The organism is Stutzerimonas azotifigens DSM 17556 (genome assembly GCF_000425625.1).
GTDB lineage: Bacteria > Pseudomonadota > Gammaproteobacteria > Pseudomonadales > Pseudomonadaceae > Stutzerimonas > Stutzerimonas azotifigens.
Genome location: NZ_KE384408.1, coordinates 174382 through 231386, shown reverse-complemented (window position 1 = coordinate 231386; position 57005 = coordinate 174382). Strand labels below are relative to the sequence as shown.

Below are 57005 nucleotides of genomic sequence, written 5' to 3'. Positions count from 1 at the left end.
AGCCATCAGCAGGCAGGCCTGATGCTGCTGGGCCGGACTCAGACCGGCGCCGGCCAGGTAGGCCTGCAGCGCCTCGCGCGCCGCGTCGGCGCGTCCGCCATGCAACGCACGCTGCGCCTGCGCCCAGAGCGCCGCCGGGCCGATGTCGGCCGCCGCAGCGTGGGTCGCCCGCCTGGGTGCGATGGCCGTCCTCGACCAGGACACAGGAACGGATGCGGCGGCCGGTTTGGCCTCTGGAATCGCCGGCCCGGGCAATGGAACGGGGCGGCCGCCCCCGAAGGGGTCGATCACCGGCACCTGCGCATCGACCATCGACTGATGGGTCAAGGCATAGTTGCTGCCCGCCAGGCGGCCTCTGAGCCCGGCGTGAGTGGCGATACCGGCCTCGACCGAGCTCAGCAGCAACAGCCCCTCGCGATCCAGGCTGGCAAGCAGGCGCTTCAAGGCAATGCTGGCCCGCGCAGGCGAGAAATACATCAACACGTTGCGACAGAGAATAAGATCGGCGCCCTGCATCGGGCTTGGCTGGTCACCATCGGCCAGGTTGAAACGGGTAAAACGAATGCGCCCGAGCCACGTCGGGCGTACCCGCCAACGCGAGCCTTCACCCTTGAAGTAACGAAGTCGAAACGCCTCGTCATTGCCGCGAAATGCCCTGCTCCCATAGAGCCCTTGCCGCGCGTGCCGCAGGAAGATGTCGTTGATGTCGGTGGCGATGAGTTCCACGGCCCAGTGGTCCCGCTCGGCGCCGAGCAGCTCATCGATCATGAACAGCAGCCCATAGGCTTCCTCGCCGGTACAGCAGGCGGCGCTCCATAGGCGCAGATAACGTTGTCCTTCGCGCCGCCGACGCGCCAGCAAGGGCCCGATGTGATGCCGTGCCAGCCAATCGAAGGCCTCGGCGTCGCGCCGAAAATAGGTTTCACCGACCGAGAAAGCCGGGACCAACGCCTGAATGTGGCCGCTGGTCCAGTCGGCAAAGGCGAGATCCTCCAGCCACCGGTCGATGTCGTCCAAGCCCTGCTCCCGAGCCAACGCACATAGCCGCCGCAACAGATCGTTTCGCCGCTCGCCCGAAAAATCCATGCCCAGGTGCTGATGCACTTTGTGCGTCAAGGTATCGAGCAGGCGCGGCGAACAGTTGGCATCAGACGCTCTCATCGCGCGCCCCGCCATTCTTGGCCAGCGCCTCGGCCAGGCGCTGTTCCTCGACGGAGGAAAGCAGCTGTTCGACATCCTGAATCAGCAGCATGCCCTCGGCGCTACGCATCACGCCTCGCAACAGGACGGAAGGTACGTTCGGGTCCGAGGCGGGAGCGAACGCCTCTTGCTCGCAGGCGAGGACCGCCCCGACCGTCTCGACGGACAGCAGCAGTTCGCGCCGGCTTGTCTTCAGCCAGATCAGCGGCTGCCACAGCGAACGTGGCACGGATGGCCAGCCAAAGCGGCGACAAAGATCGATGACGGGGAGGATCTGCCCGCGAATGTCAACCAGTCCGATGACGGTGTCGGGCGCGCCTGGCAAGGGAGTGCTCAACAGTGCTGGCAGGACCTTGAGAACGTTCTCGACTGGTACCGCGAAGCGCTGATTTGCAATGGTGAAAGGTACGACTGACCACCACGGCATGAATGGCTTTTCCGGCTCGAATGGTTGTTTGGCAAGAATGTTGGAGGTTCAGGGATTTGGCAAGGTAATCCGAGTGGGCTACTAGGTGAATATCTTTGGCCTCCCCGACCGGTTGCGGCGTGTCGTTAGACGCCGGGCATCGGCCGCCTCCTGCAGTAATGCCAAAAGGCCAAAACGGATGCCTGTCCGAGCCCTGCCATCCACGCGCCTGTTCAGGCCCAGGAGCGACATGTCCTCGAGCGGCAGCGAGCGTGGGGGAGCGATCTTGAAGCCTCGAATTGTCCTGGCGAAGCCTGCTGCAGGCGCCTTCCTGCTTGGAGCCGCCGGCCCAAAATGCGGCCTCGCCCGAGCCAGGGGCCCTTTCAAGCAAGCGTTGAAGGTCGTGTCAGCGCCTACGGGCATTCCACGTCTTCAGGCAAACACGGCAACCCCATGACACCACAACTCGAACATTGGATGGATAAGGATGCCTACCTATCCCCCAAAGGCACCCGCGGTGATCTACTGACACTACCATTGCAATGGAGGAATCATGAGAAGGATTCAGACCAGTGAATACAGCGACATAAATACAGCCGCAGCTGTTGTCGGCACGCGCTCTCTTGCCGTTCTGGTCGTAGAAGACGAACCTACCGTTCGCTTGATCATATGCTCCATGCTCAACGATCTAGGGCACTCGACCTACGAAGCCAACTCGGCCGAGGGCGCCCTCGAATTTCTCACAAGCAATGATTCCATCGATCTGGTCGTTACGGATTTTTCGATGGAAGGCATGACTGGCGGCCAGCTCATAACGGCGCTCAAGCAGGATCACAGCGAACTGCCTGTAATTCTCGCAACGGGTGATACCAGCCGCACTGGCGAGATGGAGGTAGCGATACTGAAGAAGCCATTCTTCCTGGAAGACCTCGACCGAGCCATCTCGACCACGATAACTCAGAGAGCCAGGTGACCCTTACGCGGGATGCTCGAATCGAGGTCGAATAATCCAACGCATCGCGCGAACGGGCATCACGCCGGATCAACGACCTAACGATGTCCACTGCACAATCAACTCAGCCGTCGAAGTCGCCCCCATCTTGTGCATCACCCGACCGCGATGGATATCGATCGTTTTCTTGCTATTGCCCAAACGGCTCGCAATTTCCTGGCTGGTCATTCCCGCCAGCAAAAATTCCATCACTTTTCGTTCGCTGGCAGTAAGACTCGCCTGCCGGCGCTGATAGTCTTTCACCAGAGCATTACGTGCAAATATGGGCCGCGCCTGCTTTGATACGTCATCCAAAGCCGATAACAACCGGTCCGTTTCGAAAGGCTTCTCCAGAAGAGCCAGCGCCCCGGCGCGAGTGACGCGTATGGCCGATTCAATTGTCGCGTTGCCTGTCAGTACCAGAACAGCCACATTCAGCTTACGCTGCTGAATTTCCTCCATCAGCGCCTCGCCAGGCATGCAAGGCATCGCCAGGTCCAGAAGCACGCAGGCTGGAGCGCCATCGTAGCTTTCAAGAAACGCTTCACCGCTGCTATGCAGTTTTACTTCATAGCCTTCGCTGAACAGTAAACGGCGAAGAGACTCGCGCATTCCATGTTCATCATCGATAACATGAATAATCATGTCTATTCATTACCCAAACTGACGTCCCTGTCGGATCGACCGGGCTACGGCTGAGAGAGGCGTTTGGAAATTGGCCTTTATTTCCAATTCCATATCATTTCTGACAGCTTTCGAGTTCAATCCAATCGCGGACCGAGCGCAGCCATTTGGCGTGGGTCGAAAGCGACCGTCGGACGCACAACCGGCCGCGATGAATGCCGGATTCACGCCGGCCACCAGGTGTGTCGGGCGTCGTGTTGCCGGCGCTCGCGGATGCGCAGGCATCCGGCGCCTGAAGCGCGCGATCGCGCATGGTAACACCCGGCTCCCTGCTTCACAGCCGGCCCTTGCCTGGCGGAAAGACCAACGGCTTTCGAATGGCCGAGGCAGAAGCCAATGTCGGAGCACGGATACACCGCCGTCGGAGCCGTCTTCTCGTGTGGGAGCCCGGTCGATCACGGCGAGCCCGGCATCGGCCCCACCGGACGCGTGGATGAGGCTTCGCCGTCATCCACCCTACGGTCAAGACCGGTATCAGCTGCTGATGGTGTCACGCAGAAAGGCTATCAATGCCTGCCAGGCTTCCTGGGGGTTGTACCTGCGGCTCCACACCAGCCCGACATCCATGGACGGTACCTCGTCGCTGATCGGGCGACGGGCGATGCGCTGCCCCTCCAGCGACCAGGGGCGGTAGACCAGGTCGGAAAGGATGGTCACGCCCTGCCCTGCGGCCACCAGGCTGCGCACGGCCTCGATGGAGCGGCTCTGCAGGCAGACCTGCGGCCTCAGCGCATGGCGGCTCCAGAAGCGCTCCACAGTGGTCAGGTGTTCGTCCATGTCCAGCAGCAGGTACGGCTGCGCGGCGATTTCGGCAAGGCAGACGCGCTCCTGCTGGATCAGCGGATGCTCGTGGCTGGCCCAGAACTGGCGGACGGAACGCAGGAGGGTTTCGCATTGCAGGTCCGGATGGTCGGACAGGTTGCTGGCCAGCATGAGGGCGAAATCCAGGCGCCCGGCCAGCAGGGCATCTTCCGTCTCCTGGCGCTCCCGCTCGATGCAGACGACCTCCAGCTGCGGGAATTTCCGTCGCACGGCCGGCAGCAAGCGAGGCATCAGGTACGCGCTGACGGTTTCCGTCAGGCCGATCCGCACCTTCCCCTGTACGCCGACCGGCACCGTACGCACGTCGTCCACCGCCTCCTCCAGGCTGCGGACGATGCGCTGCGCGTTGTGCAGGAAGCGCAGGCCCTCGGTCGTCAGGCGGACGCCAGCGGCCTGGCGGGTGAACAGCGGCAGACCCAGCACCTTTTCCAGCGCTTGCAGCGAGGCGGTCATGGCCGACTGCGACACGTGGCAGCGCAGCGCCGCGCGGGACACCTGGCCGGTCTCGGCCAGCGCGATGAAATGCTGGAGTTGTCGGATCGTCGGCTGCATCGGATCTTTCGATAATGCTTTTTCCAAAATTTGAATTTGGAATATCGCATTCGCGCGTCTTAGATTCCAGACCCATGTCATTTCGAACTGCATGGTTTCTTCCTTGGCGCTAAAACCGGGTTACTGCACGCTCTGCCGCTCGCGCTGCGGCACGCTCAACGTGGTCGAGAACGATCGGCTCGTCGCCGTGCAGCCCAATCCCGAGCACCCCACCGGCGCCTCCATGTGCCTGAAAGGCAAGGCCGCCCCGGAACTGGTGGACAGCGCCGAGCGGCTGCTCCATCCCATGCGCAGGACCAGGCCGAAGGGCGATGCCGACCCCGGCTGGGTACGCATCTCCTGGGACGAGGCGCTGGACGAGATCGCCGGGCGCATGGCCGACATCAAGGCCCGTTGCGGCGCCGAGGCCTTCGCGTTCAGCGTGACCACGCCGAGCGGCACGCCGCTGAGCGACAGCATCGACTGGATCGAGCGGCTGATCCGCCGCTATGGCAGCCCCAACACCAGCTATGCCACCGAGATCTGCAACTGGCACAAGGATTTCGCCCACGCCTTCACCTTCGGCTGCGGCATCCCCGTGCCGGACTACCGGCATGCCGGCCTGATCCTGCTCTGGGGCCACAACCCCAGCAACACCTGGCTCGCCCAGGCCCAGGCGATTGCCGAGGGCCGCCAGAACGGCGCGAGGCTGCTGGTGATCGACCCCCGCGAAACGGCGCTGGCCCGCGAGGCGGATGTCTGGCTGCGGGTCAGGCCGGGCGCCGATGCGGCGCTGGCCATGGGCCTGGCGAACCTGCTGATGGAGTCCGGGCGCTTCGATCTCGGGTTCATCGCGCGCTGGTCGAACGCCGGGCTGCTGGTACGCGAGGACAACGGCCGCTTCCTGCGCGCGCACGACCTGGACGCCTCGGCGGATGATGCGCCGGTCGCCTGGGACGAGACGACCGGCGGCCCACGGGCGATGCCGAGGGTCACCGAGGAGGTGCCGTCCCTGCGCGTCGCCCTGCGAGGCCGCTTCACGGTCATGACCCGAGCCGGCGAGGTCGCCTGCCGGCCGGCGTTCGACCTGTACCGCGAAGCCTGCTCGGCCTTCACGCCCGGCCTGACGGCGGAGCTGACCTGGGTGCCGGAGGCCGACCTGCAGCGCGCCGCCGACCTGATCGCAGAAGCCGGCAGCGTGGCCTATCACGCCTGGTCGGGCGTCGGGCAGCAGCGCAACGCCAGCCAGACGGAACGCGCCATCGCCTGCCTCTATGCGTTGACCGGCAGCTTCGATGCGCCGGGCGGCAACCGGCAGCTGGGCAAGGCCCCGGTCCGCGCGGTCAGCGGCCTGGACCTGATCGACCCGGTGCAGCAGGCCAAGGCGCTGGGACTGGACCGGCGCCCGCTGGGGCCGCCCGCGCAAGGCTGGATCATGGCCCGCGACCTGTACCGGGCGATCCTGCAGGGCGAGCCCTACCGGATCGAGGGCCTGCTGGCCTTCGGCAGCAACCCGCTGAGCTCCCAGGCCGACGCGGCCCTGGGCATGCAGGCGCTGGAAAAGCTGGACTTCTATGCCCACTGCGACCTCTTCATCAACCCCACGGCCCGTTACGCCGACATCCTGCTGCCGGTGAACACGCCCTGGGAGCGCGAAGGGCTGCGCATCGGCTTCGAAATCTCCGAGCAGGCGCAGGAGCATGTGCAGCTGCGGCAGCGGATGGTCAGCTCCCGCGGCGAGGCCCGTTCGGACAACGACATCGTCTTCGCCCTGGCCAACCGCCTGGGCATGGCCGACGACTTCTTCGGCGGCACCCTCGAACAGGGCTGGGACGCGATGCTCGAGCCGCTCGGGCTGAGCGTCAGGCAGCTGCGCGAGCGCCCGGAAGGCATACGCGTGCCGCTGCGGCACGACCCGTTCAAGTATCGCCGGCAGGGCTTCGCCACCCCCACGGGACGGGTGGAACTGTACTCCGAACGGCTGCTGGAGCACGGCTATCCGCCCTTGCCGACAGCGGCCCCGCCGGCCGTCGAGGATGCGCGTTTCCCGTTGCTGCTCACGTCGGCGAAGAACGGCTATTTCTGCCACAGCCAGCACCGCCACCTGGCCAGCCTGCGGCGCAAGGCGCTGGCGCCGACGCTGACGATCTCCATCGAGCTGGCCCGCGAAAAGGGCATCGCCGAGCACGACTGGGTGAGCGTCCGCACGGCCACGGGCAGCGCCCGCTTCCAGGCCCGGCTCGATGAGCGCCTGCATCCGCGCGTCCTGGTCGGCGAGTTCGGCTGGTGGCAGGGCAACCAGGCCCTGGGGCTCGATGAGACGCCGCTGCTCGGCGACGACAACACGCACTACAACGGCCTGGTCAGCGCCGCGCAGGCCGATCCCCTGAGCGGCTCCGTGCCGCTGCGCGACCTGGCGTGCGACCTGCGCCGGGAGGCGCCGCCGGACCGGGTGCCGGCGCGCTGGAACGGTTTCCGCGAGTTCGTCGTCGCCGAACGCCATGAGGAAGCGGAGGGCGTGACCAGCGTCTGCCTGCGCGCGGCCGATGGCGGCCTGCTGCCGGACTACCACCCCGGGCAGCACGTCACCGTGCGTCTCCGTACCACGGCCCACGGCGAACAGACCCGCGCCTATTCGTTGACCGGCGCGGCCGTCGACCCGGCGCGGCGGTCGTATCGCATCGCCGTGCGGCACGTCCAGGGCCAGGCCGCGGATGGCCGGCCGTGGTCGGGAAAGGCGTCGTCGCACATCAACCGGGCACTGGCCGTCGGCGACCGGGTCGAGGTGCAGGCGCCCAGCGGCACCTTCCTGATCCCGGCCCGCGCGCAACGGCCGCTGGTCTTCCATGCCGGCGGGATCGGCATCACGCCCTTCATCAGCGCCCTGGAAACGGCCGCGGAGCTGGGGTTCGACGGCGACATCCTGCTGCTCTACGGCAACCGCCATGGCGCCGCGCATGCCTTCAAACATCGCCTGCGGGCGCTCGGCCAGCGCCTGCCCGGGCTGCGTGTGGTCGACGTCTACAGCGCGCCGGGGCCGGCCGAACGCCAAGGCGTCGATTATCAGGTGTGCGGCAACGTCACCCGCACGCTGGTGCCGGATGCCTTCTTCGCCAGGCGCGCGCTGCACTACCTGTGCGGGCCCGAGGCGATGATGGAGGCGATCATCGCCGAGCTGGAAGCCGCGGGCGTGCCGAAGTTCGACATCTTCAAGGAAACGTTCCGCTCGCCGGCCGCCCCGCCGAGCGGTGGCGCCCGCTTTGCCGTGACGTTCGCCCGTAGCGGGCAGACCCATGAATGGAACAATGAGGCCGGACCGTTACTGACGTTCGCCGAGCGGCTGGGAATCCAGCTGCCGAGCGGGTGCAGGGTCGGCCAATGCGAGAGCTGCGCGGTCCGCGTGCTGGAGGGACAGGTCGTCCATCTGCACGGCCAGGACCCGGAAGACGCTCGCCTGTGCCTGAGCTGTCAGGCGATACCTGCCACAACGCTGACGCTGGATGCCTAGAGGGTTTATGGCCTTACCGAGACCAGGGACCGCCAGACACCGGCGTCATCAACAGGAAGGCCATGGAGCCGAGGCGCCGCCGGGCGCTCGCCCGGTTCCGAGACCGACAAAGCGCACCCGCATGTGGCGGGGCAAGCCTGAAAATGGGGGGTAGGTCATGAGCATCGAAGTCACAGCAAGCAGGCATGTGCCGCAAGAATCCGGGCGCCTGGAAAGGATCGCCGTCAGCGTCAGCAACTGGTCGGAGAAATGGTTTCCCGACGCCTATGTGTTCGCCGCACTGGCGGTGATCATCGTGGCCCTCGGCACCTGGGCCATGGGGGCACCGGCGGCCGCGGTCGCGCAGGGTTTCGGCGACGGTTTCTGGACCCTGATCCCGTTCACCATGCAGATGGCGGTGGTCGCCATTTCCGGCTACATCGTCGCCGTCTCGCCACCGGCCTCCAAGTTGATCGACGCCCTCGGCCGGATGCCGAAGACGGCGCGCGGCGCGGTGGTCCTGATCGCCACCGTGAGCCTGGTATCCACGTTGTTCAACTGGGCCATCAGCCTGATCTTCAGCGGCCTGCTGGCGCGTGCCGTCGCCCGTCGCAGCGACCTGCGGGTCGACTATCGCGCCATGGGCGCGGCGGCCTACATGGGCATGGGCGCCATCTGGGCATTGGGCATCAGTTCCGCGCCGGCCCAGCTGATGGCTAACCCGGCGAGCCTGCCCAGCGGCCTGCTGGAAATCACCGGCGTGCTGCCGTTCACGGAAACCATCTTTCTCTGGCAGTCGATCGTCATGACCCTGGCGCTGCTGCTGATCTCGGTCCTGGTCTGCTACTACTCGGCGCCGACTGGCGAGCACATCAAGACGGCCCAGGACCTCGGCGTGGACCTGCACGACTCGGACATCGAGGTGCAGAAGCCCAGCCGCCCCGGCGAATGGCTGGAATATTCGCCGCTGATCACCCTGGCGATCGTGGCCATCAGCGGCGTCTGGCTGTTCGGCGAGTTCACCGGCAAGGACCCGCTGCTGGCCATCTCCAGCCTCAACACCTACAACTTCCTGTTCCTGACCCTCGGCATGCTGCTGTGCTGGCGGCCGATCCGCTTCATCAAGGCGTTCTACAAGGCGGTGCCTTCGGTTGGCGGGGTGCTGATCCAGTTCCCGCTCTACGGTGGCATCGCCTTCATGATGACCAAGGTGACCAACGCCGAAGGGGAAACGCTTTCGCACCTGCTGGCCTCCGGCTTCGTCGCCATCGCCACCCAGGAAACCTTCTCGGTGGTCATGGGCATCTATTCGGCGGTACTGGGGTTCTTCATTCCCTCCGGCGGCGGCAAGTGGCTGATCGAGGCGCCCTACGTGATGCAGGCGGCCAACGACCTGCAGGTGCACCTGGGCTGGGCGGTGCAGGTCTACAACGCCGCCGAGGCGCTGCCGAACCTGATCAACCCGTTCTGGATGCTGCCCCTGCTGGGCGTGCTGGGGCTCAAGGCGCGCGACATCGTCGGCTTCACCTTCACCCAGTTGCTGGTGCACACGCCGCTGGTCCTGTTCCTGCTCTGGATCTTCGCCGGCACCCTGGCCTACGTCCCGCCGGTGATGCCGGGCTCCTGATGCCCCTCGCCCCGTGCAGGCAACTGCACGGGGCGCTGATTCACGCTTACCTTCAATGAAAATCGGGCCTTGACGACATGCAGATCCACACAGCGCAGCAAACCGCCGACCTCCTGCCATTCGACACCCTGGTCGGCGCCCTGCGAACGGCCGCCCGGGAATACGCCGAAGGCGCGATCACCAGCCCCGAGCGCATGGTCGTGCCCCTCGGCAAGGACGGCGTCATGCTGAGCATGCCGGCGGTCGCGGGCGATATCGCCATCCACAAGCTGGTCAATGTCCAGCCCGCCAACGTGGCGCGGGGGCTGCCCACCATCCACGGCCAGGTGGCCGCCTTCGACAGCGCTACCGGGCGTCCCCTGTTCACCCTGGACGGGCCGGTGGTGACCGGCCGGCGCACCGCCGCGGTGTCGATGCTGGGTATCGAGACGCTGCTGCCGACGCGGCCGAAGACCTTCCTCGTCATCGGCACCGGCACCCAGGCCGTGCATCACGTGCAGGCGATACGGGCGCTCCACCCCACCGCGATCGTCTGGGTTCGCTCCCGGAGCACGGCCAAGGCGCACGAGTTCTGCGCCCTGTACGGCGGAGAGCGGGCGAACCTGTTCGCCTGCCCGGCGGACAGGCTTCCGGACGCGGTCGACGTGGTCATCACCGTGACCACCAGCAAGCGCCCGGTCTACGACGAGGATGCGCTGGCCGGACGGCTGATCGTGGCGGTCGGCGCGTTCACCCCCGAACTGGTCGAGATCGGCGCGAGCACCATCGGGCAGAGCCGGCTGTTCGTCGACGACCTGGCTGGAGCCAGGCACGAAGCCGGCGACTTCATCCAGGCCGGCGTCGACTGGGATGAAGTCTCTCCCCTGGTCGAGGCGTTCGCCTCGCGGCCGAAGCCGGACCGGCCGATCGTTTTCAAGACGGTGGGTTGCGCGGCCTGGGACCTGGCGGCGTGTCGCACCGCGCGTAACGGACGCGGATGATGTCTGCCCGCGCCGGGCATGGGTGCCCGACCGCGTAACCCTTCAGGCCTGGCAGAACCGCAGGATCGCCTCGGCGACGGCCTGCGGCGCCTCGCGTTGCGGGAAGTGCCCGACGCCGTCGAACAGCTGCCGTTCGTAGCGCCCCCGGAAGAACGCCTCGCGCCCCCTGGAGGTGTCCGGATGGTTGGCGGCGTCCGCCCCGCCATGCAGCACCAGCGTCGGCACGGACAGGACCGGCGCCGGGTTCAACCGCGCCTCGTCCCCGGCGTAGGCCGGGTCGCCCTCGGCGAAACCCCAGCGATGTCGGTAGGAATGCAGCACGATTTCCGCCCAGTCGTCGCCCTGGAAAGCGCGCACCGCTTCGTCGAAGTCGGCCGGGTCGTACCAGCCGGCCGGTCCCCAGGTGTCCCACATCTGCCGGGCGAACGCCTCGCGCTCCTCCCGTACCACCCGCGCACCGCGCGGCGTGGCCATGAACCAGTGGTACCAGTAGTTGCGCGCCTGTGGCAGGGACAGCGCCTGGTTGGGGTCGTTGGTGCCGTAGCCCACCGACAGCATGACCAGGTGCGAGGCCGCGTCGCCGCTCAGGCCGCAGGCGTTGGCGGCCGCGCGGGCGCCCCAGTCATGGCCGACCAGCGCCGGCCGCTCCAGGCCCAGCGCCTCGATGAAGTCCAGCAGGTCGCGCCCCAGCGCGGACAACTGCCCGCTGCGGGGCGTGGCCGCGTCGCGAAAACGGGTAGGCGCGAAGCCACGCAGCGCCGGCGCCAGCACGCGGTAGCCGGCGTCCGCGAGAATGGCGGCGACCGCCTTCCAGCCTTCCGGACTATCCGGCCAGCCATGCAGCAGCACGGCCGTGCGCTGCCCCTGCGGGTTCCACTCGAGGTAGGCGATGTCGAGCCGCTCGGTCGCGGCCTGTCGATAGGCATTCATGGCGTCGTCTCGTTGCATGGGAAGGCTTCAGCGTACGTGGACCGAACGGGCCGATTGGCGAATAATCAAGTCTCATTGATCACATATCGCGCTGAATCGCCATGCACACCCTGCCCGCCCCGAGCGGCACGCCGCTCGACACCGTACTGCTGCGCACCTTCCTGGAGGTCGTGGACAGCGGCAGCTTCGTGCTGGCTGCCGAGCGCCTGGCGCTGACCCCTTCGGCCGTGAGCGGGCATATCAGGCGCCTGGAGCAGATCGCCGGCACCCGCCTGCTCGCACGCACGACGCGCCGCCTGGAGCTGACCCCGGCCGGCGACACCCTGTACAGCTACGGCCGCAGCATCCTGGACCTGGAACGCGAGGCCCGCGCCAGGCTGCGCGGCGCGCCGCTACGCGGGCGGCTGCGGGTCGGCGCCTCGGAAGACTTCGCCGGCACCTGGCTGCCCGAGCTGCTGCAACGTTTCCGCCACTGGCACCCCGACGCGACCATCGAGCTGAAGGTCGGCATCACCGCCGAGCTGCTGCGCCAGCAGGAGCGCGGGCACCTGGACCTGGTGTTCGGCAAGCAATGCAGCCGCACCGAGGGCGCTGGCGAGCTGCTGTGGGAAGAGCCGCTGGTCTGGGCCTTCGCCAGGGACCAGGCGCTGGACTCCAGCCGGCCACTGCCGCTGGCCGTGTTTCCCGAGCCATGCATCTACCGGGAGGCGGCGGTCACGGCGCTGGGCCAGAACGCCCGCGCCTGGCAGGTGGTATTCGAAAGCAGCAGCATGGCGGGCTGTCTGTCGGCGGCCCGCTCGGGCTTTGCCGTCACGGTCATCGCCGAGAGCCAGCGCGGCGACGGCCTGCGCGTGCTGGGCAGCGAGGACGGGATGCCCGGGCTGCCGGCCGCACGCTTCTATGCCTTCGCCCGGACCGACACCCCCGCCAGCGCGGCCCTGATCGACGCGGCGCGCCGCGCCGGACAGAGCCGTTTCAGCCCGCGCGGGCTGCGCGCCTGACTGCCCCCGTGCCTGCATCTACCGGCTCCCCTGCGCCCCCGCAGCGGCTGCCCGTGCGCGCAGCAACTCGATGAAAGTGCCGAGCTCCCGCCCGACTGGTTCGCCCTTGCGCAGCAACATGCCGAACGGGGCCATCTTCTGCCCGACCTCCACCGGCAGCGCCCTGACCAGGCCCATTCTCAGGTAGTCGCGCAGGGCGCTTTCCGACAGCAGCATGATCGCCTCGGTGAGCTGGATGAGTTGCTGCATCGAATAGACAGAGCTGCATTCGATGACATCTGCCGGCGGACTGAGGCCGAGCTGCTGCAGTTCGGCATCGAAGGCGATGCGCGCCGGACTGGTCTGCGGCTGCAGGATCCAGGGCCAGTCATCGACCAGCTCCCGGAAATCCGGATCGCTGCGCTCGGCCAGCGGGTGACCGCTGCGCACCACCAGCAACAGCCGTTCATTGCCCAGTTCCTCGAAATCATAGTGCTGGCTATCGGTCGCGGCGCTGCGGCGCGCGATGGCGAGGTCGATGCGCCCCTGCTCCAGCAACTGGATCACCTGGTCGCTAGTGTCGCCCATGATGCGTATGCGCAACTGATGATGGCGCGCCTTGATCTCGGCGATGGCGTCCATCACCAGATCGGGCGCGGCACCCATGATGGTGCCCACCGAAAGATAGCCGTAGCCCCCCTGCTGGCGTGCAGCCAGGTCCTCGGCGCAGCGATCGAGGCCGGTCAGCGCCGTTTCGGCGAAGTGCAGCAATTGCCGCCCTAGCGCCGTCGGGCGCATGCCGCGCGGCATGCGTTCGAATAGCTCGCAGCCGAACATGTCTTCGATTTCATGCAGCATCCGCGTCGCCGCCGGCTGCGACATGTTCAGGTGCTGCGAGGCACGGTGCAGGTTGCGACTGGAGCCGAGCGCGACAAGCATGTGCAGGTGCTTGTAGCGCAGGCGGTTGAACAGGCTGCGGGAAGAAAGCGGCAATTCCATCGAAACGGCCCACCGATAACCGAAAGGTATCTTTTATAAGCGAAATTCGATTGGTCATGCATCGCTATGCGGTTCTACAGTCGCGCTACCGATAAAAACAAACGCACCTCGAGGTGTACGCCATGACCACGCTTGCCCTTCCCGCACCGCTTCGCCATCCGCCGGCCTCCTCCCGCAACCGGCAGCACCGCCCCCTTCGCTTCCCACTCATTCCCTACGCGAGACGCATGTCCATCCGCTGAGCCGGCCGGCTGCCTGCAGGGCAGCCCCCACGCAGTACAACAACGCCAAGAGGACACTGTCGTGAACACCCTTCCCGCCTCGCTGGTCGCCAAGGTTTCCTGGCGGCTGCTGCCGTTCCTGCTGCTGATGTACATCATGGCCTTCCTCGATCGGGCCAATGTCGGCTTTGCCAAGCAGGCGTTCCAGGCCGACACCGGCATCGGCGATGCCGCGTTCGCCTTCGGCGCCGGGGTCTTCTTCGTCGGCTACGCGCTGCTCGAAGTGCCCAGCAACCTCATCCTGCATCGCGTCGGCGCCCGCCTGTGGATGTGCCGGATCATGGTTTCCTGGGGCCTGATCTCGGCGGCGATGATGTTCGCCCACAACGAAACCAGCTTCTACGTGCTGCGGTTCCTGCTCGGCGTCGCCGAAGCCGGCTTTTTCCCGGGAGTCATCCTCTACCTCACCTACTGGTTCCCTTCCGCCGTGCGCGGCAAGGCAATGGGCTTCTTCTATTTCGGTGCGCCACTGGCCTTCATTTTCGGCAGCCCGCTGTCGGGCCTGCTGCTGGAACTGGACGGCTGGTCCGGCCTGCATGGCTGGCAATGGTTGTTCCTGGTGGAAGGCCTGATGGCCACCCTGGTCGGCATCTGGGCGTACTGGTATCTGGACAACCGGCCCGCCGACGCGAAATGGCTGACCGCCGACGAGCGCCGCCAGTTGCAGAACGCCCTCGACCGCGAGGACAGCCACAAGGTCTCCCACGGCAAAAGCCTGCTGGCCGTGCTCACCCAGCCGACGGTGCTGTATCTGTGTCTGATCTACCTGCTTATCCAGGCCAGCGTCTACGGCGTGGTCTTCTACCTGCCGACCCAGGTCGCCGGCCTGCTGGGGCAGAAGGTCGGCTTCATGGTCGGCCTGGTGTCGGCGTTGCCGTGGGTTTGCGCGCTGCTCGCGGCGTGGCTGATCCCCAGTTACTCCGATCGCACCGGCGAGCGGCGCTGGACCGCGACGCTGACGCTGCTGGTTTCCGCCGCGGGTATTGCCGCCTCGGTCAGCAGCGGCAGTCCCGCCATCGGCCTGATTGCCCTGTGCTTCGCCGCAGCCGGGTTCATTGCCGTGCAACCGGTGTTCTGGACCTTTCCCTCCAGCTATCTGGCCGGCAGCGCAGCGGCTGGCGGTATCGCCCTGATCAATTCCTGCGGCGCCCTGGGCGGCTTCATTGCACCGATTCTCAAGAATTGGGCCGAGCGCACGGCCGAGTCCCCCGCCGCCGGCCTCTACCTGCTTGCCGGAACCACCGTCATCGCCAGCCTGCTGATGCTCGGCATCCAGCGCGGCCCGCGTCCGGCGGTGACAAAACCAGCGACCAATCCCTGACCAGACCCATTGGCAACGAGGAGTCATCCGATGAGCATTCCGACGATCAAGCACGTACGCGCCTTCACCCTGCGCGGCGGCGGAGCCGACTACCACGACCAGGGCGACGGCCACTGGATCGACGACCATATCGCCACGCCGATGAGCAAATACCCGCAGTATCGGCAGAGTCGCCGGAGCTTCGGCATCAACGTGCTCGGCACGCTGGTGGTGGAGATCGAGGACAGCGCCGGCAATCTCGGCTTTGCAGTCACCACTGGCGGCGAACCAGCGGCTTACATAGTCGAGAAACACCTGGCGCGTTTTCTCGAAGGTGCGCGGGTCACCGACATCGAGCTCATCTGGGACCAGATGTACAACTCGACGATGTACTACGGACGCAAGGGCCTGGTGATCAACACCCTGTCGGGTGTGGATCTGGCGCTGTGGGACCTGCTCGGCAAGGTCCGTCAGGAGCCGGTGCACCAGTTGCTCGGCGGCGCGGTGCGTGACGAGCTGCAGTTCTACGCCACCGGCGCCCGGCCGGATCTGGCGCAGAAGATGGGCTTCATCGGTGGCAAGATGCCCCTTCACCACGGTCCGGCCGAAGGCGAGGAAGGCCTGCGCAGGAATCTCGAGGAACTCGCGGTGATGCGCGAGCGCGTCGGCCCGGACTTCTGGCTGATGTACGACTGCTGGATGAGCCTCGACCTGAACTACGCCACCCGTCTCGCCCAGGGGGCCGCCGAGTTCGGCCTGAAGTGGATCGAGGAAGCCCTGCCGCCGGACGACTACTGGGGCTACCGGGACCTTCGCAAGAACGTGCCCACCGGCATGCTGGTCACCACCGGCGAGCACGAAGCGACCCGCTGGGGCTTCCGCATGCTGCTGGAGATGGGTTGCTGCGACATCATCCAGCCGGACGTCGGCTGGTGCGGCGGGCTCACCGAACTGATCAAGATCTCGGCGCTGGCCGATGCGCACAACGCCCTGGTGGTGCCGCACGGCTCGTCCGTCTACAGCTATCACTTCGTCGCCACGCGGCAGAACAGCCCGTTCGCCGAGTTCCTGATGATGGCGCCGAAGGCCGACGAGGTCGTGCCCATGTTTCATCCGCAGCTGCTCGGCGAACCGGTGCCGGAGAACGGCCGCATGCGCCTCTCGCGCCTCGACCAGCCGGGCTTCGGCGTCACCCTCAATCCGGAATGCCAGCTTCATCGCCCCTACCAGCACTGAACCAGTCGACCCACCGCACAGGTGGGTCGGGGAGTCTTGTCATGCAATTGCCCCACAACCACTTCAAGGCGGGCCTGGCCGGAACGGATGCGCAGTACGGCATCTGGGCCGGATTCGCCAGCGGCTATGCGGCCGAGATCGTTGCCAGCACCGGTTACGACTGGATGCTGATCGACGGCGAACATGCACCCAATACCGTGCCAACCATCCTTGCCCAGCTCCAGGCCGTGGCGCCCTATCGCACCGCACCGGTGGTGCGCGCGGTGAACGGCGATCCGGCACTCATCAAGCAGTTGCTCGACATCGGTGCCCAGACCCTGATGGTGCCGATGGTGGAGAGCGCCGAGCAGGCGCGCGACCTGGTGCGCCTGATGCAGTACCCGCTCAATGGCATCCGCGGCGTCGGCGGCGGGCTCGCGCGCGCCACGCGCTGGGACGGCGTGCCCGATTACCTGGGCACGGCCCACGAGCAACTCTGCCTGATCGCCCAGGTGGAATCGCGCGCCGGCGTCGAGAACGTCGAGGCGATCGCCGACGTCGATGGGCTGGACGCGATCTTCATCGGCCCTGCCGACCTGTCCATCGGGCTCGGTCATCCGGGCAACCCGAACCACCCTGAGGTGCAGGCACAGATCCGCCGCGTCATCGAGGCCACGCTTGCCTGCGGCAAGGCGTGCGGCATCCTCGCCCCGCATGAGGAAGACGCGCGTCGCTACCTCGCCTGGGGCTGCCGCTTCGTCGCCGTCGGGATCGACATCAGCCTGATGCGCCAGGGCGCCCTGGCCACCCTGGCGCGCTACCGCGAGTCCGCGGACACAGCGCGCACCTCGCGCACCTACTGACACACGGAGAGTTCCCATGAGTGAATCCGTACCGGTCCACCAGAACTATATCGACGGCGTCTTCCATGACAGCGAAGCGCATCTGGACGTCTTCAACCCGGCCACCGGCGCGCGGCTGTCGCGCGTGCCCGCCGCGTCGCCGGAACAGATCGAACGGGCGATCGGCGCGGCACGCGCCGCACAGAAGCCCTGGTCGCGCAAGCCGGCGATCGAGCGCGCAGGCTACCTGCGCAAGATCGCGGCGAAGATCCGCGAAAACGTCCCCCGGCTGGCGCGCACCATCACCCTCGAACAGGGCAAGATCGCCGCGCTCGCCGAAGTGGAGGTCAACTTCACCGCCGACTACCTCGACTACGTGGCCGAGTGGGCGCGGCGCATCGAAGGCGAGATCATCACCAGCGACCGGCCGGGCGAGAACATCTTCCTGTTCCGCAAGCCGCTGGGCGTGGTTGCCGGCATCCTGCCGTGGAACTTCCCGTTCTTCCTCATCGCTCGGAAGATGGCGCCGGCGATGCTCACCGGCAACACCATCGTCATCAAGCCCAGCGAGGAGACGCCGAACAACTGCTTCGAGTTCGCCAGGCTGGTGGCCGAGACCGATCTGCCGCCCGGTGTGTTCAACGTCGTCGGCGGCGATGGCCGCGTCGGTGGCGCCCTGAGCGCGCATGCCGGCGTGGACATGGTGAGCTTCACCGGCAGCGTCGCCACCGGACAGCGCATCATGGCTGCCGCGGCGCCGAACCTGACCAAACTGAACCTGGAGCTGGGCGGCAAGGCGCCGGCCATCGTGCTCGCCGATGCCGACCTGGAGCTCGCCGTGAAGGCCATCCGCGATTCCCGAATCATCAATACCGGGCAGGTGTGCAATTGCGCCGAACGCGTCTATGTCGAGCGCAAGGTCGCCGATGCCTTCATCGACAGGATCGCCGGCGCGATGGCCGCGACCCGCTTCGGCGATCCGTCGGCGCAGCCGGACGTGGAAATGGGTCCGTTGATCAACCGTGCAGGCCTCGACAAGGTGGACGCGAAAGTACGAGCGGCGATCGCCCAGGGCGCCAGCGTGGTCACCGGCGGCGGGCCGGCCAACCTGCCCGCCGGCTTCCACTACCAGCCCACGGTACTGGCCGGCTGCCGTGCGGACATGCCGATCATGCGCGAGGAGATTTTCGGCCCGGTGCTGCCGATCCAGATCATCGACGATCTCGACGAAGCCATCGCACTGGCCAACGACTGCGAATACGGACTGACCTCCTCGGTCTACACCCGCGACCTTTCCAAGGCGATGCACGCCATGCAGGAGCTCGACTTTGGCGAGACCTACGTCAACCGCGAAAACTTCGAGGCGATGCAGGGTTTCCACGCGGGCGTGCGCAAGTCCGGCATCGGCGGCGCGGATGGCAAGCATGGGCTGTACGAATACACCCATACCCATGTCGTCTACCTGCAATGCTGAGATGACAGGCTCGCCGACGGTCCCGCCCAGCAGGCTGGGCCGCCGGCGAGCCGTCCCGGGCGATCACTCCAGCCCCTCGCTGGGCTGCGCCCAGGGCGCGGCGGCGAAGCGTTCGGCCAGGTACTCGATCAGCGCCTGCACGCGGGCCGGGCGGCTGCGGCCCGGCGGGGTCACGATGTGCAGCGCGATCGGCTCCACCTGCCAGTCGTCCATCGCCGTCTCCAGCGCGCCCGATTCCAAGTCCTTCCAGGCCAGGAACTCAGGCTGCAGCGCCAGCCCCAATCCCGCCCGCAAGGCCGGCGCCAGCGCCTCGGCATTGTTGGCCAGCATCGATGCGGAGATCGCCTGGGCGAACTCGCCATGCCGCCTGTGACGGAACCGCCAGCTGCTGCCGCCGCGCGAATAGCTGTATTGCAGCACGCGATGCCGGGCCAGGTCGCGTGGGTGGCCCGGCCGCCCGTGACGCTCGAAATAGGCTGGCGCGCCGACCAGCAGGATGCGCACGGTACACAGTCGCCGGGCCAGCAGGCTGGAGTCGGCCAGGGTCGAGATACGCAGGGCCATGTCGAATCCCTGGGCGACCAGGTCGACCAGCTCGTCGCTGAAATGCAGGTCCAGCACCACGTCGGGATGGCGTTCCATGAACGCCGGCAGCACCGGCGCCAGGTGCGAGACGCCGAACGACATCGGCGCCGCGATGCGGATGGGCCCGCGCAGGCTGGTCGACTGTTCGGCCACCTCGGCCTCCACCGCCTCGCCTTCGGCCAGGATGCGAGCGGCACGCTCCAGCGCGGCGTTGCCGCTCTCGGTCAGCGACATCCGCCGCGAGGTCCGGTGGAACAGCATGGTCTTCATGCGCCCTTCCAGGCGTGTGATGGCCTTGGAAACGGTGGCCTGCGACAGGCCGAGCTCGGCGGCGGCGCGGGCGAAGGAGCCCATTTCCGACACCTTGGCGAAGATCGCCCAGGCTTCGAGGTCCGGCAGGTTCTTCATGGCAATCCCGGAAACAATCCGATCACGTTCGTTCCGTAGGATTGTCCACGAACAGCATGAAACCTGCCATCCAACACATCCAAAAAGGAAACGATAGTTTTCCATCGTTTCCATTCTAAAGGCACCTTCGACTGCCTATAGTCGCTCCCATCGAAACCTGCTTCATCGGGAGAACAGCATGATCGAACGCCGTCCCTTCGACAGCCTCGGTGGCGCCCACCACGGCTGGCTCGATGCCAGACATCATTTTTCCTTCGCCGGCTATCACGATCCGGAGCGCGTGCACTGGGGCGCGCTGCGCGTCTGGAACGACGACACCATCGCTCCGGGCACAGGCTTCCCGTCGCATCCCCATGCGGACATGGAAATCATCACCTATGTTCGCCAGGGAGCGATCACGCATGAGGATAACCTGGGCAACAGGGGCCGGACCGTGGCCGGCGACGTGCAGGTCATGAGTGCCGGCACCGGCATTCGGCACTCCGAGTACAACCTCGAGCCGGGCGTCACGCAGATCTTCCAGATCTGGATCTTCCCGGACCGCGGTGGCGAACCGCCGTCCTGGGGCTCCAAGCCCTTCCCCCGGGACGATCGTTCCGGCCAGTTCGTGGCCCTGGCCAGCGGCGTGGAGGGCGACGAGGACGCGCTGCCGATCCGTACCGACGCACGGGTGCTGGGCGCGACGCTGAAGGCCGGCGAGACGGTGGAATACCGCTTCGCCGATGCGAACCGCTACGGCTACCTGGTGCCGGCCAGGGGCAAGGTGGAGATCGACGGGCTGGTGCTGGAGGCGCGCGACGGTGCCGCTATCCATGGCGAGCAGCGCATCCGCATCACCGCCCGCGAGGATGCCGAGCTGGTGCTGGTGGATGCCGCCGGCTGAGTTGCAACGAACAGAGTGCGGGGGTTCGCGGCCTCTCCTGCACCGGACCGAATCGGTGGTCCTGCCGTCCACCGATCCGGCCCAGCGCTGCGCAGGCAGCAACGAATGTCGCCGCATCCGAACCGCTCGACCTTGAAGGAGAGTCATGATGACCCAGTACCTCGAAGTCCTGACCCCGCAGAACAGCCAGATCATCTTTATCGACCAGCAGCCGCAGATGGCCTTCGGTGTACAGTCGATCGACCGCCAGGTCCTGAAGAACAACGTCGTGGGCCTGGCCAAGGCCGCCAAGGTGTTCGACATCCCCACCACCATCACCACGGTCGAGACCGAGAGTTTCTCCGGCCATACCTACCCCGAGCTGCTGGCGGTATTCCCCGGGCACAGGATTCTCGAACGCACCTCGATGAATTCTTGGGACGACCAGAACGTGCGCGATGCACTGGCCGCCAACGGCCGCAAGAAGGTCATCGTGTCCGGCCTGTGGACCGAGGTCTGCAACACCACCTTTGCGCTCTGCGCGGCGCTGGAAGGCGGCTACGAGATCTACATGGTCGCCGACGCCTCCGGCGGGACCTCTGTGGAAGCGCACAAGTACGCCATGGATCGCATGGTCCAGGCCGGCATCGTGCCGGTGACCTGGCAGCAGGTGCTGCTGGAGTGGCAGCGCGACTGGGCGCGCAAGGAGACCTACGACGATGTCATCCGGATCGTCCAGGAGCATTCCGGCGCCTACGGCATGGGCGTGGACTACGCCTACACCATGGTGCACAAGGCGGCGGAGCGCGTGCAGCACGGCGAGCGCATCGGCCCCAACCCGGCCAGCTAGGCCTCTTGCGGCTGCAGCCGTCGCCCGGACACCGGGCGATGGCTGCGCCGGGCACGAGCCGCCCGCCTCGCGGCCCCGCACGCGAAGCGGACGCGGCACCGCGCACAACGGACGCTGGACCTGAAGAGCGAGAGGCGTCATGAGCAACGAATCATCGCAATCGGTTTCCGCGTCTGCCGGCAGTTTCGCTCCTCTACGGCAGGCGCTTTTCACCGTCCTGTGGATCGCGACCATCATCGGTAACACCGGCAGCTTCATCCGCGACGTCGCCAGTGCCTGGATCATGACCGACCTGTCGCCGTCGCCGGCGGCCGTCGCGCTGGTGCAGGCCGCCGCGACGCTGCCGATCTTTTTGCTGGCGATCCCCGCCGGCGTGCTGTCGGATATCCTCGACCGGCGAAAATTCCTGATCGCCATCCAGTTGCTGCTGGCCAGCGTCAGCGTCTGCCTGATGCTGCTGTCGTTCCTCGGCCTGCAGTCGATCGGCTCGCTGGTGGCCCTGACCTTCCTCGGCGGCATCGGCGCGGCGCTGATGGGGCCGACCTGGCAGGCCATCGTCCCCGAACTGGTGGAGAAGCAGGATCTGAAGAGCGCGGTGGCGCTCAATTCGCTGGGGATCAACATCGCCCGCGCCATCGGCCCGGCGATGGGCGGGCTGATCCTCGCCAGCCTGGGGGCGGCGTTCACCTATGGCGTGGACGTCATCAGCTATGCCTTCGTCATCGCCGCACTGCTGTGGTGGAAGCGCCCGAAGGCGGCCCAGGACGTGCTGGCCGAGCGTTTCCCCGGCGCCTTCCGCGCCGGGCTGCGCTATGCACGCGCCAGCCGCGAGCTGCATGTCGTGCTGCTGCGCGCCTTCGTCTTCTTCGCCCTGGCCAGCTCGGTCTGGGCCCTGCTGCCGCTGGTGGCGCGCGGGCTGCTCGGCGGCGGGGCCGGCTTCTACGGCATCCTGCTCGGCGCCGTCGGCCTCGGCGCGATCGCCGGCGCCGTTGTCATGCCGAAGCTGCGCGAGCGGCTGAACGCCGACGGTCTGCTGCTCCTGGCGGCGCTGGTGACGGCGGCGATCATGGCCTTTCTTTCCTTCGCGCCGCCGAAGTGGACGGCGGTGGCGGCCTTGCTGCTGCTGGGCGCGGCCTGGATCACCGCGCTGACCACGCTCAACGGCGTGGCGCAGTCCATCCTGCCCAACTGGGTGCGCGGCCGCTCGCTGGCGGTGTACCTCACGGTGTTCAACGGCGCCATGACCGTCGGCAGCCTGGGCTGGGGCGCGGTGGCGCAGCTGATCGGCGTGCCGCTCACCCTGCTGGCCGGCGCCGCCGGGCTGGTCGCGGCGGGGCTGGTCGCCCATCGCCTCAAGCTGCCCAGGGGCGAGGCCGACCTGATGCCCTCGCGCCATTGGCCCGAGCCGCTGACGGCGGCCCCGGTCGAGCACGACCGGGGGCCGGTGCTGATCCAGGTCGAGTACCGCATCGCGCCGCAAGACCGCGCCGATTTCCTGAAAGCGCTGGCCCGGCTGTCGGCCGAGCGGCTGCGCGACGGCGCCTATGCCTGGGGCATCGCCGAGGACGCGGCCGATCCGCAGCTGATGCTCGAATGGTTCCAGGTCGAATCCTGGGCCGAGCACCTGCGCCAGCACAACCGGGTATCCAGAGCGGACGCCGACGTCCAGAACGAGGTGCTGCGCTTTCATCGGGGCCCAGAGGGGCCGGTGGTGCGGCATTTCCTGGCGTTCAACCATCCGGCCGAAGGGCGGGCATAGGCTCGCCGCCGCCCCAGTCCATGCACCGCCGGCGGTGCGTACGGGCATCCGTTTCCGCTCCGGGGCAACCGCCCGCAGGCGCAGCACGGGAGCGATGCCGCCACGACCGGCCGGCGAAACAGGAAGCGAACCATGACTAGCGACCGTTCGAACGACGTGGTCACCCTGCTCATCCGCCACCGCGTCAAGGAAGGCAACGAGCAGGCGTACGAACGCTGGCTGCATCGCACCGTGGAGGCGGCCAAGGGCTATCCCGGCCACCTGGGCATCGACGTGATGCGCGAGCAGCAAGGCAGCCAGCGGCAGTTCACCTGCGTGCTGCGCTTCGCCAATCCCGAACGGCTGCACGCCTGGCTGGAATCCGACGAACGCCGTGGGCTGATCGAGCAGGTCCGTCCCCTGCTCGCCGACGGCGACCGGACCGAGATCAACCCCGATCGCGAGTTCTGGTTCAGCCCTGCCCTCGCCGGAGGCGCCGAGCCGCCTCCCCGCTGGAAGCAGGCGTGCGTCACCTTCCTGGTGATCCTGCCGCTGAGCCTGCTGATACCGCAGCTCTGGCAGCCCGTGTTCGTCCGGGCGCCCTGGCTCGGAGGCTACCTGCCGAGCAACGTGCTGATCACCCTCAGCATCGTGCTGCTGGTCGTCTATTTCTTCATGCCGACGGTCACCCGCTGGCTCTCCCCCTGGCTGAACGCCCGCTGATCAGGAGACATCCATGAACCGCGATCCACCCTGCAACAGCCGCCGCCAGTTCCTCGCCGCCAGCACGGTGCCAGGCGCGGCGGGCGCACTCTGATCCGCCCAGCCTTTCGCCCACGCCGCCGGTCCATCCACGACCACGCCCTCAGGGGGTTCCATGACCGCCGATCTGATTCTGCACAACGGCCGCATCCACACCGTGGACCGCGACAATCCCACGGTTTCCGCCGTCGCCATCGAGGATGGCCGTTTCGTCGCCGTCGGCTCCGATGCCGAGGCCATGGCCCTGCGCGGCAGCACCACCCGGGTGGTCGACCTGCAGCGCCGCAGCGTCATACCCGGGCTCAACGACTCGCACCTGCACCTGATCCGTGGCGGGCTCAACTACAACCTGGAACTGCGCTGGGAAGGCGTGCCCTCGCTGGCCGACGCGCTGCGCATGCTCAAGGAGCAGGCCGAGCGCACGCCGGCGCCGCAATGGGTGCGGGTGGTCGGCGGCTGGACCGAGTTCCAGTTCGCCGAGAAGCGCATGCCGACCCTGGAGGAAGTGAACCAGGCCGCGCCCGACACCCCGGTGTTCGTGCTGCACCTCTACGACCGCGCGCTGCTCAACCGCGCCGCGCTGAAGGCGGTCGGCTACACCAGGGACACGCCCAGCCCGCCCGGCGGCGAGATCCAGCGCGACGCCAGCGGCAATCCCACCGGCATGCTGATCGCCCGGCCCAACGCGATGATCCTCTACGCCACCCTGGCCAAGGGGCCGAAGCTGCCGCTGGAGTACCAGGTCAACTCGACCCGCCAGTTCATGCGCGAGCTCAACCGCCTGGGCGTCACCAGCGCCATCGACGCCGGCGGCGGCTTCCAGAACTACCCGGAAGACTACGAAGTGATCCGCAAGCTGGCCGAGGACGACCAGCTCAGCGTGCGCATCGCCTACAACCTGTTCACCTAGAAGCCCAGGGAAGAACTGGCCGACTTCCGCAACTGGACGACGATGGTCAAGCCCGGCGACGGCAACGACTTCTTCCGCCACAACGGCGCCGGCGAGATGCTGGTGTTCTCCGCCGCCGACTTCGAGGACTTCCTCGAGCCGCGCCCGGACCTGCCGCAGAGCATGGAGCAGGAGCTGGAACCGGTGGTCCGCCTGCTGGTCGAGCAGCGCTGGCCGTTCCGCCTGCATGCGACCTACGACGAGTCCATCTCGCGCATGCTCGACGTGTTCGAGAAGGTCGACCGCGACATTCCCTTCAACGGCCTGCCCTGGCTGTTCGACCACGCCGAGACGATCAGCCCGAGGAACATCGAGCGGGTGCACGCGCTCGGCGGCGGCATCGCCATCCAGCATCGCATGGCCTTCCAGGGCGAGTACTTCGTCGACCGCTACGGCCAGCAGGCCGCCGAACACACCCCGCCGATCCAGCGCATGCTGTCCGAGGGCGTGCCGGTAGGCGCCGGCACCGACGCCACCCGGGTGGCCAGCTACAACCCCTGGACCGCGCTGTACTGGCTGGTGAGCGGCCGCACCGTCGGCGGGCTGCAGCTCCATCCGCAGGGGCTGTCGCGCGAGACCGCGCTGGAGCTGTTCACCCACGGCAGCGCCTGGTTCTCCAGCGAGCAGGGTCGCAAGGGGCAGATCAAGGTGGGCCAGTTCGCCGACCTGGTGGCCTTGTCCGCAGACTACTTCGCCGTCGAGGAAGAGCAGATCAAGTGGCTCGAATCGGTGCTCACCGTGGTCGGTGGCAAGGTGGTGTACGCCACCGGTGAGTTCGACAAGCTCTCCCCGCCGGCCCTGCCGGACTGGTCCCCGGTGGCCAGGGTGGAGGGGCACTGGAAGCCCGCCGCGCCGCTGACCGCGCAGGTCCACCAGTGCGCCGGCGCCTGTGCCGTACACGCCCACCATCACGAAGGGGCGCGCCTGTCGAACGTGCCGGTCAGCGATTACCAGGGCTTCTGGGGGGCATTCGGCTGCTCCTGCTTCGCCTTCTGATCCGCCGCAGCGCCGGGACCGGAGTCTATCGCTCCTGCCCCGGCTCGCCCTCCGGCACGTAGACCATCCGCCCATCGGCCAGGCGGTAGGTCACGCCGGCCTTGGTGCCCTGCCCTTCGCCGATCTCGCCGCTGGATTCGTAGCGCTTCAGTTCCTGGCCGTCCTTGACCAGCATGCGCATGTCCGCCTCGCCGGGGTTCTCGATGACCACCACCTTGTCCTGGCTGAAGGGATTCAGCGGATTCTGCACGATGACGATCAGCAGGATCCCGATCACCACCAGGAACAGGTCGATCAGGTTGACCATCGAGAGGATCGGGTCGTCCGCCTCGTCGTGTTCGAGAAAACGCATCAGCCCTGCTCCCGCGCGCGCTCGATGACGCGCAGTTCCTGCAGCAGCCAGCGGCGGCGCACGGTGAGGATGAAGAAGGTGATGCTCGCGCTGACCAGCGCCAGGATCACCGCGGAGAAGGCCACCACCAGGTTCTCGCCGATGCCCTGGGCATCGTTTTGCGTCAGCGCCAGCAGCGCCGGGCCCATGGGGATCATGGTCGCCACCAGGCCGAGCATCGGCGCGCTGCGCGAAGTGACGCGCAGCCATTCGAGGCGCTGCATGATCCACAGTTCGAGGTCGTCGCTGGTCCCGCCATGCTCGCGGTGCCAGGCCGCCAGGCACGAGCGGTAGCGTCCGGCGCGACGCTGCCAGGCCTCCAGGGCGAAGGCGCCCAGGGCGACGAAGGCATAGGCCAGCGCGGCGAGGATCAGCAGCAGGACCGGCAGCAGGAACAACCGGGTGAGTTCGTAGAGGCTGGTTTCCAGACCATTCATTTATACGTGTTCCACAAGACGTCGATTGGAGAGGGATTGCCGGACGGCGCCGGCGATGAAGAGCGCGAGCAGCGCCGCAAGGCCGAGCCAGAGCAGCCAGCGCGGCCGCTCGTCGCCGCCCGAGGCCGACACTTCCTCGAGCACCTGCCCGCTGACGGTCTGGCCGGCATCGGCGCTTGCGCCTTCCGCTGCCGGAACCGAACCGCCCTGCAGGCCGAAACCGGCGGCGATGCGCTCGATGAAGTCGCGGGTCGCGGGCTGGCCGACTTCCCCCGCCTCGGTCGACGCCAGTTGCCGGCGGCGCTCGGCCAGTTCGCGACGGGTCTGCTCGCTGGCATCCCAGTAGCCCTTGCGGATGGCCTCGACCATGCGCTCGATCATCTGCGCCTGGGCCGTCGGGTTGTGCTGCTCGAACCAGGCGTTCAGGCCGAGCTGGCGCTTGTCCATGACGAAGGTGTCGTGGATCGCCTGCCACTGGTCGGCGCGCACCATGCTGCGGTCGGCGGCCTGCCAGCCCCACAGGTTGTTGACCAGGTTGACCATCTCCAGGGTGCCGGCATAGCCCTCCTCCTGCATGGCGCCGATCCACTGCGGGTTGAGGTAGCGCCCGCGCAGCTCGCTGGCGAGGAACTGCGCCGCGCCGGTGGTGCGCGGCTCGCGCTGGCGCAGATCGCTGATGTAGAGCGCCGGGCTGCTGCCGTCCAAGTGGCGCACCGCCAGCGACAGACCGCCGAGGAATTCGAACGGATGGTCGGTGGAGAGCACGCCGTTGAGCTCCGAGGAGCGCGACATCACTGCCGCCTGCACGCCCTTCAGCTGCTCGGCGAACAGGTTGGTGCTCTCCAGCCTGAGGCCCCAGTCCTGGCTGCCATAGCCGTACTGCAGGCGGCCGAGGAACTGCTCGGCCAGCGCCGATTCGTCGTCCCAGCCGGTGGAGTCGAGGGTCAGTTGCGGCAGGCCGGTGCCGTAGTCCCCCGGCTCGTTGCCGAACACCCGCAGGCGCGCCAGCCGCCGGGCCTGCTCCTCGGCCATGCCCTGCTGCCGCAGCCGCTCGGCCAGCGCCCGGCTGTTCTCGGCGATGGCATTGCCCGGCTCGTCCAGCTCGGCCAGCCGTTCGACCGCATCGGCCAGCAGCCGCATGAAGCCGTCGAACTGGTCGCGGTAGACGCTGGTGACCTGCAGCACGGCATCGATGCGCGGCCGCCCCAGTTGCTCGGCGGGAATGATCTCCAGTTCGGTGACCCGCCCGCCGGCATCCCACACGGGGCGCAGGCCGAGCGCGTGCAGCACCTGGCTCTCGACGATGCCCAGGTGGCGCAGCGCCTCGGATGACCACAGGCTGAAGGCCAGCTTGCGCGGGGCCTGCCCGTCGTGCTCGGCGCGATACTGCTCGATCAGCTGTTGCAGCGCCTCTTCGCCGGCCTCGAAGGCCGCCCGGGTGGGAATCTTGTCCGCCTCGAAGGCGTAGAGATTGCGGCCGCTGGGCACGTCCGGGTTGCGGATCGGATCGCCGCCCGGCCCCGGCGCGACGAAGCGCCCCGCCAGCCCGGCCAGCAGCGCCTCGATCTCCCCGGTTTTAGCGAGGTGGCGATCCAGCTCGATACCGCGGGCCAGTTGCTCGCGCAGCGCGGGGGCGCGCACCTCGTCCAGCGAGCCGCCGTCGCGCAGGTAGGTCTTCAGCGTCCGGTAGGGCGCCGTTTCCTGCAGGGCGGCGAAGTCCACGGCGAACATCTCTTCGGGGTCGAGCCCCAGCGCCTGGTAATAGGGGGCGCCCAGCTGCTGCATCACCGTGCTCAGGCGGTGTTCGGGCGACGCCGGCTCGCCGAAGGTGTGCAGGCCCAGCGGGGTGGCGCCGCGCGCCAGTTCGTGGAGGTGATCGTGCAGCGCGGCGAGAAAGGACGGGAAATCCTCGCGCATGCCCGCCTCGTCCCAGCCGAAGTCGGCCTGCAGGCCGGCTTCCAGCACCGCGGCGCGGATCTGCTCGGCGCTGCGCTGGCGCACCGCGCCCTCGTCCAGTTGCTGGTATTCGTGGATCAGCTGATGCAGGTCGCGCAGCTCGTCGTACAGCCCGGCCGGGGCGAACGGCGGCGTCTGGTGGCTGACGGTGACCGCCCGCCCGCGACGCCGGGCCTGGATGGCCTCGCCGATGTTGTCCTGGATATAGGGGTAGAACACCGGCAGGTCGCCGAGCACCCGGAAGGGATAGTCGCCGACGGCCAGCCCGCGGTCCTTGCCGGGCAGCCATTCCTGGGTGCCGTGGGTGCCGAAGTGGATCAGCGCGTCGGCGTCGAAACGCTCGCGCAGGTACTGGTAGACCGCCAGGTAGAGGTGGTCCGGAGGTACCTGGGCGTCGTGGTAGGCCTCGCCCGGCCGCCCGGCACGCGGTGGCTGCGGCAGCAGCAGGAGCTTGCCCAGGTGCATGGCCGGCACGATGAAACGTAGCTCGCCGTCGATCTCGCGCAGCGCCCAATGCTCGGCCGGATCGCCCCAGCGCGCGCGCAAGGCTTCGCGCGTGGCCTCGGGCAATCGATCGAACCAGGCCTGGTAGTCGCTCAATGGCAGGCTCTCGGCGAGGCCGTCGCGGTACAGCTGGTCGAGGGTTTCCGGGCGGTAGTAGCCGGCCAGCAGGCGCTGCGCCGGGGCGATCAGCTCCGCCTCCGCCCTGGCCGGCACGTCGTAGCCGGCGCGCTGCAGCGCCTCGCTCAAACCGGCCAGGCTGGCCGGCACGTTGAGGTGCGAGGCGGACAGGTTGCGCTCGCCGTCCGGGTGGTTCCAGAACATCAGCGCCAGGCGTTTCTCGGCCGCCGGCCGCTGGCGCAGGCGCACCAGCCGGTCGAGCTTGCCGAGCAGCGCCTCGACCTGCCCCGCCATCAGCTTCGGCTCGCCGTTCTCCAGCGCGCTGATCACCAGTGGATCGCTCATGCCCCAGGCTTCCGGCACGCTGAGGAAAGCCGCCGCCGTGCGCGCCTGCATGCCGCTCGGTTCGGCCAGCCAGTCGGCTTCGCCGCCGTCACGGTAGCCGAAGGTCTGCAGCACCGGCACGTCCAGCCCGAGGAATTCGGCCTTGCGTGCCGGGCCATTCTGCATGTGCTGCAGGTTGACCAGCGCCTGCACGTCGGCGCTGGCGAACAGGTTGGTCAGCGCCTGCGGGTCGCGGTCGTCGAACCAGAACACCAGCGGCGCCTGGCCATGCCGCTCGCTGCGCCGGACCAGTTCGTCGATGGCCGCGAGCTGGCCGTCGGCGATGGCGCCGCGATGAATGGCGAAGGCGATGCGCGGCGCGTCCCCGGCCCAGCGCGCGCGGCCCCAGGCCAGGTAGTCGTCCAGGGAGGCGAACGGCGCTGGCGCGTCGGGATGATAGAAGCCGGTCTGCGGCAGTTCGACCGGTGCCGGCAGGTCGTCGAACGGCTGCTCCGCATGCCGGCGCTGCACCAGGGTGAACAGCTGCCGCAGGTTGGCCGCGCCGCCGTTGCCGTAGTAGCCGATCAGGCGCATCGCCAAGGGCGGCGGCAGGTGGCCGAACGCCGGCGGACCGCCGCCGATCCTGACCCAGGGCACCGGCTGGCGCTCCAGCAGGTCGCCGAGCCGTTGTTCGACCGCGGCCACGTCCGACGGCCGCGGCGTATCGAGGATCAGCAGCTCGGCCCCGGCGAGCCATCCGGCATCCGGCGCGCGCGCATCGCCCGTGCGCAGGCTGGCGAGCTCCACGCCCGCCTCGGCGGCCCAGTCGGCCAGGCGCTGGTGCTTGCCGGGCAGGACGAAGTCGCTGCTCAGCACCCGCACCTGCGGCCGATCGGCCGAAGCCCAGGTGCCGGAGCACGCCAGCAATGCCAGCAGCAGAGGCAGCCAGCGGCGCATCAGAAGGTCGCCACCAGGCCGACGTGGTAGGTACGCCCGGGCTCGGTGTAGGCGAAGTTCTCGTTCTGGTCGGCCAGGCGCTCGTCGCCGATGTTCTCGACGCCGCCGCGCAGGGTCAGGTTGTCGCTCAGCTTGCGGCTCAGCTCCAGGTGCCAGAGGCTGTAGGCCGGCAGCGCATAGGCGACGTTGCTGCTGTAGGCCAGCTGGCTGCCGACGTACTCGGTGCGCAGCTGCGCGTCGAAGCCGGGCGTCGGCGCCCATTTCAGCACGCTGTTGGCCATGTGCCGGGAGCGGTCGCCCAGCCGCTGGCCGGCCGTGAGGTTGCGTGCGTCCAGGTAGGTGTAGTTGAGCGACCAGTGGAAGTTCGCCGGCAGGTCGATGCCGCCGCCCAGTTCGAGACCGCGGATGCGCGCCTTTTCCAGGTTCTCGTAGTTGCGCACCTCGGCGCCGCGGATGCCGCAGCGGGACACACAGATGGTCTGGATCAGGTCGTGCACGTCGTTCTGGAACAGCATGCCGGTCAGCGACCAGCCCGCGCCCTGGTAGTCGGCGCCCAGCTCGTAGGAGGTGTTGGTTTCCGGCTTCAGCTCGGGGTTGCCGTAGATGGTGAAGCGGCCGCCGCCGCCGACCGCGGCATACTCCGGCGACAGCTGCTTGAGGCTCGGCGCCTTGTAGCCGCGGCCGATACCGGCACGGAAGGTCAGCGCGTCGCTATAGTGATGCAGCAGGTAGACGCGCGGGCTGGCTTCCCAGCCGAACGCCTCGTGCTTGTCGAAGCGGCTGCCGAGGGTCAGCGACCAGTCCGGGTTGAAGGCGATCTCGTCCTGCAGGAAGAGCGCGCGATGCAGTGCGCTCTCGTCGCCGGCGGCGTTCACCGAGCTGTCCTCCAGCTCCTCCTTGCGCCACTCGCCGCCCAGGGTGACCAGATGCCGGTCGAACAGGGGAACGCTGAGGTGGCCGTCGACCACGCTGTCGGTCAGGCGCTGGGGATCGCTGGGAGCCTGGCCATCGCTGCGCGCGTTGTCGCGATCCAGCCGGTTGCGGTAGGCGCGCACCTGGGTGCTGCCCCACTGCCAGTCGCCGCTGTGGCCGAGCGACCACTGTTCGCGCTCGATCACGTCGGCGGACTCGTAGTAGGCCGAGTTCGTGCCGCCGGTTTCGGTGTTGCGCCAGCGCCGCTCGCGGCCGGCGCCGTAGGTCAGGTCGATGCGCTGCGCCTCGTCCGGCGTCCAGCTCAGGGTCGCGCTGCCGCTATTGGCGTTGCGCCCTTCCAGCTCCGACAGACGCTCATTGTCGAAATCCGGCGTCTCCTGCTGCCGGCGCGTCTCGCCGTTCAGCGTCAGGCCGAGTACGCCGGGCACCAGCGGGCCGCCGAGGTAGGCGCCGACCTGGTGGGACTGGCCGCCGAGGCCGTCCTCGCGCACGCCGCCATCGATGATGCCGCTGCCCTTCCAGTTGTCGGTGGCCTTGCGGGTGATGATGTTCACCACGCCGCCCAGCGCTTCCGAACCGTACAGCGAGGACATCGGCCCGCGTACCACCTCGATGCGCTCGATGGCTTCGACCGGTACCCAGCCGAGGTCGAAATCCGAATGCGCGATGGCGCCGGAGGAGGTGCTGATGCGCTTGCCGTCGACCAGCACCAGGGTGTGCTCGCTGGGCATGCCGCGCACGCTGATGCCGCGGCGGTCGAAGCCGATGCCGTTGAATTGCAGGCTTTCGGTGCCGCGCAGGGCTTCCTGCAGGTCCTGCACGGGGCGCTTGGCGAGCTCTTCGTGGGTGATGACCGACACACTGGCAGGCGCATCGCGCATCGCGCGCTCGGTGTGGGTGGCGCTGACGACCATGGGTTGCAGGGCGATCGGCTCGGCCTGGGCGAGCAGAGGAAGCAGACAGAGGACGGGCAAGGCCAGGGCAGGACGTTGGGGTGACAAGTGCTGTATCACGAGAGACATATCCATATCGACGCAAGGGCAAGGGGGCGTAATTGTTACTTTATAACGTATCGATGGCAATACGCTTTCCCGAACCAGACGGGCCCGAGCGCCCTGCCGACAGGAATTTGCAGGTCGGCACGCCCCTCTATAGCAACGTCGGTGTGCAGCCTCTGGCAGGCACCGACCGGAACAGATCCGAATTCGTGCCCAAGAGAGAGGTGACCCAGTGGCCTCGAGCCCGACGATGCCTGCCGAGCAGGTATCCCGAGACAAGCCCTGCGACGGGATGGGAGAGATGGGAAAGGTGGCCGCTGGCCGAAGGGGAGCCGAAGCGAACGCGCCCGTGCGGGCGCGCCTGGCGGGCCTGCTCCAGGCCGCAGCCTTGCTGGCGCTGGCCGGCTGCGCGGCGACCCCGGCGGACTTCACCGCCGAGGAAGTGGCCAAGGCGGAAAAGGTCCGCGCCTACCCGGCGTCAGCCATCCCCCCGTTGCACAGCGTCATCGGCCCGGTGCGCAGCAGTTCCTGCGACGCCCTGTCGATGAAGCGCACCGCCGGCACCGAAGGCGAGGCGCTGTGGCTGCTCAAGCTGCAGACGGTGCGCCGTGGCGGCGACGTGCTGGTGAACTACGCCTGCGAGACGCGCTCCCTGTCGCCGACCAGCGGCTGCTGGCAGTCGCGCCATTGCCAGGGGCAGGCCGCCGTGCGCGACCGCCCACGGCAGTGAAGGTCAGAGCGTCGGGTGCTTGCCTTCCAGTTGCTCCTGCATGCGGCCGATCTCGTTCTCCAGGTGGTTGCCCCAGTCTTCGCCGATGTACTGCGCCAGGCTGGTCAGCGCCTCGACGTTCAGCCCGCGGCCGTGTTCGATGTCCAGGCGGATGGCGCTGTTGAGCGCGGTCATCCAGACGATGATGTCGCGCCCGCTGCGCAGGAATTCCAGCGCGTCGTCGGCCACGTGGGCGGCGGTGCGCAGGACGGAGACGTTGTTGACGGCCTTCAGTTCGGTGGTCATGGCTAGGTTCTCGTGGCCTTTGATACGCGTCACCCGCCGGGCCAGGGCACTGCGGTGACTGCTCGATTATCCGGGTTATCTGCCGCTGTTCCCGGTTTCTTTATGACCGTTCGTCGAAGTTTTGCCGAATGTTTCATGGCGTTTCGACAGCATCGGCAAGGTCCCGGCAGCTTTTGGCACGGGCCGGCCAGCCCGTCTTCCTTCGGGACCGGGTTGGGATGAGGACCGCAGTGGCCAGCCCTCATCCGACCCTGCGGGCCACCTTCTCCCGCGGGAGAAGGGAAAAGCCTGGCGCGGCCAGGAAGCTCGGAATGCCCCTGTGGGCAATGTACGGGCACGCACTCTTGTAAAAAGCCCGGCGCGCTGCCCGTGGCCTCGGCGCCTGTAGGAGCAGGCTCTGCCTGCGACCTGGTCAAGACCACTCAGCCGTCGAGCAGCGCAGCCATACATACGCAAAACATCTCGAATCCATATCGGACATATATTTTTAATCCGAACAATCGCTCACTAGCATTGGCCTCGAGCGCCGACGGGTTTCGATCGGCGCCTCCATTCCAATAACAACAATCCGGAGAGCCGCATGCTCAACTCATCTGCTTCCCCGCGCCGGCGGAAAACCACCCTGTCCCTGGCGGTGGCCTTCGCCCTCGCCACCACCCAGCTGAGCGCACAGGCCGCCAACACCGGCGAGCTGCCCTGCCGCACCACCGCCGAATGCGCCGCCCAGGCGGCCAAGATCGGCGCCAGCGTCGACCGCGGCGCCGCGAAGAAAGGCGCGCACGACGACCAGTTCGCCTGGATCAACCGCATCAACAAGGCGTCCATCGTCATGCTCAGCGAGGAAAAGATCGTCGACCGCCAGCAGGGCCACGAGATCGCCCGCGGCGTGCAGCACGTCATCGATCAGGCCGGCAAGGCCGACGGCAAGCGCCCCAGCGACGTGCTGCAGATCGAGAGCATCATGATCGACGCGATCGGCCCACAGGCTTCGCTGATCCATTCCGGGCGCAGCCGCCAGGACATGTACGCGACCTACCGCCTGGCCGCCCTGCGCAGCCAACTGCTCGACTACACCGAAGCGATGAACCAGACCCGCGCACGGCTGCTGGAGTTGGCCAAGGACAACGTCGAGACGCTGATCCCGGCCTACACCAACGGCGTGCAGGCCCAGCCGATCACCTACGCGCACTACCTGCTGGCCTACGAGGCGGCCTTCGAGCGCGACGGCCAGCGCATCCGCGAACTCTACGAACGCCTGAACCGCAGCCCGATGGGCACGGCGGTGCTGGCCAACTCCGCCTGGCCGCTCGACCGCGAGCGCCTGGCCGAACTGCTCGGCTTCGATGGGGTGCGCGAGAACTCGCTGGACGCCGGCCAGGTGTCGACCTACGACATCCCGCTCGAGGCGGCGGGCATCGCCTCGTCCTCGGCGATCCGCATCGGTGCCATGCTCGGCGACATCCACACCCAGTACCACCAGATCCGCCCCTGGCTGCTGCTCGAGGAAGGCGCCACCTACACCAGCAGCGCCATGCCGCAGAAGCGCAATCCGGGGCTGATCATGCGTGCCCGCGAGACCGCCTCCGACGTGGTCGGGCTGGCCCATACCGTCACCCTGCGCGCGCACAACGTCACCACCGGGATGACCGACTACAAGTTCGCCTATGACGAACTCGGGCTGTTCGACAGCGCGCAGCAGATGTTCGTCCGCATGCAGGCGGTGCTCGACGCCCTGGTGATAAACCCGCAGCGTGCCCGCGAGGAGCTGGAGGCGGAATGGACCACCTCGATGGAACTGGCCGACACCCTTGAGCGCGAGCACAAGGTGCCGTTCCGCATCGGCCACAGCTTCGCCTCGGCGGTGGTCGGCCATGCCCGCCAGGAAGGGTTCGTGCCGGCCGATTTCCCCTACGCCGAGGCCCAGCGGCTGTTCACTCAGGCGGCGGACAAGTACGAGTGGAAGACCCGGACCCTGCCGCTCGACGAAGCCGCGTTCCGCGCCACCCTGTCTCCGGAGAACATGGTCAGGACCCGCGTCGGCACCGGCGGCCCGCAGCCGGCGGAAGTCCGACGCATGCTTACGCAGGCGGAAAAGGCGCTGGCCGGCGACCAGCACTGGACGCGCGACCGTCGCGACCGGCTGGCCAAGGCCGAGACGGCGCTGGACAAGGCCTTCGGCAGCCTGCTGAAGAATTGACCGCCTCAGCGCTTGCCGGCCATCGCGTCGGCAAGCGCCGTCTTGCGCCGGGCCCCGAGCGCCTCGCGCAGGGCCGCGCGGTCGAGCGCCCCGCTCCAGGCGGCGATTACCAGGCAGGCCAGGCTGTTGCCGAGCACGTTGGTCAGCGAGCGGCACTTCATCAGCCGCTCTACGCCGAGCAGGATGCCCAGGCTGTCCAGCGGCACCAGCCCGAGCGCGCCGAGGGTGGCGGCCAGGGTGAGGAAGGACGAGCCCGCGGCGCTGGTCGAGCCGAGCGAGGTCAGCAGCGTCACCAGCAGCAGCGACAGCCACTGGGCGCCGTCGAAGGACACCCCGGCGAGCTGCGCCAGGAACACGATCGCGCAGGTCAGGTAGATGTTCGAGCCGGCCAGATTGAAGGTGTAGCCGCTGCTGAGCACCAGCCGCAGCAGCGCGCGGTCGCAACCGGCCCGCTCGAGCTTGTCGACCAGCCCGGGCACCGCCGCCACCGAGGCGCCGGTAAAGGCGACCAGGCACAGTTCCTCCTTGATGTAAAGAACCAGCCGCCACAAGCCGAAACCGGTGCAGCGGGCCAGCGTGCCCATGACCAGCACCACGAACAGGAAGCAGGCGAGATAGACCGTGCCGATGAACTTGAGCAGCGGCCAGGCCGATGCCGGCCCGTAGCGCCCGAAGGTGAACGCCATGGCGCCGAACGCCGCCAGCGGTGCGAAGCGCAGCAGCAGGCGCAGGGCCGCGAGCAGCCCGTCGACGCAGGCATCCAGGCCGCGGCGCCAGGGCTCGCCAACGGTCCCGGACAGGCCGAGCCAGAGGCCGAAAGCCAGTGCGGCCAGCAATATGGGAAGGATGAGCGTGTGGCCGAGCACCTGCGTCAGGCCGCTGGTCACGGCCGCCCAGACGTCGACCGGCGGAGCCGCCGCGGCTACGGCACCGGTCGATGGCGAGTCGGCGCCAGGCGCCAGCAGCAGCGCCGCCGCAGCACCGGTGATCAGCGCCAGCACGCCGACCAACTGGAAATACAGCAGCATGCGCCCGGCACAACGCCGGCCCTCGCCGCGCCGGCCGAGCCCGGCCACCGCCGAGGCCACCAGCACGAACATCAACACCGGCACGGCATGCCCGATCACCGTGAGGAACAGATCGCTGAGCGGCTTCATGCGCACCGCCAGGTCCGGCTGCAGGATGCCGAACGCCATGCCCAGGGTGATGGCGACGAAGAGCAGCAGGGTATCGTTTCTGGTACTGGTCAGGGTCATGATCCGTCGCGCATCTTGTTGTTCTTGTCGCTTTGTCGTTCAGTCGCTCGAATGCTTCGTATCCTAGCCCATCCCCCCTCCGCGACGCTGCCCGCAGCCTCCACCCGCAAGAAATGCCATGGAACTCCGACACCTGCGCTACTTCGTCATGGTCGCCGAGGAGAAGCGCTTCACCCGCGCCGCCGCACGCCTGAACATGCAGCAGCCGCCGCTGAGCCAGCAGGTCCGCGCGCTGGAGGAGGAGCTCGGCTTCGAGCTGTTCAGGCGCCACGCCAAGGGCGTCGACCTGACCACCGGCGGCGAGGCGTTCCTCGAGGAAGCCAAGGCCATCCTGGCCCGCGTGCAGGATGGCGCGCGCCGCGCCGCACGAGTGGCCAGGGGCGTCGAGGGCACCCTGGCGATCGGCTTCACCTCTTCCGCCACCGCGCACCCGCTGATCCCGCGCATCATCCGCGCCTACCGCGAGCGCTATCCGAGCGTTGCCATCACGCTGCGGGAAGGTAATGCCGACCGCCTCACCACGCTGACCCACGCCGGGCAGCTGGACGTCGGCATCCTCCGCGCGCCGGTGAGCCGCCCGGATGGCCTGGACTTCCACCGCCTGCTGGTCGAGGAACTGCTGATGGTGCTGCCGGCCGGGCACCCGGCGCTGGCCGAACCGCGCGAGGCGGTGCCCCTGGAGGCCTTGCGCGACGAGCCGTTCATTCTGGTCCGCCGCCCCGGTGCGCCGGGCATGTATGCCAACCTGCTGCGCGCCTGCCGGGCCGCCGGCTTCGAGCCACAGGTTGCCTTCGAGGTCGAGCGCATGCTGACCAACGTCAGCCTGGTGGCCGCTGGCGAAGGCGTCTCGGTCGTCCCCGCGTCGATGCGCGACATCCACCGCGAGAGCGTCGCCTACCGCCGCATCGAGGGCGCCCGTCCGCGCCTGGTGGCACCGCTCACGCTGGTCTGCCGGGCCTTCAATCGCTCGCCGGCGCTGGACAACTTCATCGGGCTGGCACGCGAACTGGCCAGGGCCTATCGCCGCCAAGGGCGCGACGAGCGCGCCGTGCAGCCGGCCTGAGATCCACTAGGCGCTGCGCCGCAGCCGCCCGACGTCCTTCGACGGCGCGCTGCCGAACTGCCGGCTGTACTCGCGGCTGAACTGCGACGGGCTTTCGTAACCGACCCGGTAGCAGGCGCTGGAGACGTCGAGTCCTTCGCTGATCATCAGCCGCCGCGCCTCCTGCAGCCGGAGCTGCTTCTGGTATTGCAGCGGGCTCATGGCGGTGATGGCCTTGAAGCGATGGTGCAGGGTCGAGGTGCTGAGATTGGCCAGCCGCGCCAGTTCCTCGATCCGCAGGGGCCTGGCGTAGTGCCGGTTGAGCCAGTCGATGGCGCGGGTGACGCGGTGGGTCTGCGAGTCGGCCACGGCGATCTCGTACAGGCGCTGGCCCTGCCGGCCGTGCAGCAGCCGGTAGTAGAGTTCGCGCAACGCCAGCGGGGCGAGCATGCCGATGTCGCGCGGCGTGTCGAGCAGGCGCACCAGGCGCAGCATGGTGTCGAGCAGCGGTGCGTCGATGTGGTCGAGGAACAGCCCGCGCGACGACTCGCCCGCCAGCCCGACCGGGCCGCTCTCGGAGACCAACTGGGCGATCTCCGCCGGGTCGATGTCCAGGCGGATGCACAGATAGGGCTCTTCCGGGGAGGCCTCGATGACCCGCCCGGAGACCGGCAGCGTCACCGAAACCACCAGGTAGTGCAGCGGATCGTAGAAGTACTGCTCGTCCCACAGGCGCACCTCCTTGCGCCCCTGCAGGAGCAGGCACAGCGCCGGCTGGTGCACGCCGTGGATCGGATCGGTGGGGGCATCGCAGCGGATGAAGTGCAGCGGGGCGATGGCGGTTTCGTAGGAGCCCGCCTCGGTCGCGCGGCGCAGCACCAGTTCGACCAGCTCGGCCCGATAGGCGTCGAGCAGGTGCCGGGCGGCGGAATCGTTCGTGTCCATGAGAAAGCCCTCGGCTTGGGGTATCGGCAGCTTAGCAAAGCGGGAGAAGGACGCGGGCGGGCGGCCCGCGCCGGTTGGGCGAGGCAGATTACCGGGCCGGACGCTCCCCCGTCAGGCCGAAAACTCCCGGCTGCTTGCCTGATCCTGCATGGGCCGCGCGAGCCAACCGATCAACCGGCTGTCACGGTCATGCCGCCGTCGGCCATCACCACCGAACCGACCATGAAGCTGGCCCGTTCGGAGGCGAGGAACAGTACCACCTCGGCGATTTCCTCCGGGCGCGCCGCGCGGCCGATGGGGGCTGCCTTGCCATGCTCGGCGAGGAAACCGGGCCCGTCGTCCACCACTTCGTCGAGGATGTTGGTCACCACGTCGCCGACGCCGATGGCGTTGACACGGATGCCGTGCTCGATGACCTCCAGCGCCAGGGTGCGGGTCAGCTGCGCCAGGGCGCCCTTGGACGCGGCGTAGGCGGCGATGGTCGGGAAGGCGAAATAGGCGGCGTAGGAGGCGATGTTGACGATCGCGCCCGAGCGGTGCGGCAGCATCGCCCTGACCGCCTCGCGTGCATCCAGGAAGGCCGCCGTGGCGTTGACCGCCTGGATGCGCTCCCAGTCCTCTCGGGTCATCTCGACGACCGGCTTGTTGATGATGATCCCGGCGTTGTTCACCAGGATATCGAGGCGCCCGAAACGTTCGACGGCCAGCCCCACCGCGCGCTCGGCTGCGCCGTCCTCGGTGATGTCGGCCACCAGCGGCAGCAGGTCGGGCCGGGCTAGCTGCTCGACGTCCGGATTACGATCCTCGGCCACCACCCTGGCGCCGCGCGCGTGCAGCAACAGGGCGATGGCCTTGCCGATGCCGCTGGCGGCGCCGGTGACCAGGGCTACCTTGCCGGCGACTTCCTGGGGGATGGGATTGATGTCTTGCATGGTGATCTCCTCCGCATGGGAAACCCGGGCGCTCGGCCAGGGTCGTCGTTGTCGACGGGGAGCACTCTCGCGCGCTGACGGCGCCGGCGCTTTCGGCCGTTTGCGGGATCTGTCGGGTTCTTGCGCGCAATCGCGTCATGCCGCCTTCAGAAGCGCAGGCGCACCGGCCCCTGCGGCGGCAGCGGAATGAACTCGTGGTCCCCCAGCACCTCCGGGAAGCGCCGGGCGCGCCAGTCGTCGGCGGCCTGCTGGATGCGTTCGGGCCGGCTGGAGACGAAGTTCCAGTAGATGTGCCGCGGGCTCCCGAGCGGCTCGCCGCCGAGCAGCAGCACCCGGGCCGGGCCGCGGGCGCGCAACACCACCTCGCTGTCCGGGCGCAGCACCACCAGGCGGCCGGCGGCGAAGGCGCCGGGCTCGCCGACTACCTCGACCTCCCCCGCTGCCACGTAGAACGCGCGCTCGATGTGTTCGGCATCCAGCCGGTAGCGCGCGCCGGCCTGCAGCGCCAGGTCGGCGTAGAACAGGTCGGAGTGCACCCGAGTCGGCGCCTGCCGCCCTTCCAGGGTTCCGGCCAGCAGGCGCAGGGTCGCGCCCTCGCCCTCGATCAGTGGAATGTCCGCGGCCGCCACGTGCTGCAGGCCCGGGTCGCTCTCCCCGACCGCTTCGGGCAGCGCCAGCCAGGCCTGGAAGCCCATCAGGGTGCCGCCGTCGCGCCGCGTCTGCTGGTTGCTGCGTTCCGAATGCACGATGCCGCGCCCGGCGGTCATCAGGTTGATCTCGCCCGGCAGCAGTTGCTGGACGAAGCCGGCGCTGTCGCGATGCAGCCGCTCGCCCTCGAGCAGGTAGCTGACGGTCGCCAGACCGATGTGCGGGTGCGGAGGGGTGTCGGCGCCCTCGCCGGGGCCGAAGATCACCGGGCCGAAGCTATCCAGAAAGATGAAGGGGCCAACCATCCGCCGGCGCGCCGAGGGCAGCGCGCGGCGCACGTCGAAGCCGCCGACGTCGCGCACGTTCGGCAGCAGGATCTGTTCGACGGCGGTGCTGTTGCTCTGGGTCATGGTCGCCTCGGCTGGTTGCGGTGAAGGACGAAGACAGGGTAGGCCGCCCTCTTCGTTTGCAAAAGCCGGCTAATATCGACGCAAACGTTCGAGGAATTGGAAATGAGCACCGACCCCGGAACACCGACACTGGACCAATTGCGCGTCTTCCTCACGGTGGTGGAAGTCGGCAGCTTCGCCGGCGCGGCGCGCAAGCTGCACCGCGCCACCTCGGTGGTCAGCTATTCGATCGCCAATCTGGAGCTTCAGCTGGGCGTGTCCCTGTTCGACCGCAAGACCACGCGCAAGCCGCAGCTCACCGAGGCCGGGCGCATGGTGCTGGCCGAGGCGCGCAGCATCTACGGCGGCGTCGACGGCCTGCGCGCCAAGGTCAAGGGCCTGCTACAGGGGCTGGAGGCGGAGGTGCACCTGGTGCTGGACGTGATGCTGCCGGCCGAACGGGTGGTCGATGCGCTCAAGGCATTCCGGGCGCAGTTTCCGACCGTGTCGCTGCACCTGCACATCGAGGCGCTCGGCGGGGTCACCCAGCGCGTGCTGGATCGCGGCGCGACGCTGGGCGTGAGCGGGCCGATGACGAACATCGGCGGGCTCGAGCGGATCGGCGTGGGCAGGGTAGCGCTGATCCCGGTGGCGGCCCCCGACCACCCGCTCGCCCGCAACGGTCCGCATCCGCCCGGTGCCGGGCGCAGCCACGTGCAACTGGTGCTGACCGACCGCTCGACGCTGACCCGCGACCAGGAGTTCGCCGTGGTCGGGACGCGCACCTGGCGGCTGGCCGACCTGGGCTCCAAGCACATGCTGCTGCGCGAAGGGATCGGCTGGGGCAACATGCCGGCGCCGATGGTCGCCGACGACCTGGCGTCCGGCCGGCTGGTCCGGCTGGAGCTGCCCGACTGCCCCCCGATCGACTATACCTTCGAAGTGCTCTACCGCACCGACACGCCGCCGGGCCCGGCCGCGACCTGGCTGATCGAGCGCCTCAAGGAGCAGGCCGCGGCCGAGACGGCAAAGGCAGGCCAACCCTTCGAAAAAATCGAACCTGATGGTCGATAATCCACCTCTTTTTCGATGCCATGAGGCGTGACACATTGACGGCTTCCCGCGGCATGGCCGCTCAACCGCTGAGGAACTCTCAATGGCTAAGGTTCTGGTTCTCTACTATTCGTCCTACGGTCACATCGAGACGATGGCCTACGCCGTCGCCGAAGGCGCCCGTGCCGCCGGCGCCGAGGTGGACGTCAAGCGCGTGCCCGAGACGGTACCGGAAGAGATCGCCCGCAATGCGCACTTCAAGCTCGACCAGCCGGCCTCCGTCGCCACCATCGCCGACCTGGAAGGGTACGACGCGATCATCGTCGGCACCGGCACCCGCTTCGGCCGGATCAGCAGCCAGATGGCGGCCTTCCTCGACCAGGCCGGCGGCCTCTGGGCGCGCGGCGCGCTGAACGGCAAGGTCGGCGGCGCCTTCACCGCCAGCGCCAGCCAGCATGGCGGCCAGGAAACCACGCTGTTCTCGCTCATCACCAACCTGCTGCACTTCGGCATGACCATCGTCGGCCTGCCCTACAGCCACCAGGGCCAGATGGGCGTGAAGGAAGTGGTCGGCGGCGCCCCCTATGGCGCGACCACCATCACCGACGGCGACGGCTCGCGCCAGCCCAGCGAGACCGAGCTGGCCGGCGCGCGTCACCAGGGCGAGCTGATCGCCAAAACGGCGGTCAAGCTGTTCGGATGACCGTGGGCGACAGCCGCTGATCCAAGGCGCCTTCGGGCGCCCTTTTTCTGACTTGGTTCCGTAGGAGCGGTCTTGACCGCGAATGGAGCCGGCGCGGCGAGCAAGCACGTAGCCTCGTGCCGAACCTGTTCGCGAGCAAGCTCGCTCCTACGTAGCGCCGCGGCGTAGTGACACAGCTCGTCCCTGACCCGCGGGCCAAAAGCTTCGAGGTCAAGACCGCTCCCACAGGTCCTGCCCCATTGACGGGCAACGACTTCGACCCGAGCGCGCAAAAACATCAACCGCTACAGCGTTGCAACCAACGTTCCGACGAACGTTTCCCGGCCCGCTCGAGACCGCTGCAAAGCCTTTCCCGCACTCACCGACCCCTCCCCCCTCTGCCCGCTTTCCGTTACATCCGTCCGGCCACTCGTTGAACCTTTCGTGAACCAACGGGTCAGGGTGCTGTCGGCCTGCATGGGCGGCCTCCTTCGAGCCGCTTCGCTATCCCCTGATCGTCAGGCCCCAGTTTCGGTCGAGCGGCCCACCGGCCTCTCGCCTTTTCTATTTTCGTGGCCCGTACTTTTTCGGGCCTCCCATGCCTCCAATTTCGTGTCCGCCAATGTCCAAATCCGTTTTCCTTGCCATCGACATTCGTTTCGTTCTACCCCGCCGTACGCTCGGCGGGCTGGGCCTGCTCGGTGCGCTGCTGATGGCGCCCGCCGCGCATGCCCAGCAGGCCGGCAGCAATGAGCGCTGGGTCAGCGACAGCCTGCAGACCTACGTGCGCAGCGGCCCCTCCGACGGTTATCGCATCGTTGGTGCGCTGAAATCCGGCCAGAAGGTGCAGCTCCTGCAGACGCAGGGCGACTACAGCGAGGTGCGCGGCGAAGGCGGCGACCGGGTCTGGATCCTCAGCAGCGACCTGCAGGCCCAGCCCGGCCAGGCCGAGCGGGTGCCGGCGCTGGAGCAGCAGGTAGCCGAGCTCAGCGCGCAGTTGCAGACCATCGACGACAGCTGGAAAGCCCGCGTGCAGGGCATGCAGGAGACCCTGGACTCGCGCAAGGCGCTGATCGAGGAGCTGCAGGCCAGCCGCCAGGCGCTCAACGCGGAGCTGACCGAGACCCAATCGGCGCTGCGTACCGCCCAGGCGCGCCTGGGCGAGGAGAACAACCAGTTGCTGATGCGCTACCTGGTGTACGGCGGCAGCATCGCCGGCGCCGGGCTGCTGGCCGGGCTGATCCTGCCGGCGATGACCCGCGGCCGCAAGCGCAACGACCGCTGGTTCTGAGCGCCGCCTCACCGTCTTTTCCATAGCCGACCCGCGTCCCGACGATCACTCTCGCCAGGACGCGCCTCCGCCCTCCCGGCGCTGGCATTCGCCCGCGCCCTATGACAGGCTGCGCGCCTGAACCGACGGCCCCTGGTCGTCCAGACATTGGCTCTAAGATCACGGATCGATGACGACCTCGCCAGCGGACGGGACGGGTCGCAAGGGAGGCTGCATGCAGGTGGAGTGGTGGTACTGGCTGGTGGCTGGCGTGCTGCTGATGCTCGCCGAGCTGCTGGTCCCGGCGTTCTTCATCTTCTGGTTCGGCATGGGCGCGGTGCTGGTGGGCGTCGTGCTGGTCATCGCGCCGGGCCTGTCGCTTCCCGTCCAGTTGCTGCTCTGGGCACTGGCCTCGGTGCTCATGGTGCTCCTCTGGTTCCGTCTGTTCCGCCGCAAGGGCGACGCCGGGCCGGAACGCTGGACCGCCGAGGAATGGGTCGGCGAACCCGGCCAGCTGATCGAACCGGTGTCACCCTTCACGCGCGGCAAGGTGCGCTTCACCAAGCCGATCCTCGGCTACGACGAATGGACCTGCCTGGCCGACGAGGACATCGCGGCAGGGGAAAGGGTGCGGCTCGTCTCCTTCCAGGGTGACATGGTCAAGGTCGCCAGGGCCTAACGCTCTTTACGGGGCATTTCAACGAGGGACTGTAGAAAATGAACGAACTGATCGTCGCCGTCGTACTGCTCGGCCTGGTCGTGGTCACCATAGGCGCGGGCGTGCGCATCGTGCCGCAGGGCCAGGAGTGGGTCGTCGAGCGGCTCGGCAAGTACCGCACCACGCTCAAGCCGGGGATGAACTTCATCATTCCCTACGTCGATACGGTGCCCTACAAGCTGTCGACCAAGGACATGATCCTCGACATACCGCAGCAGGAAGTCATCACCCGCGACAACGCGGTGATCGTGGCCAACGCGATCTGCTTCGCCAAGGTCACCGACCCGACCAAGGCCTCCTACGGCGTGGAGAACTTCAAGCTCGGCATCACCAGCCTGGCGACGACGGCCCTGCGCTCGATCATCGGCGAGATGGACCTGGACGATGCGCTCTCCTCGCGCGACCAGATCAAGGCCAGGCTGCGCGAGGCGATGGCTTCCAGCACCATGGACTGGGGCATCTCGGTGCGCTCGGTGGAGCTGCAGGACATCCAGCCGTCGGAGTCGATGCAGGTCGCCATGGAGCAGCAGGCCGCCGCCGAGCGCATGCGCAAATCCGCGGTGACCAAGGCCCAGGGCGAGAAACAGGCGCTGATACTCGACGCCGAAGGGCGCCTGGAAGCGGCGAGGAGGGACGCCGAGGCCCAGGTGGCGCTGGCCGAGGCTTCGGCCGAGGCGATCCGCAAGGTGGCCGACGCGCTCGGCACCGACGGCAACGCCATGCAGTACCTGCTCGGCGAGCGCTACATCAAGGCCATGAACGACCTGGCGGCGAGCACCAACGCCAAGACCGTGGTGCTGCCGGCCGACCTGCCGCAGGCCCTGCGCGGCCTGTTCAAGGGCTGACCAGGGTCACGGCCGGGTCGAAACACTTCGGGCCCTCCCTCATCCGGCCCGGCGGGCCACCTTCTCCCGCGGGGAGAAGGGAAAGGCATGCGCTGCCTGAAGCCTCGGCAATCCCTGTAGGAGCAGGCTCTGCCTGCGACCGAGGCAGGCACGAAACCTTCGAACCGGCACCAAACCAACCCCTCTCCCACCGGGAGAGGAGGATGGTGAGGGCTGGCGGGCACGCGGCTCGCCCCCTCATCCGGCCCTGCGGGCCACCTTCTCCCGCGGGGAGAAGGGAAAGGCACCGTATCGCCAGCAGGCCGGGCGGGGCCTGTAGGAGCAGGCTCTGCCTGCGACCGAGGCCGGCACCATATCTGCGAACCGACACCAAACCATCCCCCTCTCCCTCCGGAGAGAGCCGCGGTGAGGGAGCCGTGCGAGCCTCCCTCATCCGGCCCTGCGGGCCACTTTCTCCCGCGGGGAGAAGGGAAAGGCACCGTATCGCCAGCAGGCCGGGCGGGCGGGGCCTGTAGGAGCAGGCTCTGCCTGCGACCGAGGCCGGCACTATATCTGCGAACCGACACCAAACCATCCCCCTCTCCCTCTCCCTCCGGGAGAGAGCCGGGATGAGGGCGCCGTGCACGCCTCCCTCATCCGGCCCGGCGGGCCACCTTCTCCCGGAGGGTGAAGGAAAAGCGCCATCCCGGTCTTCCGTGACCTGCCGGCTTCAGCCGCGGCGGGCGTCCAGGCTGTAGCGGCCGGCGCCGAAGGCCACCACCTGCAGCAGACCACCGGCCATGGCCAGGTTCTTGAAGAAGTGGATGAACTGGTTCTGGTCGCCCAGCGCGTTGTGGAAGGCCAGCGCGGTGGCCACGCTGAACAGCGCCAGACCGGCGGCCACCAGACGGGTGCGGAAGCCGATCACCAGGGCGATGCCGCCGAGGACCTCGACCGCCACGGCGATGGCCAGTGCCAGGCCGGGAAACGGCAGGCCGACCGCTTCGATGTAGCCGATGGTGCCGGCCGGCGCGGCGAGCTTGGACAGGCCCGACAGGATGAAGATGGCGCTGAGCAGCAGGCGGCCGGCCAGGGCGGCGGAATCGGCGCCGGCGGCGTACGGGCGGGAGGCGGAGTCGAGAGCGATCGAGCGGGACATGGCATTTCCTCTTCAATGAAGGGCGCACCCCCTGGTGCGCCGCGATGAGGAGAAGTCTGCCAGCGGCCCTTCATTCGCAATAGACGGTAAATATCGAGCGCTACGTTCGAATGATTGGAACGAAGTTACGACCCGGGCGTGGCTTTTTCGTTGTTGCCGCGCAGTGCCTCGCGCAGGGCATTGCCGAGCGTCGCGATGTCGAAGGGCTTGGTCAGCACCCGGAAGCCGCGCTCGGCCGGCGCCCGGTCGGTGTAACCGGTGGCCAGCAGGATCGGCAGCCCAGGAAAGCGCTCGCGCACGGTCTGCGCCAGGCCGACGCCGTCCAGGCTCCCGGGCATCACGATGTCGGACAGCAGCAGGTCGATCGCCGGCCGGTCGGTGGCCTGCAGCCGCGCCAGCGCGGCATCGGCATCGGCAACCGGCTCGACCGCGTAGCCGAGCTCCTCCAGTATCGCCGCCACCACCTCGCGCACCTCGGCGTCGTCATCGACCAGCAGCACCCGGGCGTTGCCCGATGCCGCGGCGGGATCGGCCAGTGCCGCCGCGGCGGGCTCGACGACGCCCACGCTGCGCGGCAGTAGCAGGGAAATCCGCGTGCCCTGGCCGGGGCAGCTGTCGATCGACACGCTGCCCTGCGACTGCCGGGCGAAGCCGTACACCTGGGCCAGCCCGAGCCCGGTGCCCTCACCCACCGCCTTGGTGGTGAAGAACGGCTCGAACGCCTTGGCCTGCACCTCCTCGCTCATGCCCTGGCCGCTGTCGGCGACCTTCAGCTCGACATAGGGCCCGCCGGGCAGCTCGCGGTGGCCTCCAACCTCGAGCTGCACGGCCGCCAGGGAGATGGTCAGGTGCCCCCCATCGGGCATGGCGTCGCGCGCGTTGAGCGCCATGTTGAGGATCGCCAGCTCGCACTGCAGCGGGTCGACCTGCACCGGCCAGCGCCCTTCCGGCAGGTCCAACTCCAGCGTCACCCGGCTCGGCAGCGCGCCGCCGAGCAGGTCGCTCATGCCCAGCACCAGCATGCGCAGGTCGACCTGCCTGGCTTCGTCGCTGCGATGCCGGCTGAAGGTCATCAGCTGGCGGGTCAGCTGCGTGCCGCGCGCCACCGAGCGCTGGCAGGCCTCCAGGGCGCGCTTGGCGCGCGGTTCGGTGCTCAGCATGTCGGCCAGTTGCAGGCCGACCGTCATGCTCTGCAGGAGGTTGTTGAAGTCATGCGCGATGCCGCCGGTCAGGCGGCCGAGCGCCTCGAGCTTCTGTCCCTGCAGCAGCGCCTGGTGCGAGCGTTCGGCCCGCGCCACCGCGTCGGCGACCTGCTCGGCGAGCACCGCGTTGGACTGCCGGATCTGCCGGCTGGCCTCGACTAGGGCGCGGGCGGTGCGGTCGGTTTCGTCGATGCCGGTGTGCGGCGCCTCCAGCGCCTCGCCCCGGCCCAACGCTCCGGCGAGCTCGTCCAGCACGGTCAGCGGACGGGTGATGGTGCGGCCGACGACGAACGCCAGCAGCAACGCCAGCAGCAGCACCAGGAAAACCCACCCGGCGACGGTGGCGATGGAGGTCAGCGCGCTGGCCAGCAGCTCGTCCCTCGGCAGCGCGATCAGCACCGTCCAGCCGGATGCGCGGGCGCGGCTGAAGAAGGTCAGCACCGGTTCGCCGTCGCGGGTGATCGATTCGATCGACCCGTCGTCCTTCGCCTGCGCGCGGATCCGCGCGCTGAAATCGGCGTCGGCGCTCTGGCCGACCAGCCGCTCGGCGTTGCGGGTGCGCGCCACTATGGTGTGGTGCTCGTCCAGCACCACGCCGAGCCAGCGGGCCGGCAGCCCCTGCTCGACCAGGGTCTCGCCGATCCTCGCCGCGGGAAACTCCATCGCCACGTAGTACGCCAGCTGGCCGTCGCGCAGCACCGGCCGGTGCACGGCGAAGGCGTACTGGCGCTCGTCCTCGTCGAAGAACAGACGGCTGATGTCCATGCCCGGGCCCTCGCCCAGGCGCGGCAGGCTGGGCGACATCGGCAGGGGCGCGCCGAACGGCCTGCGGGAGTCGAGCAGCGGAATGCCGTCGGGGTCGAACACCATGACGCGGATGCCCAGCGGCCGGATCGCCGCGCCGGCGCGCTGGTGGAAGCGCTCCAGGTCGCCGGCCGCCAGCGAGCGCGAGAAGGTCAGGGTGGTGACGATGGCGTCGTAGCGCGCCAGGTCGCGGTCGACTGCCAGCGCCACCGCCCGCGTGGTCTCCTGCATGCTTTCGTATACCCGTGTCCACTGCGACTGGTAGATCCAGTAGGTCGCGACCGCGGCGAAGACGACCGTCGGCGCGAGCACGGCGAGCACGAGGAAGATGAGGCGGGAGCGAATCGACACGTCCGAGAAAACTCGTTATCGGCACAGCATGCCGGCTGCGGGGAGGTGCGGGCCGGTCAGGTCGGCCGCACCGGTGGTTCGGATCGAGACAGGATAGGCGGAGCGCTGCCGCGCGGCCAGAGATCCTTCACGCGCCTCGCGACGGTCAGCGCTCGCTGCGCAGCAGCCCGTACTCCACCGGCACCCAGCATAGCCCGAACCTCGGCACGCACATGGCCGGCGAACCGGGGCGGCCTAGGTTACCGCAGAACGCGCCGCGCCTGGACGGCAACCGGGCGCCTCGCAGGCCGGCCAGCCCGCCGTCAGCGCGGCGCAGCGCTCGCGCAGCAGCGCGTGCAGCTGCTGGATCGCCGGCGAATACTGGCGGCGGTGCGGGCAGACCAGGTGCAGCGGCAGCGCCTCGCCAATCGAGGCCTGCAGCACCACTTCCAGGCGCCCGGCGGCCACGTCGTCGCTCACGTCCAGCCACGACTTGTAGGCGATGCCCTGCCCGGCCAGCGCCCAGCGACGCACCACGTCGGCGTCATCGCTGAGCAGCGTGCCCGTCACCGAGACCACCCGGCGCCGCCCCTGTTCCTCGAACACCCATTTGTCGTAGGCGCGGCCGTGCAGCAGGTAGACCAGGCAGGCATGCCCCGGCAGATCCTCCAGCGAAGCCGGCCGGCCGTGGCGTGCCAGGTAGTCCGGCGAGGCGACCAGCACCCGGCGGTTCTCCGGAGCCAGCGGCAGCGCGATGAAGCTGGCATCCTCCATGCGCCCGTAGCGGATGGCGACGTCCACCGGATCGCGGAAGATGTCGGCCACCTGGTCGGAGAGGAAGAAGCGCATCTTCAGCCGCGGGTGCAGCGCGCGGAACTCCACCAGCCAGGGCAGCAGCTGGTTGCGGCCGAAGTCCGAGGGCGCGGCGATCAGCAGCATGCCCTGTAGTTCCGGGCTTTCCCGGCGCAGACGTTCGTGCCCTTCGCGCAGCGTCTCCAGCACCTCGCGGGCATAGGGCAGGTACTGCTCGCCCTCGGAAGTCAGCCGCAGGCTGCGGGTGGAACGGGCGAACAGACGGATGTCCAGCTCGCGCTCGAGCCGCTGGATCGCGGCACTGACCTGCCCGGGCAGCAGGTCGACCTCCCGCGCGGCGTTGGAAAAGCTGCCCAGCGCCGCCGAGCGGACGAACAGGGCGAGGTCGTCGATCCGGATCATTTTCATTCCCAGCGAGAAAGTGATGTCCGATTTTGCCTCTTTATGCAAAAAGCGCGAGCGCCGAGCATGCTTCGTCTTCCCGTCCCTTTGCGAGGAACCGCAATGAAAGCCATCGCCTACACCCAGCACGGCCTGCCCATCGAAGATCCGAACGCCCTGGTCGACCTCGAGCTGCCCACCCCCGAGCCGGGCCCGCGCGACCTGCTGGTGGAAGTGCGCGCCATCTCGGTGAACCCGGTCGACACCAAGGTGCGCAGGGGCTCGCCGACCGAAACGCCGCGGGTGCTGGGCTGGGACGCCGCCGGGGTGGTCGGCGCAGTGGGTGCCGACGTCAGCCTGTTCAAGGTCGGCGACGAGGTCTTCTACGCAGGCGACCTCACCCGCCAGGGCAGCTACGCGCAGTTCCAGGCGGTCGACGAGCGCATCGTCGGGCGCAAGCCGGCCCGCCTCGACTTCGCCCAGGCGGCGGCCCTGCCGCTGACCTCGATCACCGCCTGGGAACTGCTGTTCGACCGCCTCGGCAATCGCGAAGGCGCCGGCCAGGGCGAGCGCCTGCTGATCGTCGGCGCGGCCGGCGGCGTCGGCTCCATTCTCACCCAACTGGCTCGCCGGCTCACCGGGCTGACGGTGATCGGCACCGCTTCGCGCGCGGAAACCCGCGAATGGGTACAGGGGCTCGGCGCGCACCAGGTGATCGACCACGGCCAGCCGCTGGCGCCGCAGTTGCAGAAGCTCGGCATCGATTACGTCGACCAGGTGGCGAGCCTGACCCACACCGACCTGCACTATCCGCAGCTGATCGAGGTGCTGCGGCCGCAGGGCCGGCTGGCGCTGATCGACGACCCGGCACAGCTCGACGCCATGCCGCTCAAGCGCAAGAGCCTGTCGCTGCACTGGGAGCTGATGTTCACCCGCTCGCTGTTCCAGACGCCGGACATGATCAGCCAGCACGAACTGCTGCAACGGATATCTGAGCTGATCGAGCAGGGCACGCTGAAGACCACCCTCGGCGAACACTACGGCACCATCGAGGCGGCCAACCTGCGCCGCGCCCACGCCCTGATCGAGAGCGGTCGCTCGCGGGGCAAGGTGGTGCTGGAAGGCTTCTGAGCCGATCAGGCCTCAGCCTCGTTCTTTCGATTCATCAACCCGCATGGAGAGACCGCGATGAACCTTCTGGCCGCCGCCAAGACGCGCTACGCCACCAAAGCCTACGACCCCGCCCGCAAGGTGCCGCAGGAAACCATCGACGGGCTGCTGGAGCTGCTGCGCCACAGCCCCTCGTCGGTCAACTCGCAGCCCTGGCACTTCGTCGTCGCCTCCAGCGACGCCGGCAAGGAGCGCCTGGCCAAGGGTGCGCAGGGCAACTTCAGCTACAACGCCCCGAAGATCCGCGATGCCTCGTACGTCATCCTGCTGTGCGCCAGCGTCGACATGACCCCCGAGCACCTGGAGGCACTGCTCGAGCAGGAAGCCCGCGACGGCCGCTTCGCCAAGCCCGAGGCACGCGCCGGCCAGCAGGCCACCCGCAACGGCTACGTCACCCTGCACCGCTACGAATACAAGGACCTGCAGCACTGGATGGAGAAGCAGGTGTACCTGGCGCTCGGCACCCTGCTGCTCGGCGCCGCCGCCGAGGGCATCGACGCCACGCCGATGGAAGGCATCGACCACCGCGCCCTGGACCTCGAACTCGGCCTGCGCGAACAGGGCCTGACCAGCGTGGTGATGGTCTCGCTGGGCTACCGCGGCGAAGCCGACTTCAACGCCGGCCTGCCGAAGTCGCGCCTGCCGGCGGAGACGGTGTTCACCTACCTGTAATCCCGGCTGCGTAGGAGCGGCCTTGGCCGCGGATAGCGACGTCAGGTCCGCTCGCAGTCAACACCGCTCCCACATTTTCTGGAAGCCCGCGGCCCCCTCATCCGGCCCTGCGGGCCACCTTCTCCCGTGGGGAGAAGGGAAAAGCGCCCCGCGCGGCCTGTAGCTGCGACACCTGTAGGAGCGGACGCTGCGGCACGGCGCGGGGCCTCGTGGGAGGCGCGCCCTCGCGGCGACAACGCTGGCCCAAGCGCAGTGCCCTCATCCGGCCCTGCAGGCCACCTTCTCCCGTGGGAGAAGGGAATGGCGGTCAAGACCGCTCCCGCGCGGCACAGGCACACGGGCTTTTCGTAGGAGCGGCCTTGGCCGCGAACCTGGCACCGCAGCGCCGTACGGCAGCAGGCGACCGCCCCTCACTCCCGTTCGAGCACCCTCACCCCTTCCGGCGCGCCGGCGAACCCGAGCTCCAGCTCCGCCCGGTCGATCCATTCCTCGGCGATCTCGCCCTTGACCGCCACGCCCAGCTGGCGGAAGTCGTTGACCTGCTTGACCAGGTTGCCGCGGCCACTGACCAACTGGTCGCAGGCCTTGCGGTAGGCCTCCTGCGCCTTCTCCAGGCTCTTGCCGACGCCGTCCATGCTGCCGAGGAAGGTGCGCAGCTTGTCGTAGACCTTCGCCGCGCGGTCGGCCAGCTCGGCGGTGTGGCGGTTCTGGTCCTCGAAGCGCCACAGCTGGCGGACGATGTTCAGGCTGGTCAGCAGGGTGGTTGGCGTGGCCACCAGCACGTTGCGTTCGATGGCCTTCTGGAACAGCGTCTCGTCCGCCTTCAGCGCCTCGACGAAGGCCGACTCGATGGGCACGAACATGAACACCATTTCCGGCGCCTTGAGCCCCGGCAGCGCGTGGTAGTCGCGATCGGCCAGTTCGCGGATACGCTGGCCGAAGGCGGACACGTGCTCGGCCAGGGCGATGCGCCGCTCGGCCTCGTCCTCGGCGTTGACGTAGCGGGTGTAGGCGTTGAGCGAGACCTTGGCGTCGATGATCAGGTGCTTGCCCTGCGGCAGGTAGACGATGGCGTCCGGCCGGCGGCGGCCGTCCTCGCCGTCGATGCTCACCTCGCGCTCGAAGTCGCGCCCGCGTACCAGTCCGGACCGCTCCAGCACGTTCTCCAGGATCAGCTCGCCCCAGTTGCCCTGCATCTTCTTCTGCCCCCTGAGCGCGGTGCTGAGGTCGTGCGCCTCCTGGGTGATCTGCCGGTTGAGCTCCTTGAGGTGCGACAGCTCCTGGATCAGCGCCGCCTGCTGCTGCACGTCCTTGTGGTGGATGTCCTCGACCTTGCTGCGGAAGCCCTCGATCTGCTCGCGGAAGGGCTTGAGCAGCGCGTCGAGCGACTGCTGGCTGTGCTGCGAGAAGGCCTGGCCCTTGGCTTCGAAGATCTGTCCGGCGAGCTGTTCGAATTCCAGCTTGAGCTGCTCGCGGCTGTCCTTGAGCAACTGCTGCTGCTCGGCGAAATGCCGCTCCTTCTGCTCCAGCGTGCTGGCCAGGGTGGCGTGCTCCTCGGCCTTCTGCGCATGTCGCTGCTGCAGGCTCTCGTGCTGCTCGCACAGGCGCGCATGGGCCTGGCGCAACTCCTCGTGCTGCTCGACCAGCTGCAGCCGCTGGGCCTTGGCCGCCTCGGCCTGGCTGCGCGCCTCGGCGACCTGCTCCTGCTGGCGCTGCAGCTGCTGGCGCAGGGTCATGGCCTCGTCGCGCGCGTAGTCCAGCTGCCGCTCCAGCTGCTCGACGTGCGCCCGCTCGGCGCGTACCGCGGAATGCAGCTCGCGGCTTTCCGCCGCCTGCTGCTCGAGCAGCAGGGCCTGGCGGTCGAGCTGGTCACGGCCGGCCGCCAGCGCGGCACGCAGCTCGCGCAGCCGCAGGCCCTGCCAGAGCAGCCCGAAGGCGAGGCAGGCGACGAGCAGAAACCCGCTTCCCACGAGGGCCAGAGGCGAAATCGGCATCATTGGATGTGCTCCTTCGTGTGCTTGGCGGGTACGACACCACGACCTGTCGCCTGCAAAGGTATGTAAACCTGCACGACAGGTCCACCCGAGGCGGGATCGGTATGTAAAGAAAAGGCACGGATGACGTCCGCAGCCGTGCTGTGTTCGCGTCTGTAGCCATATGCGCGCCCGATTGGATGCATCAATTTGGAGCGATTGTCGGCCCAGTCAGCTTTTTTTGGGGCGACTGAAACGAAGAGCTATCCGGACGAAGCGCCCAAGCCGCCCAAACAGTACACTAAACCACTGATTTTCTAATGAAATACAAGAGCCAAAGCGAAGCGCCAACGATTGGCGCAGGTCTTGCTAATGGTTCGTTAGCTTGACCGTTTGGCCAAGAAATCAAGCACACATAACGCAACAGGAGCTCACACCGATGAAACGCATTCTGACCACCGCCGCGCTTGCGGGCGGCTTGATGCTCGCAGGCCAGGCGATGGCCGCCCCGATGCTTTGGCAGAACAACAGCCTGACTTACCTGTACGGCAAGAATTTCGCGGTCGATGCTGGCGAGATCCAGCAGACCATCACCTTCGAACATGCCAGCGGCTGGACCTGGGGCGACATGTTCCTGTTCGTCGACAACAAGTGGTACAACGGCCTGTCCGGGAACGATGGCCACACCTACTACGGCGAGTTCAGCCCGCGGCTGTCGTTCGGCAAGATCACCGGTGCCGACCTTTCCTTCGGCCCCATCAAGGACGTGCTGCTCTCGGCTACCTACGAGCGTGGCGAAGACCGCAACCGCAACTACCTGCTCGGCCCGGCGGTGGACCTGGAAGTGCCCGGCTTCGATCGCCTGGCCATCAACACCTACTACCGCAAGCCCGACGGCATCACCGGCAAGCCGGGCGGCCAGTGGCAGATCACTCCCACCTGGGCCATCACCATTCCGGTCGGCAAGTCCGACATCCTGTTCGACGGCTACATCGACTGGGTAGTCAATGACAAGGGCTCCAAGGCCAAGGGCGACTACCTCGCCAAGAACCTGCACATCAACCCGCAGGTCAAGTATGACCTGGGCAAGGCCCTGGACTACACCCCGGGCACGCTCTACGTCGGTATCGAGTACGACTACTGGTCGAACAAGTACGGCATCGAAGACAGCAGTGCCTTCAACACCGACAACAACGTCACCAACTTCATCGTCAAAGCGCACTTCTAAGACGATCCCGCCGCCCGGCTCCAGGGCGGCGGCTGCGATACCTCTCCTGAATCACGCATCGATTTCGGCGGCACTGCCAGGCAATGCCGCCATTCTTTTTCAGCCGGCTCGCCCTGCTCTCGCGGACGGCATACCCGCCCGACCGTCGCCTTCGGCCAACCCGGCCTGACGAACCCGGTTCAAGCCAGCGCCTCGGCCCGCGCCTTCAGACGCGCCACCGCCGCCTGCGCCTGCCGCCCCAGTTCGGCCATGTCCAGCCCCGGGATGCAATCGTCCTCGACCACCTTGCGTCCGCCCACCAGCAGCGCCTGCAGGTGCGCACGGCCGCCGCTGGCGATGGGCCCGATGGCCGGGTCGTGCAGCCCGAAATAGCGCGGGTCGTCGAGCCGGTAGATCGCCAGGTCCGCCGCCTGGCCTACCGTCAGCGTGCCGACCGCGTCGAGCCCGAGCACCCGTGCGCCACCGGCCGTGCCCCAGCGCAGCACGTCCTCGATGCGGGCCGCATCGGCGCCGCCCTCAAACTCGCCGCCGGCATAGCGCGGCTGCGCCCGCTCGCCCTTGCGCGCCCGCTGCAGCAGCCAGGCGGCATGGGTTTCCGAGAGCATGTCGGCGGCCTCGTTGGAGGCGGCGCCATCGACGCCCAGCGAGACAGTGACACCGGCCGCATCCAACGCCGGCAGGTCGGCGATGCCGCTGCCCAGGCGACCGTTGCTCTGCGGGCAACTGGCGATGCCGCTGCGACTCTCGCCGAGCAGGCGGATCTCCTCGGGCAGCAGCTTGACCAGATGGGCGAACCAGACGTCCGGGCCGATCCATTCCTGCTCGGCGCAGAACTGCACCGGGGTCATGCCGAACCTGGCGCGCGCCGCATCCAGGTAGTCGACGGTCTCCGAGAGATGGCTGTGCAGGCGGATGCCCAGGCGACGCGCGGTCCTGGCCGTCTCACGCAGCTGCTCGGGGGTGGTGGAATGCAGCGCGGTGGTCGGCGCCATCACCACCCGCCGCCGGGCGTCGCCGGCCGGCTCGTGGTAGGCGGCGACCAGCCGCTCGACGTCGGCCAGGTAGTCATCGAAACGCTCGGGGCGCAGCGCCTGCGGCAGTTCGGCCTCGAGCTGGCGGGTCTGGGTCGCGCCACCACGGCAAAGCACGAAGCGCACGCCCAGCGCCTCGGCTTCCTCGAAGAGGATCGCCGCACTGTCGAACGGCATGCCCGGGTAGTACAGGTAATGGTGGTCGGCCACGGTGCCACAGCCCGAGCGCACCAGTTCGACCAGGCCGATACGCGCGGCCAGGCGGAAGCTGTCCTCGTCGAAGGCGCCGCGAAAGCGGTACGGCGTGGCCGCCAGCCAGGGCGTCAGCGTCTGGTCCAGGCCGCGCGGCTCACCCTTGAGCAGCGACTGGAACAGATGGTGATGGGTGTTGACCCAGGCCGGATAGAGCACGCAGTCGCGCGCGTCGATGACCGCCTCGCCCGCCTGCGGTTCGAGCGTGCCGAGGGCGGCGATGCGGCCGTCGACGACGCGGATGTCCGGCCCGGCGTGACGCGCCTGGTCACCGGACAGGCCGGTGAGAATGGCGCTGGCGTTGCGGATCAGCCAACTGGTGTTGGTGTGCATGGGATGCCCTCAATGTTGTGATGAGGCAAAACGTAGGATGGGCCACTTTTGTGGGAGGCCCGACCCCGGGGTGTGATGCTCTTGATCCTCAGGCAGGCCTACGGCCTGCAATCGCCGCGAGGGCGCGCCTCCCACAGGGCCCGGTGCAGCACCGCCTGCTCTTGTGGGAG

General features: G+C 68.1%; 46 protein-coding genes and 1 pseudogene (1 of these 47 running past the window's edge). 26 read left to right on the top strand and 21 right to left on the bottom strand.

Annotation, left to right across the window (positions count from 1 at the left end):
* Positions 1–1017 carry the 5' portion of a CheR family methyltransferase gene (locus tag H610_RS23785; protein ID WP_161630469.1) on the bottom strand. It extends 372 nt beyond the left edge of the window, so the window shows 1017 of its 1389 coding nt (coding positions 1–1017); the start codon lies at positions 1015–1017; the stop codon falls past the left edge of the window.
* A gap of 130 nt (positions 1018–1147) precedes the next feature.
* Positions 1148–1627, bottom strand: coding sequence for a chemotaxis protein CheW (locus H610_RS24920; protein ID WP_028239822.1), 480 nt, complete (start codon positions 1625–1627; stop codon positions 1148–1150).
* 532 nt (positions 1628–2159) lie between these two features.
* Here H610_RS24920 and H610_RS0111600 point away from each other — a divergent pair.
* On the top strand, positions 2160–2579 hold the full coding sequence (locus H610_RS0111600; protein ID WP_028239821.1) for a response regulator: 420 nt from the start codon (positions 2160–2162) through the stop codon (positions 2577–2579).
* A gap of 69 nt (positions 2580–2648) precedes the next feature.
* Here H610_RS0111600 and H610_RS0111595 read toward each other — a convergent pair whose 3' ends face one another.
* Both H610_RS0111595 and H610_RS0111590 read right to left on the bottom strand, forming a co-directional pair.
* Positions 2649–3242: a response regulator transcription factor gene (locus tag H610_RS0111595; protein WP_043238372.1), complete on the bottom strand. Its 594-nt coding sequence runs from the start codon at positions 3240–3242 to the stop codon at positions 2649–2651.
* 513 nt (positions 3243–3755) lie between these two features.
* Positions 3756–4655, bottom strand: coding sequence for a LysR substrate-binding domain-containing protein (locus H610_RS0111590; protein ID WP_028239819.1), 900 nt, complete (start codon positions 4653–4655; stop codon positions 3756–3758).
* Between the two features lie 103 nt (positions 4656–4758).
* Between H610_RS0111590 and H610_RS0111585 the strand changes: the two genes are divergently transcribed.
* The 3 genes from H610_RS0111585 (at position 4759) to lhpI (ending at position 10728) form a co-directional block, all read left to right on the top strand.
* Positions 4759–8142, top strand: a complete 3384-nt coding sequence (locus H610_RS0111585) for a molybdopterin-dependent oxidoreductase (RefSeq protein WP_201768364.1) — start codon at positions 4759–4761, stop codon at positions 8140–8142.
* Positions 8143–8299: 157 nt separating this feature from the next.
* Positions 8300–9748 carry a short-chain fatty acid transporter gene (locus H610_RS0111580; RefSeq protein WP_051231685.1) on the top strand — a complete coding sequence of 483 codons (1449 nt, stop codon included), beginning with the start codon at positions 8300–8302 and terminating at the stop codon, positions 9746–9748.
* A 77-nt stretch (positions 9749–9825) separates the two neighbouring features.
* Positions 9826–10728 carry a bifunctional Delta(1)-pyrroline-2-carboxylate/Delta(1)-piperideine-2-carboxylate reductase gene (gene lhpI, locus H610_RS0111575; protein WP_028239816.1) on the top strand — a complete coding sequence of 301 codons (903 nt, stop codon included), beginning with the start codon at positions 9826–9828 and terminating at the stop codon, positions 10726–10728.
* Positions 10729–10770: 42 nt separating this feature from the next.
* On the opposite strand, the gene H610_RS0111570 is transcribed toward lhpI, so the two are convergent.
* Positions 10771–11658, bottom strand: a complete 888-nt coding sequence (locus H610_RS0111570) for an alpha/beta fold hydrolase (protein ID WP_028239815.1) — start codon at positions 11656–11658, stop codon at positions 10771–10773.
* Between the two features lie 101 nt (positions 11659–11759).
* On the opposite strand from H610_RS0111570, the gene H610_RS0111565 reads away from it, so the two are divergent.
* Positions 11760–12659, top strand: a complete 900-nt coding sequence (locus tag H610_RS0111565; RefSeq protein ID WP_028239814.1) for a LysR substrate-binding domain-containing protein — start codon at positions 11760–11762, stop codon at positions 12657–12659.
* A gap of 18 nt (positions 12660–12677) precedes the next feature.
* On the opposite strand, the gene H610_RS0111560 is transcribed toward H610_RS0111565, so the two are convergent.
* Positions 12678–13637 carry a LysR family transcriptional regulator gene (locus tag H610_RS0111560; RefSeq protein ID WP_028239813.1) on the bottom strand — a complete coding sequence of 320 codons (960 nt, stop codon included), beginning with the start codon at positions 13635–13637 and terminating at the stop codon, positions 12678–12680.
* A 303-nt stretch (positions 13638–13940) separates the two neighbouring features.
* On the opposite strand from H610_RS0111560, the gene H610_RS0111555 reads away from it, so the two are divergent.
* From H610_RS0111555 to aldA, 4 genes are read left to right on the top strand one after another with little or no spacing between them, the layout of a single operon-like run.
* Positions 13941–15239: an MFS transporter gene (locus H610_RS0111555; protein ID WP_028239812.1), complete on the top strand. Its 1299-nt coding sequence runs from the start codon at positions 13941–13943 to the stop codon at positions 15237–15239.
* A 30-nt stretch (positions 15240–15269) separates the two neighbouring features.
* Complete coding sequence (gene rhmD, locus H610_RS0111550; protein ID WP_028239811.1) at positions 15270–16454, top strand: L-rhamnonate dehydratase; 1185 nt, start codon at positions 15270–15272, stop codon at positions 16452–16454.
* 41 nt (positions 16455–16495) lie between these two features.
* Complete coding sequence (locus H610_RS0111545; RefSeq protein ID WP_028239810.1) at positions 16496–17296, top strand: aldolase/citrate lyase family protein; 801 nt, start codon at positions 16496–16498, stop codon at positions 17294–17296.
* 16 nt (positions 17297–17312) lie between these two features.
* Positions 17313–18749 (top strand): aldehyde dehydrogenase, encoded by a 1437-nt coding sequence (aldA, locus tag H610_RS0111540; RefSeq protein ID WP_028239809.1) that lies wholly within the window; start codon positions 17313–17315, stop codon positions 18747–18749.
* 63 nt (positions 18750–18812) lie between these two features.
* On the opposite strand, the gene H610_RS0111535 is transcribed toward aldA, so the two are convergent.
* A complete protein-coding gene (locus tag H610_RS0111535) occupies positions 18813–19742 on the bottom strand; it encodes a LysR family transcriptional regulator (protein ID WP_028239808.1) in 930 nt (309 codons plus the stop codon).
* Between the two features lie 178 nt (positions 19743–19920).
* On the opposite strand from H610_RS0111535, the gene H610_RS0111530 reads away from it, so the two are divergent.
* The 6 genes and pseudogenes from H610_RS0111530 (at position 19921) to H610_RS23780 (ending at position 25899) form a co-directional block, all read left to right on the top strand.
* A complete protein-coding gene (locus tag H610_RS0111530) occupies positions 19921–20625 on the top strand; it encodes a pirin family protein (RefSeq protein ID WP_028239807.1) in 705 nt (234 codons plus the stop codon).
* Positions 20626–20773: 148 nt separating this feature from the next.
* Entirely contained in the window at positions 20774–21454 is a 681-nt protein-coding gene (locus tag H610_RS0111525) for a hydrolase (RefSeq protein WP_028239806.1), read from the top strand.
* Between the two features lie 139 nt (positions 21455–21593).
* The gene (locus H610_RS0111520) at positions 21594–23213 is read left to right on the top strand and encodes an MFS transporter (RefSeq protein ID WP_028239805.1); all 1620 of its coding nucleotides are present in this window, start codon (positions 21594–21596) and stop codon (positions 23211–23213) included.
* A gap of 132 nt (positions 23214–23345) precedes the next feature.
* Positions 23346–23915, top strand: a complete 570-nt coding sequence (locus H610_RS0111515) for an antibiotic biosynthesis monooxygenase (protein ID WP_028239804.1) — start codon at positions 23346–23348, stop codon at positions 23913–23915.
* Between the two features lie 13 nt (positions 23916–23928).
* Entirely contained in the window at positions 23929–24009 is an 81-nt protein-coding gene (locus tag H610_RS25965; protein ID WP_236614291.1) for a twin-arginine translocation signal domain-containing protein, read from the top strand.
* A gap of 60 nt (positions 24010–24069) precedes the next feature.
* Positions 24070–25899 (top strand): annotated as a pseudogene (locus H610_RS23780) (amidohydrolase).
* A 25-nt stretch (positions 25900–25924) separates the two neighbouring features.
* Here H610_RS23780 and H610_RS0111500 read toward each other — a convergent pair.
* From H610_RS0111500 to H610_RS0111485, 4 genes are read right to left on the bottom strand one after another with little or no spacing between them, the layout of a single operon-like run.
* On the bottom strand, positions 25925–26251 hold the full coding sequence (locus H610_RS0111500; RefSeq protein WP_028239803.1) for a DUF2149 domain-containing protein: 327 nt from the start codon (positions 26249–26251) through the stop codon (positions 25925–25927).
* Complete coding sequence (locus H610_RS0111495; RefSeq protein WP_028239802.1) at positions 26251–26727, bottom strand: MotA/TolQ/ExbB proton channel family protein; 477 nt, start codon at positions 26725–26727, stop codon at positions 26251–26253. Before H610_RS0111495 ends, H610_RS0111500 begins: the two co-directional genes overlap by 1 nt.
* A complete protein-coding gene (gene cobN / locus H610_RS0111490) occupies positions 26728–30585 on the bottom strand; it encodes a cobaltochelatase subunit CobN (protein WP_028239801.1) in 3858 nt (1285 codons plus the stop codon).
* Positions 30585–32540: a TonB-dependent receptor domain-containing protein gene (locus tag H610_RS0111485; protein ID WP_043238366.1), complete on the bottom strand. Its 1956-nt coding sequence runs from the start codon at positions 32538–32540 to the stop codon at positions 30585–30587. The genes cobN and H610_RS0111485 overlap by 1 nt, the downstream gene beginning before the upstream one ends.
* A 325-nt stretch (positions 32541–32865) precedes the next feature.
* Here H610_RS0111485 and H610_RS0111480 point away from each other — a divergent pair, with 325 nt between their 5' ends.
* Positions 32866–33246: a hypothetical protein gene (locus H610_RS0111480; protein ID WP_028239799.1), complete on the top strand. Its 381-nt coding sequence runs from the start codon at positions 32866–32868 to the stop codon at positions 33244–33246.
* A gap of 3 nt (positions 33247–33249) precedes the next feature.
* Here H610_RS0111480 and H610_RS0111475 read toward each other — a convergent pair whose 3' ends face one another.
* The gene (locus H610_RS0111475; RefSeq protein ID WP_028239798.1) at positions 33250–33531 is read right to left on the bottom strand and encodes a hypothetical protein; all 282 of its coding nucleotides are present in this window, start codon (positions 33529–33531) and stop codon (positions 33250–33252) included.
* A 580-nt stretch (positions 33532–34111) separates the two neighbouring features.
* Between H610_RS0111475 and H610_RS0111470 the strand changes: the two genes are divergently transcribed.
* Positions 34112–35728: an argininosuccinate lyase gene (locus H610_RS0111470; protein WP_028239797.1), complete on the top strand. Its 1617-nt coding sequence runs from the start codon at positions 34112–34114 to the stop codon at positions 35726–35728.
* 5 nt (positions 35729–35733) lie between these two features.
* Here H610_RS0111470 and H610_RS0111465 read toward each other — a convergent pair whose 3' ends face one another.
* Positions 35734–36984, bottom strand: a complete 1251-nt coding sequence (locus H610_RS0111465; protein WP_028239796.1) for a cation:dicarboxylate symporter family transporter — start codon at positions 36982–36984, stop codon at positions 35734–35736.
* 118 nt (positions 36985–37102) lie between these two features.
* Between H610_RS0111465 and H610_RS0111460 the strand changes: the two genes are divergently transcribed.
* Positions 37103–38047, top strand: coding sequence for a LysR substrate-binding domain-containing protein (locus tag H610_RS0111460; RefSeq protein WP_028239795.1), 945 nt, complete (start codon positions 37103–37105; stop codon positions 38045–38047).
* A 6-nt stretch (positions 38048–38053) separates the two neighbouring features.
* Here H610_RS0111460 and H610_RS0111455 read toward each other — a convergent pair whose 3' ends face one another.
* The 3 genes from H610_RS0111455 to H610_RS0111445 form a co-directional block, all read right to left on the bottom strand.
* Positions 38054–38971, bottom strand: coding sequence for an AraC family transcriptional regulator (locus H610_RS0111455; protein WP_028239794.1), 918 nt, complete (start codon positions 38969–38971; stop codon positions 38054–38056).
* Between the two features lie 170 nt (positions 38972–39141).
* A complete protein-coding gene (locus H610_RS0111450) occupies positions 39142–39903 on the bottom strand; it encodes an SDR family NAD(P)-dependent oxidoreductase (protein ID WP_028239793.1) in 762 nt (253 codons plus the stop codon).
* Positions 39904–40049: 146 nt separating this feature from the next.
* Complete coding sequence (locus H610_RS0111445; protein ID WP_028239792.1) at positions 40050–40961, bottom strand: pirin family protein; 912 nt, start codon at positions 40959–40961, stop codon at positions 40050–40052.
* Between the two features lie 102 nt (positions 40962–41063).
* Here H610_RS0111445 and H610_RS23775 point away from each other — a divergent pair, with 102 nt between their 5' ends.
* From H610_RS23775 to H610_RS0111415, 5 genes are all read left to right on the top strand, one after another.
* A complete protein-coding gene (locus tag H610_RS23775; RefSeq protein ID WP_051231682.1) occupies positions 41064–42014 on the top strand; it encodes a LysR family transcriptional regulator in 951 nt (316 codons plus the stop codon).
* An 82-nt stretch (positions 42015–42096) separates the two neighbouring features.
* Entirely contained in the window at positions 42097–42696 is a 600-nt protein-coding gene (gene wrbA / locus H610_RS0111435) for an NAD(P)H:quinone oxidoreductase (RefSeq protein WP_028239791.1), read from the top strand.
* A gap of 601 nt (positions 42697–43297) precedes the next feature.
* On the top strand, positions 43298–43966 hold the full coding sequence (locus tag H610_RS0111425) for a TIGR04211 family SH3 domain-containing protein (RefSeq protein WP_028239790.1): 669 nt from the start codon (positions 43298–43300) through the stop codon (positions 43964–43966).
* A gap of 214 nt (positions 43967–44180) precedes the next feature.
* Positions 44181–44624 (top strand): NfeD family protein, encoded by a 444-nt coding sequence (locus H610_RS0111420; RefSeq protein WP_028239789.1) that lies wholly within the window; start codon positions 44181–44183, stop codon positions 44622–44624.
* A 38-nt stretch (positions 44625–44662) separates the two neighbouring features.
* On the top strand, positions 44663–45508 hold the full coding sequence (locus H610_RS0111415; RefSeq protein WP_028239788.1) for an SPFH domain-containing protein: 846 nt from the start codon (positions 44663–44665) through the stop codon (positions 45506–45508).
* A gap of 709 nt (positions 45509–46217) precedes the next feature.
* Here the strand turns inward: H610_RS0111415 and H610_RS0111410 are convergent.
* From H610_RS0111410 to H610_RS23765, 3 genes are all read right to left on the bottom strand, one after another.
* On the bottom strand, positions 46218–46646 hold the full coding sequence (locus H610_RS0111410) for a DoxX family protein (protein WP_051231680.1): 429 nt from the start codon (positions 46644–46646) through the stop codon (positions 46218–46220).
* A 125-nt stretch (positions 46647–46771) separates the two neighbouring features.
* Positions 46772–49003, bottom strand: coding sequence for a hybrid sensor histidine kinase/response regulator (locus tag H610_RS23770; RefSeq protein WP_051231678.1), 2232 nt, complete (start codon positions 49001–49003; stop codon positions 46772–46774).
* Positions 49004–49237: 234 nt separating this feature from the next.
* Entirely contained in the window at positions 49238–50197 is a 960-nt protein-coding gene (locus H610_RS23765) for a LysR family transcriptional regulator (RefSeq protein ID WP_051231713.1), read from the bottom strand.
* A 102-nt stretch (positions 50198–50299) separates the two neighbouring features.
* On the opposite strand from H610_RS23765, the gene H610_RS0111395 reads away from it, so the two are divergent.
* Positions 50300–51307 (top strand): zinc-binding alcohol dehydrogenase family protein, encoded by a 1008-nt coding sequence (locus H610_RS0111395; protein ID WP_028239786.1) that lies wholly within the window; start codon positions 50300–50302, stop codon positions 51305–51307.
* A 57-nt stretch (positions 51308–51364) separates the two neighbouring features.
* The gene (gene nfsB, locus H610_RS0111390; RefSeq protein WP_028239785.1) at positions 51365–52018 is read left to right on the top strand and encodes an oxygen-insensitive NAD(P)H nitroreductase; all 654 of its coding nucleotides are present in this window, start codon (positions 51365–51367) and stop codon (positions 52016–52018) included.
* A 410-nt stretch (positions 52019–52428) separates the two neighbouring features.
* On the opposite strand, the gene rmuC is transcribed toward nfsB, so the two are convergent.
* Positions 52429–54015 (bottom strand): DNA recombination protein RmuC, encoded by a 1587-nt coding sequence (gene rmuC, locus H610_RS23760; RefSeq protein WP_236614289.1) that lies wholly within the window; start codon positions 54013–54015, stop codon positions 52429–52431.
* 415 nt (positions 54016–54430) lie between these two features.
* Between rmuC and H610_RS0111380 the strand changes: the two genes are divergently transcribed.
* Complete coding sequence (locus H610_RS0111380; RefSeq protein WP_028239784.1) at positions 54431–55219, top strand: outer membrane protein OmpK; 789 nt, start codon at positions 54431–54433, stop codon at positions 55217–55219.
* 179 nt (positions 55220–55398) lie between these two features.
* On the opposite strand, the gene H610_RS0111375 is transcribed toward H610_RS0111380, so the two are convergent.
* Complete coding sequence (locus tag H610_RS0111375; RefSeq protein WP_028239783.1) at positions 55399–56835, bottom strand: amidohydrolase family protein; 1437 nt, start codon at positions 56833–56835, stop codon at positions 55399–55401.
* Between the last annotated feature and the right edge of the window lie 170 nt (positions 56836–57005).

Excerpts from the sequence above, each read along its gene's own strand:
- rmuC (WP_236614289.1), bottom strand. The coding sequence starts at position 54,015 with ATGATGCCGATTTCGCCTCTGGCCCTCGTGGGAAGCGGGTTTCTGCTC.
- H610_RS23775 (WP_051231682.1), top strand. The coding sequence starts at position 41,064 with ATGAGCACCGACCCCGGAACACCGACACTGGACCAATTGCGCGTCTTC.
- H610_RS0111520 (WP_028239805.1), top strand. The coding sequence starts at position 21,594 with ATGAGCAACGAATCATCGCAATCGGTTTCCGCGTCTGCCGGCAGTTTC.
- H610_RS23765 (WP_051231713.1), bottom strand. The coding sequence starts at position 50,197 with ATGATCCGGATCGACGACCTCGCCCTGTTCGTCCGCTCGGCGGCGCTG.
- H610_RS24920 (WP_028239822.1), bottom strand. The coding sequence starts at position 1,627 with ATGCCGTGGTGGTCAGTCGTACCTTTCACCATTGCAAATCAGCGCTTC.
- H610_RS0111450 (WP_028239793.1), bottom strand. The coding sequence starts at position 39,903 with ATGCAAGACATCAATCCCATCCCCCAGGAAGTCGCCGGCAAGGTAGCC.
- H610_RS0111415 (WP_028239788.1), top strand. The coding sequence starts at position 44,663 with ATGAACGAACTGATCGTCGCCGTCGTACTGCTCGGCCTGGTCGTGGTC.
- H610_RS0111470 (WP_028239797.1), top strand. The coding sequence starts at position 34,112 with ATGCTCAACTCATCTGCTTCCCCGCGCCGGCGGAAAACCACCCTGTCC.
- wrbA (WP_028239791.1), top strand. The coding sequence starts at position 42,097 with ATGGCTAAGGTTCTGGTTCTCTACTATTCGTCCTACGGTCACATCGAG.
- H610_RS0111475 (WP_028239798.1), bottom strand. The coding sequence starts at position 33,531 with ATGACCACCGAACTGAAGGCCGTCAACAACGTCTCCGTCCTGCGCACC.
- H610_RS0111560 (WP_028239813.1), bottom strand. The coding sequence starts at position 13,637 with ATGGAATTGCCGCTTTCTTCCCGCAGCCTGTTCAACCGCCTGCGCTAC.
- rhmD (WP_028239811.1), top strand. The coding sequence starts at position 15,270 with ATGAGCATTCCGACGATCAAGCACGTACGCGCCTTCACCCTGCGCGGC.
- H610_RS25965 (WP_236614291.1), top strand. The coding sequence starts at position 23,929 with ATGAACCGCGATCCACCCTGCAACAGCCGCCGCCAGTTCCTCGCCGCC.
- H610_RS0111600 (WP_028239821.1), top strand. The coding sequence starts at position 2,160 with ATGAGAAGGATTCAGACCAGTGAATACAGCGACATAAATACAGCCGCA.
- H610_RS0111420 (WP_028239789.1), top strand. The coding sequence starts at position 44,181 with ATGCAGGTGGAGTGGTGGTACTGGCTGGTGGCTGGCGTGCTGCTGATG.
- H610_RS0111455 (WP_028239794.1), bottom strand. The coding sequence starts at position 38,971 with ATGGACACGAACGATTCCGCCGCCCGGCACCTGCTCGACGCCTATCGG.
- H610_RS0111485 (WP_043238366.1), bottom strand. The coding sequence starts at position 32,540 with ATGTCTCTCGTGATACAGCACTTGTCACCCCAACGTCCTGCCCTGGCC.
- H610_RS0111535 (WP_028239808.1), bottom strand. The coding sequence starts at position 19,742 with ATGAAGAACCTGCCGGACCTCGAAGCCTGGGCGATCTTCGCCAAGGTG.
- H610_RS0111460 (WP_028239795.1), top strand. The coding sequence starts at position 37,103 with ATGGAACTCCGACACCTGCGCTACTTCGTCATGGTCGCCGAGGAGAAG.
- H610_RS0111375 (WP_028239783.1), bottom strand. The coding sequence starts at position 56,835 with ATGCACACCAACACCAGTTGGCTGATCCGCAACGCCAGCGCCATTCTC.
- H610_RS0111495 (WP_028239802.1), bottom strand. The coding sequence starts at position 26,727 with ATGAATGGTCTGGAAACCAGCCTCTACGAACTCACCCGGTTGTTCCTG.
- H610_RS0111410 (WP_051231680.1), bottom strand. The coding sequence starts at position 46,646 with ATGTCCCGCTCGATCGCTCTCGACTCCGCCTCCCGCCCGTACGCCGCC.
- H610_RS0111425 (WP_028239790.1), top strand. The coding sequence starts at position 43,298 with ATGTCCAAATCCGTTTTCCTTGCCATCGACATTCGTTTCGTTCTACCC.
- H610_RS0111465 (WP_028239796.1), bottom strand. The coding sequence starts at position 36,984 with ATGACCCTGACCAGTACCAGAAACGATACCCTGCTGCTCTTCGTCGCC.
- lhpI (WP_028239816.1), top strand. The coding sequence starts at position 9,826 with ATGCAGATCCACACAGCGCAGCAAACCGCCGACCTCCTGCCATTCGAC.
- H610_RS0111500 (WP_028239803.1), bottom strand. The coding sequence starts at position 26,251 with ATGCGTTTTCTCGAACACGACGAGGCGGACGACCCGATCCTCTCGATG.
- H610_RS0111380 (WP_028239784.1), top strand. The coding sequence starts at position 54,431 with ATGAAACGCATTCTGACCACCGCCGCGCTTGCGGGCGGCTTGATGCTC.
- H610_RS0111525 (WP_028239806.1), top strand. The coding sequence starts at position 20,774 with ATGACCCAGTACCTCGAAGTCCTGACCCCGCAGAACAGCCAGATCATC.
- H610_RS0111570 (WP_028239815.1), bottom strand. The coding sequence starts at position 11,658 with ATGAATGCCTATCGACAGGCCGCGACCGAGCGGCTCGACATCGCCTAC.
- aldA (WP_028239809.1), top strand. The coding sequence starts at position 17,313 with ATGAGTGAATCCGTACCGGTCCACCAGAACTATATCGACGGCGTCTTC.
- H610_RS0111515 (WP_028239804.1), top strand. The coding sequence starts at position 23,346 with ATGACTAGCGACCGTTCGAACGACGTGGTCACCCTGCTCATCCGCCAC.
- H610_RS0111445 (WP_028239792.1), bottom strand. The coding sequence starts at position 40,961 with ATGACCCAGAGCAACAGCACCGCCGTCGAACAGATCCTGCTGCCGAAC.
- nfsB (WP_028239785.1), top strand. The coding sequence starts at position 51,365 with ATGAACCTTCTGGCCGCCGCCAAGACGCGCTACGCCACCAAAGCCTAC.
- H610_RS0111565 (WP_028239814.1), top strand. The coding sequence starts at position 11,760 with ATGCACACCCTGCCCGCCCCGAGCGGCACGCCGCTCGACACCGTACTG.
- H610_RS0111595 (WP_043238372.1), bottom strand. The coding sequence starts at position 3,242 with ATGATTATTCATGTTATCGATGATGAACATGGAATGCGCGAGTCTCTT.
- cobN (WP_028239801.1), bottom strand. The coding sequence starts at position 30,585 with ATGCGCCGCTGGCTGCCTCTGCTGCTGGCATTGCTGGCGTGCTCCGGC.
- H610_RS0111545 (WP_028239810.1), top strand. The coding sequence starts at position 16,496 with ATGCAATTGCCCCACAACCACTTCAAGGCGGGCCTGGCCGGAACGGAT.
- H610_RS0111530 (WP_028239807.1), top strand. The coding sequence starts at position 19,921 with ATGATCGAACGCCGTCCCTTCGACAGCCTCGGTGGCGCCCACCACGGC.
- H610_RS0111580 (WP_051231685.1), top strand. The coding sequence starts at position 8,300 with ATGAGCATCGAAGTCACAGCAAGCAGGCATGTGCCGCAAGAATCCGGG.
- H610_RS0111590 (WP_028239819.1), bottom strand. The coding sequence starts at position 4,655 with ATGCAGCCGACGATCCGACAACTCCAGCATTTCATCGCGCTGGCCGAG.
- H610_RS0111395 (WP_028239786.1), top strand. The coding sequence starts at position 50,300 with ATGAAAGCCATCGCCTACACCCAGCACGGCCTGCCCATCGAAGATCCG.